50 protein-coding genes, 3 pseudogenes and 1 riboswitch (1 of these 54 running past the window's edge) are annotated in these 57395 nt (G+C 65.4%); of the genes and pseudogenes, 28 read left to right on the top strand and 25 right to left on the bottom strand.

What is annotated here, in order from left to right:
• From QBJ89_RS08925 to QBJ89_RS08915, 3 genes and pseudogenes are all read right to left on the bottom strand, one after another.
• Positions 1-1573, bottom strand: the 5' portion of a protein-coding gene (locus QBJ89_RS08925; RefSeq protein WP_277980310.1) for a pilus assembly protein TadG-related protein. 365 nt of this gene lie to the left of the window's left edge; 1573 of the gene's 1938 nt are visible here — the first part of the coding sequence; its start codon is at positions 1571-1573; its stop codon lies beyond the left edge, outside the window.
• A gap of 758 nt (positions 1574-2331) precedes the next feature.
• Positions 2332-2538 (bottom strand): annotated as a pseudogene (locus QBJ89_RS08920) (IS6 family transposase); the annotation flags it as partial.
• A 60-nt stretch (positions 2539-2598) separates the two neighbouring features.
• Positions 2599-3315: an IS6 family transposase gene (locus tag QBJ89_RS08915; protein ID WP_277980162.1), complete on the bottom strand. Its 717-nt coding sequence runs from the start codon at positions 3313-3315 to the stop codon at positions 2599-2601.
• A 392-nt stretch (positions 3316-3707) separates the two neighbouring features.
• On the opposite strand from QBJ89_RS08915, the gene QBJ89_RS08910 reads away from it, so the two are divergent.
• Positions 3708-4568 (top strand): DUF4394 domain-containing protein, encoded by an 861-nt coding sequence (locus QBJ89_RS08910; RefSeq protein WP_277980161.1) that lies wholly within the window; start codon positions 3708-3710, stop codon positions 4566-4568.
• Positions 4569-4885: 317 nt separating this feature from the next.
• Here QBJ89_RS08910 and QBJ89_RS08905 read toward each other — a convergent pair whose 3' ends face one another.
• Positions 4886-5698, bottom strand: a complete 813-nt coding sequence (locus tag QBJ89_RS08905; RefSeq protein ID WP_277980160.1) for an alpha/beta hydrolase — start codon at positions 5696-5698, stop codon at positions 4886-4888.
• A 459-nt stretch (positions 5699-6157) separates the two neighbouring features.
• The gene (locus QBJ89_RS08900) at positions 6158-6814 is read right to left on the bottom strand and encodes a UPF0149 family protein (protein ID WP_277980159.1); all 657 of its coding nucleotides are present in this window, start codon (positions 6812-6814) and stop codon (positions 6158-6160) included.
• On the opposite strand from QBJ89_RS08900, the gene QBJ89_RS08895 reads away from it, so the two are divergent.
• Positions 6799-7002 carry a hypothetical protein gene (locus QBJ89_RS08895; protein WP_277980312.1) on the top strand — a complete coding sequence of 68 codons (204 nt, stop codon included), beginning with the start codon at positions 6799-6801 and terminating at the stop codon, positions 7000-7002. The genes QBJ89_RS08900 and QBJ89_RS08895 overlap by 16 nt on opposite strands.
• 79 nt (positions 7003-7081) lie before the next feature.
• Here the strand turns inward: QBJ89_RS08895 and QBJ89_RS08890 are convergent, their stop codons facing one another.
• The 4 genes and pseudogenes from QBJ89_RS08890 to QBJ89_RS08875 form a co-directional block, all read right to left on the bottom strand.
• Complete coding sequence (locus tag QBJ89_RS08890; RefSeq protein ID WP_277980158.1) at positions 7082-7729, bottom strand: PEPxxWA-CTERM sorting domain-containing protein; 648 nt, start codon at positions 7727-7729, stop codon at positions 7082-7084.
• 359 nt (positions 7730-8088) lie between these two features.
• Positions 8089-8277 carry a hypothetical protein gene (locus tag QBJ89_RS08885; protein WP_277980157.1) on the bottom strand — a complete coding sequence of 63 codons (189 nt, stop codon included), beginning with the start codon at positions 8275-8277 and terminating at the stop codon, positions 8089-8091.
• 112 nt (positions 8278-8389) lie between these two features.
• Positions 8390-9082: pseudogene (locus QBJ89_RS08880) on the bottom strand (IS6 family transposase); the annotation flags it as partial.
• 388 nt (positions 9083-9470) lie between these two features.
• Positions 9471-11639: a TonB-dependent receptor gene (locus QBJ89_RS08875; protein WP_277980156.1), complete on the bottom strand. Its 2169-nt coding sequence runs from the start codon at positions 11637-11639 to the stop codon at positions 9471-9473.
• A 108-nt stretch (positions 11640-11747) separates the two neighbouring features.
• Positions 11748-11952, bottom strand: a riboswitch (cobalamin riboswitch).
• A gap of 154 nt (positions 11953-12106) precedes the next feature.
• Between QBJ89_RS08875 and QBJ89_RS08870 the strand changes: the two genes are divergently transcribed.
• The 6 genes from QBJ89_RS08870 to QBJ89_RS08845 are packed head-to-tail and all read left to right on the top strand — an operon-like array spanning position 12107 to position 18153.
• Positions 12107-14476, top strand: coding sequence for a TonB-dependent receptor (locus tag QBJ89_RS08870; protein ID WP_277980155.1), 2370 nt, complete (start codon positions 12107-12109; stop codon positions 14474-14476).
• 34 nt (positions 14477-14510) lie between these two features.
• A complete protein-coding gene (locus tag QBJ89_RS08865) occupies positions 14511-15194 on the top strand; it encodes a Fe2+-dependent dioxygenase (RefSeq protein WP_277980154.1) in 684 nt (227 codons plus the stop codon).
• Positions 15191-15826: a PepSY-associated TM helix domain-containing protein gene (locus QBJ89_RS08860; RefSeq protein ID WP_277980153.1), complete on the top strand. Its 636-nt coding sequence runs from the start codon at positions 15191-15193 to the stop codon at positions 15824-15826. The genes QBJ89_RS08865 and QBJ89_RS08860 overlap by 4 nt, the downstream gene beginning before the upstream one ends.
• Before the next feature lie 11 nt (positions 15827-15837).
• Positions 15838-16314: a DUF2271 domain-containing protein gene (locus tag QBJ89_RS08855; RefSeq protein WP_277980152.1), complete on the top strand. Its 477-nt coding sequence runs from the start codon at positions 15838-15840 to the stop codon at positions 16312-16314.
• 19 nt (positions 16315-16333) lie between these two features.
• Complete coding sequence (locus QBJ89_RS08850; RefSeq protein WP_277980151.1) at positions 16334-17179, top strand: DUF4198 domain-containing protein; 846 nt, start codon at positions 16334-16336, stop codon at positions 17177-17179.
• Entirely contained in the window at positions 17179-18153 is a 975-nt protein-coding gene (locus tag QBJ89_RS08845; RefSeq protein WP_277980150.1) for an FAD:protein FMN transferase, read from the top strand. The genes QBJ89_RS08850 and QBJ89_RS08845 overlap by 1 nt, the downstream gene beginning before the upstream one ends.
• Before the next feature lie 781 nt (positions 18154-18934).
• Here QBJ89_RS08845 and QBJ89_RS08835 read toward each other — a convergent pair.
• Complete coding sequence (locus QBJ89_RS08835) at positions 18935-20260, bottom strand: FAD-dependent monooxygenase (RefSeq protein ID WP_277980149.1); 1326 nt, start codon at positions 20258-20260, stop codon at positions 18935-18937.
• A 588-nt stretch (positions 20261-20848) separates the two neighbouring features.
• Between QBJ89_RS08835 and QBJ89_RS08830 the strand changes: the two genes are divergently transcribed.
• Positions 20849-23545 carry a TonB-dependent receptor plug domain-containing protein gene (locus QBJ89_RS08830; protein WP_431522523.1) on the top strand — a complete coding sequence of 899 codons (2697 nt, stop codon included), beginning with the start codon at positions 20849-20851 and terminating at the stop codon, positions 23543-23545.
• Positions 23546-23599: 54 nt separating this feature from the next.
• Positions 23600-24136 carry a GNAT family N-acetyltransferase gene (locus tag QBJ89_RS08825; RefSeq protein WP_277980147.1) on the top strand — a complete coding sequence of 179 codons (537 nt, stop codon included), beginning with the start codon at positions 23600-23602 and terminating at the stop codon, positions 24134-24136.
• A 551-nt stretch (positions 24137-24687) separates the two neighbouring features.
• Here the strand turns inward: QBJ89_RS08825 and QBJ89_RS08820 are convergent.
• Positions 24688-25104 (bottom strand): hypothetical protein, encoded by a 417-nt coding sequence (locus QBJ89_RS08820; protein ID WP_277980146.1) that lies wholly within the window; start codon positions 25102-25104, stop codon positions 24688-24690.
• Positions 25105-25432: 328 nt separating this feature from the next.
• On the opposite strand from QBJ89_RS08820, the gene QBJ89_RS08815 reads away from it, so the two are divergent.
• Entirely contained in the window at positions 25433-26176 is a 744-nt protein-coding gene (locus QBJ89_RS08815) for a FadR/GntR family transcriptional regulator (RefSeq protein ID WP_277980145.1), read from the top strand.
• Positions 26177-26427: 251 nt separating this feature from the next.
• Here the strand turns inward: QBJ89_RS08815 and QBJ89_RS08810 are convergent, their stop codons facing one another.
• On the bottom strand, positions 26428-28113 hold the full coding sequence (locus tag QBJ89_RS08810) for a DUF5597 domain-containing protein (RefSeq protein ID WP_277980144.1): 1686 nt from the start codon (positions 28111-28113) through the stop codon (positions 26428-26430).
• Between the two features lie 110 nt (positions 28114-28223).
• The gene (locus QBJ89_RS08805) at positions 28224-29513 is read right to left on the bottom strand and encodes a TonB-dependent receptor domain-containing protein (protein ID WP_347342826.1); all 1290 of its coding nucleotides are present in this window, start codon (positions 29511-29513) and stop codon (positions 28224-28226) included.
• A 2-nt stretch (positions 29514-29515) separates the two neighbouring features.
• On the opposite strand from QBJ89_RS08805, the pseudogene QBJ89_RS08800 reads away from it, so the two are divergent.
• Positions 29516-30052: pseudogene (locus tag QBJ89_RS08800) on the top strand (alpha-glucuronidase); the annotation flags it as partial.
• A 53-nt stretch (positions 30053-30105) separates the two neighbouring features.
• Here QBJ89_RS08800 and QBJ89_RS08795 read toward each other — a convergent pair.
• Entirely contained in the window at positions 30106-30309 is a 204-nt protein-coding gene (locus QBJ89_RS08795) for a hypothetical protein (RefSeq protein ID WP_277980143.1), read from the bottom strand.
• 47 nt (positions 30310-30356) lie between these two features.
• Here QBJ89_RS08795 and manD point away from each other — a divergent pair, with 47 nt between their 5' ends.
• Entirely contained in the window at positions 30357-31568 is a 1212-nt protein-coding gene (manD, locus tag QBJ89_RS08790; protein WP_277980142.1) for a D-mannonate dehydratase ManD, read from the top strand.
• 49 nt (positions 31569-31617) lie between these two features.
• The gene (locus tag QBJ89_RS08785; RefSeq protein WP_277980141.1) at positions 31618-32928 is read left to right on the top strand and encodes an MFS transporter; all 1311 of its coding nucleotides are present in this window, start codon (positions 31618-31620) and stop codon (positions 32926-32928) included.
• A 335-nt stretch (positions 32929-33263) separates the two neighbouring features.
• On the opposite strand, the gene QBJ89_RS08780 is transcribed toward QBJ89_RS08785, so the two are convergent.
• The 4 genes from QBJ89_RS08780 to QBJ89_RS08765 form a co-directional block, all read right to left on the bottom strand.
• Positions 33264-33587, bottom strand: coding sequence for a hypothetical protein (locus QBJ89_RS08780; protein WP_277980140.1), 324 nt, complete (start codon positions 33585-33587; stop codon positions 33264-33266).
• A gap of 67 nt (positions 33588-33654) precedes the next feature.
• The gene (locus tag QBJ89_RS08775; protein ID WP_277980139.1) at positions 33655-34371 is read right to left on the bottom strand and encodes an IS6 family transposase; all 717 of its coding nucleotides are present in this window, start codon (positions 34369-34371) and stop codon (positions 33655-33657) included.
• Between the two features lie 252 nt (positions 34372-34623).
• Positions 34624-35640, bottom strand: a complete 1017-nt coding sequence (locus QBJ89_RS08770; protein WP_277980138.1) for an amidohydrolase family protein — start codon at positions 35638-35640, stop codon at positions 34624-34626.
• Positions 35641-36108: 468 nt separating this feature from the next.
• Positions 36109-37236: an epoxide hydrolase family protein gene (locus QBJ89_RS08765; RefSeq protein ID WP_277980137.1), complete on the bottom strand. Its 1128-nt coding sequence runs from the start codon at positions 37234-37236 to the stop codon at positions 36109-36111.
• A gap of 205 nt (positions 37237-37441) precedes the next feature.
• Here QBJ89_RS08765 and QBJ89_RS08760 point away from each other — a divergent pair, with 205 nt between their 5' ends.
• Positions 37442-38359, top strand: coding sequence for a LysR family transcriptional regulator (locus QBJ89_RS08760; protein ID WP_277980136.1), 918 nt, complete (start codon positions 37442-37444; stop codon positions 38357-38359).
• Between the two features lie 56 nt (positions 38360-38415).
• On the opposite strand, the gene QBJ89_RS08755 is transcribed toward QBJ89_RS08760, so the two are convergent.
• From QBJ89_RS08755 to QBJ89_RS08740, 4 genes are all read right to left on the bottom strand, one after another.
• Positions 38416-39129 (bottom strand): SDR family oxidoreductase, encoded by a 714-nt coding sequence (locus QBJ89_RS08755; protein WP_277980135.1) that lies wholly within the window; start codon positions 39127-39129, stop codon positions 38416-38418.
• A 63-nt stretch (positions 39130-39192) separates the two neighbouring features.
• The gene (locus tag QBJ89_RS08750; protein ID WP_277980134.1) at positions 39193-39819 is read right to left on the bottom strand and encodes a DedA family protein; all 627 of its coding nucleotides are present in this window, start codon (positions 39817-39819) and stop codon (positions 39193-39195) included.
• Complete coding sequence (locus QBJ89_RS08745) at positions 39816-40094, bottom strand: hypothetical protein (protein ID WP_277980133.1); 279 nt, start codon at positions 40092-40094, stop codon at positions 39816-39818. The genes QBJ89_RS08750 and QBJ89_RS08745 overlap by 4 nt, the downstream gene beginning before the upstream one ends.
• Positions 40095-40202: 108 nt before the next feature.
• Entirely contained in the window at positions 40203-40994 is a 792-nt protein-coding gene (locus QBJ89_RS08740) for a MipA/OmpV family protein (protein ID WP_277980132.1), read from the bottom strand.
• Positions 40995-41276: 282 nt separating this feature from the next.
• Between QBJ89_RS08740 and QBJ89_RS08735 the strand changes: the two genes are divergently transcribed.
• The 8 genes from QBJ89_RS08735 (at position 41277) to QBJ89_RS08700 (ending at position 50093) form a co-directional block, all read left to right on the top strand.
• Complete coding sequence (locus QBJ89_RS08735; protein ID WP_277980308.1) at positions 41277-42284, top strand: AraC family transcriptional regulator; 1008 nt, start codon at positions 41277-41279, stop codon at positions 42282-42284.
• A 154-nt stretch (positions 42285-42438) separates the two neighbouring features.
• Positions 42439-43413 carry an SDR family oxidoreductase gene (locus QBJ89_RS08730; protein WP_277980131.1) on the top strand — a complete coding sequence of 325 codons (975 nt, stop codon included), beginning with the start codon at positions 42439-42441 and terminating at the stop codon, positions 43411-43413.
• Positions 43414-43484: 71 nt separating this feature from the next.
• Complete coding sequence (locus tag QBJ89_RS08725; protein ID WP_277980130.1) at positions 43485-44237, top strand: class I SAM-dependent methyltransferase; 753 nt, start codon at positions 43485-43487, stop codon at positions 44235-44237.
• A complete protein-coding gene (locus QBJ89_RS08720) occupies positions 44234-44542 on the top strand; it encodes a hypothetical protein (protein ID WP_277980129.1) in 309 nt (102 codons plus the stop codon). Before QBJ89_RS08725 ends, QBJ89_RS08720 begins: the two co-directional genes overlap by 4 nt.
• Before the next feature lie 128 nt (positions 44543-44670).
• Positions 44671-45141: a (2Fe-2S)-binding protein gene (locus QBJ89_RS08715; RefSeq protein WP_277980128.1), complete on the top strand. Its 471-nt coding sequence runs from the start codon at positions 44671-44673 to the stop codon at positions 45139-45141.
• A gap of 74 nt (positions 45142-45215) precedes the next feature.
• Positions 45216-45818 carry an Isoquinoline 1-oxidoreductase subunit gene (locus QBJ89_RS08710; protein ID WP_277980127.1) on the top strand — a complete coding sequence of 201 codons (603 nt, stop codon included), beginning with the start codon at positions 45216-45218 and terminating at the stop codon, positions 45816-45818.
• A 25-nt stretch (positions 45819-45843) separates the two neighbouring features.
• The gene (locus QBJ89_RS08705) at positions 45844-48054 is read left to right on the top strand and encodes a xanthine dehydrogenase family protein molybdopterin-binding subunit (protein WP_277980126.1); all 2211 of its coding nucleotides are present in this window, start codon (positions 45844-45846) and stop codon (positions 48052-48054) included.
• Positions 48051-50093: a peptidase M61 gene (locus QBJ89_RS08700; protein WP_277980125.1), complete on the top strand. Its 2043-nt coding sequence runs from the start codon at positions 48051-48053 to the stop codon at positions 50091-50093. The genes QBJ89_RS08705 and QBJ89_RS08700 overlap by 4 nt, the downstream gene beginning before the upstream one ends.
• Positions 50094-50397: 304 nt before the next feature.
• On the opposite strand, the gene QBJ89_RS08695 is transcribed toward QBJ89_RS08700, so the two are convergent.
• On the bottom strand, positions 50398-51300 hold the full coding sequence (locus QBJ89_RS08695) for an SDR family oxidoreductase (protein ID WP_277980124.1): 903 nt from the start codon (positions 51298-51300) through the stop codon (positions 50398-50400).
• Between the two features lie 96 nt (positions 51301-51396).
• Here QBJ89_RS08695 and QBJ89_RS08690 point away from each other — a divergent pair, with 96 nt between their 5' ends.
• On the top strand, positions 51397-52233 hold the full coding sequence (locus QBJ89_RS08690) for a helix-turn-helix transcriptional regulator (protein WP_277980123.1): 837 nt from the start codon (positions 51397-51399) through the stop codon (positions 52231-52233).
• An 838-nt stretch (positions 52234-53071) separates the two neighbouring features.
• Here QBJ89_RS08690 and QBJ89_RS08685 read toward each other — a convergent pair.
• Entirely contained in the window at positions 53072-53683 is a 612-nt protein-coding gene (locus QBJ89_RS08685) for an FMN-dependent NADH-azoreductase (RefSeq protein ID WP_277980122.1), read from the bottom strand.
• Between the two features lie 90 nt (positions 53684-53773).
• Between QBJ89_RS08685 and QBJ89_RS08680 the strand changes: the two genes are divergently transcribed.
• The 4 genes from QBJ89_RS08680 (at position 53774) to QBJ89_RS08665 (ending at position 56161) form a co-directional block, all read left to right on the top strand.
• Positions 53774-54151 (top strand): winged helix-turn-helix transcriptional regulator, encoded by a 378-nt coding sequence (locus tag QBJ89_RS08680; RefSeq protein WP_277980121.1) that lies wholly within the window; start codon positions 53774-53776, stop codon positions 54149-54151.
• A 52-nt stretch (positions 54152-54203) separates the two neighbouring features.
• A complete protein-coding gene (locus QBJ89_RS08675; protein WP_277980120.1) occupies positions 54204-54863 on the top strand; it encodes an NAD-dependent epimerase/dehydratase family protein in 660 nt (219 codons plus the stop codon).
• A 124-nt stretch (positions 54864-54987) separates the two neighbouring features.
• A complete protein-coding gene (locus QBJ89_RS08670; RefSeq protein ID WP_277980119.1) occupies positions 54988-55128 on the top strand; it encodes a hypothetical protein in 141 nt (46 codons plus the stop codon).
• 28 nt (positions 55129-55156) lie between these two features.
• The gene (locus QBJ89_RS08665; RefSeq protein WP_277980307.1) at positions 55157-56161 is read left to right on the top strand and encodes an aldo/keto reductase; all 1005 of its coding nucleotides are present in this window, start codon (positions 55157-55159) and stop codon (positions 56159-56161) included.
• Positions 56162-56477: 316 nt separating this feature from the next.
• Here QBJ89_RS08665 and QBJ89_RS08660 read toward each other — a convergent pair whose 3' ends face one another.
• Positions 56478-57182: a hypothetical protein gene (locus QBJ89_RS08660; protein WP_277980118.1), complete on the bottom strand. Its 705-nt coding sequence runs from the start codon at positions 57180-57182 to the stop codon at positions 56478-56480.
• Between the last annotated feature and the right edge of the window lie 213 nt (positions 57183-57395).

Here is a 57395-nt window from a genome sequence, read left to right as displayed (position 1 = left end):
GCGCCGACGTGTTCTCGCTGCTGAACAGCCCTTCCTTGGAGATCAGACGCAGACCCCAGAGAAAGCCGATGTCATGGTAGGTCTGCCCGCGCGTGACGAGTGCATCGAGGTAGGTCTTCACGGCCGCTGCCGTGAGGCCGGCCTCCTTGCTCTGAAGCTTGCGGGCGGCACTCGAGCACGCGGCTCGGTTGATGTAGGCGGAGCTGGAGAGCTGTGGATAGCCGCTTGTCGTGTTAACGGCCGCGGCGTTCCAGCCGGTTGGCACACTTGCGTTAAGATTCGAGACCTGCCTGGCGAACACGAGCCCCGGCAGGGCCGGCCGCCATTGCGTATCCGGGTTGCCAGGGGTCGGCACCGCGTCAACGTCCATGTCCCAGGCCGTGCCTGCCTCATTGGCGCGCAGCGTCTTGCGTTCCTCGATGCAGGCGCTCGACGCCGTCCACGAGACCTTCTGATCGCTTCCCGTTGTGTTCGAACCAGACGGCGCATTGACGTTGGCCATGGCAACGTTGGATGCGCCCGCCATGAGGCCGTTCGCAGCCGTGCCCTTGAAGGCGGCGACAGAGTAGCTGGTCGGACGATACCAGAAAAAATTCTTGGTCGAGTAGATCGGTTGACCCGCTTTCGGATTTGCGCTGATCGTGCGCGTCTGCTGCTGATTGGTGGTCGGATAGTTGTTTCTCGTGATGATGCACTGACCGCTGCTATCCGAACTAGCAGTATAGGTGTCACCACCAAATGTTCGATAGTAGACCTTGGTGCGCGGGACGGCAGTATCTGATGGACTCCATGCGTCTTCACGCGCACCCGTTGTCGTTGTTTTGTTAGCAGGGGCCACGCAATTTTCTGGGTCACCATAGCTCGTCGAGATTGTGGGTGAAGACGGCGACCAAGCGGAGTAGCTATCGCTTTCGGCTTTCTCTGTGCCGGTCTGCTCCTTTTCCTGACGATCGAATTGACGCGACTGGTAGGTCCAGCTGTCCACCATCCAATCGCGCTTCAACAGCATGCCGACGTTGACGGTGTTCGCATAAGGCACGAAGCCGTAGCGTACTTGCGTGCCCGCAATTTTCGCCTGCTCCAGCGTGTTGTAGAAGTTGAGGACCGCATTGCGCAGGCCGGTGATGCGGTTGGTGGAGTCACCCGGATTCGTTAAGGTCATTGAGCCGGTCGTATCGAGCACGAACATGACGTCGGTGTTTGGCAGCTGAAGCTGCGCGTCGCACTTGGCGGTCAGCGCGATCTGCCGGAAACCAAAGATCCGCATCAGCGACATCGGTACAGAGGTTGATGCCGTTCCATGTACCACGACGTTGGCGTCGACGGTTGGCGCCGGGAAAAGGGTGTTCTCCGAGCCATAGCGGCCTGGCGAGAAGTTCGCGTTGAAATAGGCGAGTGCGGTCGAGTAGGTCGTCGGCGTGACGTTTGTACCCTGCATAGACTTACGAAACGCTAGCACTCCCGCGTCGCAACCTTGCTGCATCCGCGTTTTGACTAGGTAGATTCGGCTGAGATCCAGAGCGCCGCCACCCATGCCCAGCAGCAGCATGATGCTGAGTGCCGACAGGATCATCACGTTGCCACGTTGGCTACGTGCCAGACGACGCGTCAGTCCGATCAAAACCCCTGGCATGTGTCCCTCGACCAAGCGCCAGGACTTTATCCTGGATTAGTCGCTCAGCTATCTGGGACCCTTTAAAAGAGTGTAACGGGAGCGAGCTCTTTTCGATGTCACAGGTTCAATCACGGTCGCGTTGACGGTTGGTCGCGTTGCCTAAACCTGGGCAGCTGCGCGGCATCGCGCGCTAATATTGGCGTGATTGGCAATTCTCAAAGCGGCTCGACCTAGCGAATTGACAAGCAACCATGAGAGCTTACATGCAAGCGGAAGTCATTGCTCATCTGAGTCAAGACCCAACCCTGGTCAATCCCGATTACCTTGCTATCTTTATAAAGCGGTCACTCGTTCATGTGGGAGATCCTTCAAGTCATGATGCTCGCGCGTCGCGCGATATCATTGTGATCAGGGACGTCCTGACAACGTGCAAGCGAGGGAAATAACCAACAAACATTCGCCTGCAACTTCGACTTTTTTAGGCTCGGCTCGCACCACCTCTGAGCATATCAATTAATGTAGTAAAAGCTGGCAATGCTTCTACGGCCGGATACAAATGGTCCGGCGGACGTGACTAAACGAACGTCGTACGGATCGACGGCCTGAACCGACCGCACCACCACAACGTCGGGCTCGCCAGATAGGGCGATTGGGTGCTGTCAGTCTAACGCGAACTCGTCTCCACACGATGCATCTCGGGCTTCGCGGGCGGCGGGTCAGCTGGCAAGCGCCTGCCACTCTGCCAGCGCCGCGGAGCGTCGTTGCTTGTAGGTCTGGCGATCGACGAGATGGCGTTCGTGGTTGAAGTGGTTGTGGACGTTGGCATGAACCGAGGCGAACTTCTGTAAGGTTCGCATCTGCCGGAACCTCAGCATCGCCCGTTCTCGTCGCCTGAATGGCAAGTGCGAGTTCTCGACGCGGTGCTGTCAGTCTTATGCGAACTCGTCTCCACACGATGCACCTCGCCCTCGGCTCGCGTCGGATCAGCTGACGAGCGCCTGCCACTCTGCCAGCGCCGCGGAGCGGCGCTGCTTGTAGGTCTGGCGGTCGACAAGGTGGCGTTCGTGGTTGAAGTGGTTGTGGACGTTGGCATGGACCGAGGCGAACTTCTGTAAGGTTCGCATCTGGCGGAACCGCAGCATCGCTCGTTCTCGTCGCCTGAACGGTAGATGCGAGTTCTCCACCCGGTTGTTAGCCAAGCGACCCACCTCCTGCTTCTCGCGGCTGCCAAGCTCGGTCAGTGCAGCGCCGTAGGAGCGCAAACCGTCGGTGGTGATCGCCTCGGGCGAGCCGTGGCGCTTGAGCGCCTTCTTCATGAAGGCGAGCGCCGCCTTCTTGTCGCGTGTCTTGGTGACGTAGCTCTCGAGCACCTCGCCCTCGTGATCCACCGCTCGCCACAGGTAGACCATCTCACCATTCAGCTTCACGTACATCTCGTCCAGGTGCCAGCGCCAATGACGGAAGCCGCGCATGCGGCTCACCCGCTGACGCCGCACCTCGCCCGCGAACAGCGGACCGAACCTGTTCCACCACAGCCTCACCGTCTCATGGCAGATGTCGATCCCGCGCTCGAACAGCAGGTCCTCCACGTTCCGCAGCGACAACGGAAAGCGCACGTACATCAGCACCACCAACCGGATCACCTCGGGCGACGAGTTGAAGTAGCGGAACGGCGAGGCGGGCTTGCGCGGGCGAGGCATGCCCCTCCCTACCCCGGCGAGCTCCGCAGGTGCATTAGCTTTGACGGTGCCGTCCAAACTGCCGGCTGGGGATCACGAGCGCATTTCGGCAGGAGATGGATGCACTCAGCTTATCGGAAGAGTCGCTGTCGGTGTCGGCAAGCACCTGGCTCAGGTGCGTCGGTGCAATGTACTTGGGCATGCCGACATAGCTCAAAGAGCAAGATACGAGGAAATGGGCAAATAGATGCCAGCCTCAAGCAGACATAAAATGTAATCCTGTTTAAGGACGCCTGTATCCGCCTTTCGGTTGACTCAGCATTAACCACACGTTGTCTGATCGCGAGTGAGGGCGTTCGATCGTTCAGCATGATCGCTGACTTTCCCCTCGAAACCGGAAGGGAGCCGCGAACATGAGAAATGTTTTGATACTTGCCTGCGCCACCGCGCTGGTACCTACGAGTGCGTCGGCAGCGACGATCTTCGGTGTAGACGAGACCAACCGCCTAGTGTCGTTCAGCAGCACAACCCCCGGGACGTTCGACACGTCCGTAAAGATCACCGGCACCAACAGCAGCATCGAGGCGCTCGATTTCCGCCCGCTCAACAACACGCTGTACGGTCTCGGCACCGATCGCGTTGTCTACACGATAAACACGTTGACCGGCGTAGCTACCGCGGCCAGCGCCGCGCTGGGAATCGAGGGCAGTGTCTTTGGCTTCGACTTCAACCCAACGATCGATCGCGTTCGCATCGTCAGCAACACCAACAACAACTACGTCTACAATCCCAATGACGGCTCGCTCACCGGCGCGCCGACGACCAGCCCGCTCGGCTATGCCGCAGGTGATCCGAATGCGGGGCGTGACCCTGGTGTGAGCGCGGCGGCCTACACGACGTCGAGCTTTGGCCAGCCCGCCGCATCGACCCAGCTGTACGTAATCGACACCGACCTCGACGTGCTTGCCAAGCAGAACAATAACGGCGGCGTGCTGACCACGGTCGGCGGTCTCGGCCGCGACCTTGGCTCGCGCACCAGCTTCGACATCGCGGGCAGCGAGGCGTTCGCGTACAACGGCCGCTCGCTCTACAGCATCAATCTCGAGAGCGGCGCGCTGTCGACGCTCGGCACCACGTCGCGCCAGCTGTTCGGCATCGCGGTCGCGCCCGTGCCGGAGCCCGCCACCTGGGCAATGATGATCCTGGGGTTCGGCGCGATCGGCTATACGATGCGGCGTCGGTCGACGGTTCGCTTCGCGCGCCAGATCGCGTGACCTTCGGCAGACGCGGGGCGGCGCATAGCTGCGCCGTGTCGCGCCAGGCGGGGCGTCCTGTCTGTCCGTCTTGTAGGTCCGCTCAGCTGTGGTCCTCCTGAGGTATACCTCAAGAGGACCACGGCTGAGCGGACCCAGAAGCGGTCATCCAGGCGCACCTAACACTCCCCCATTTTCGGACGCTTGTTAATCTAGCCACTCGAGCCTTTTGGGCGTTCCGCGCAGCTGTCCGCCTGGCCCGATGGCAGGGAAGCGGACCTTCCGCTTTGCGAGCACACTCGAAAGTTGTCCGTTGCAGCGAACCGGAATGGCGTCGCCTACCCCACTAGTAGCTTCGCCATCGCGGCGGGTTGCTCGACGTGAACGAAATGCCCGGCGTTCGGGACGGTATTGATCTTCCCGCCCGCCTTTTCGACGGCGACGAGTTCCGCGGGGCTGGTGACGTGGTCACCATCACCACGGATCAGGAGGATCGGTCCCTTCCACTGCCCTATGGAAGTCAGCATCGGGCGGCGTGTCGAGGGCTGTGACAGAAGCGACTTGCCGGCAACGGCACCCTGCTCCCACCGGGCCCCCGGAAGTCCAGCGCTCGCAGCAAGGCGTGAGAAGATGTCACGGTTGCGCGCCTCGCTGACGTAGAGGTCCTGGCGTCTCTCACCCAGCGCAGCGAGGACCTCGTCCATCTGGCTGATAAAAGCGTCGTCGAACGGAGTGGACGGGTCTGCAAGCCGCATCGCCTCCAACGCCCTCGCGGGTTCACGTCCATTTAAGAGCTGCGCTGCCGCCGCGCATAGCCACCGGAACGAACTGGACAGATCGATGCAAGGGCATTCCAGCACCAGCCGCTGGACGCGCTCCGGATGCGCCAGCGCATAGCGCAGCGCGACTAGCCCGCCAAAGCTGTGGCCCAGCACTCGCCACCGCGGCACTGCGAGCGCCTCTCGAACAGCCTCAAAGTCAGCGACGAGATCTTCGATCGTCACTTTTGTACCGGGAGGAAGCGCGTCGGAGCGGAGGACGCCGCGCTGATCCACGCTGATCAAGCGACACATGCCAGCCAACGCGGGTCCCATGTAGCGCTCGAACTCCAGCGCGCCGATACCCGGCCCACCATGAACGTAGAATAACACAGGGGCGCCGCTCGGCCCCGTGTCCGTGACCCAGAGGCGGGTGCCCCTAATAGCGAGCAGCCGCCCGGCAGGCGGTTGTGTCCGTGCGCTTGCTGGCAGCATGCTGACCAGCACCGCTGCCGCCACGCCGCGGACCACGTCGCGCCGCTTCAACTGACCTGTGCACTGCGATGGGCTCACATCTGATCCTAGCGTGAAGACCTCCCGACGCAAACGTTCGCTGCGGAACGGCTGATCGCTCAGCCCAAGCGGACGGACCCAATTGTGGTCACTCAGCCCCCCTGCCGGCCGCCCGACTTCGGACGCTTGTTCACCTCGGGGTTCGAGCCTTGCGGGCAGTTCCGCGCCGCTGTCCGAATGTGATGGTTGCGAGGGAAGCGGCGTGGCCGCCTTGCGCCAAGATGTAGGCGAAGCTGACCCGTCAGCGACGCGTGCACATCGCACGATCGCCGGCCACTCTCACGCGCAACAGCGCTTGTGTTTCTTGCCTGATCCACACGGGCACGGATCGTTCCGGCCGGTCTTGGCCGCCATCACCGTCGACGGCACAGCGTCGTCCGCTGCCATGGAACGATTGGACACAGCGTAAAGGCGGAGCACCGCGCCAGTGAGGTCACTTACGACATGGTCCTGGAGAGCGTTGACCTCCACGCTGTCGAGGTCGCTCTCGTTACGGGCGACCTTGATCAGCGTCTCCAGTTGCAACCATGGCCGCGACAAAGAGTCATCGTTCGCCAGCGCGCTCCACGCATTCGGACGCAATGCCACCGCTTCGGCAAAGCCACCAACCCAGTATTCCCAGAGCAGCTCGCGATCCCGCTCGTCGACGTCGAGGATCGGCTGGAATTTGCCACGGGCAAGGTCGCGGGCGATCTTCGACTGGCGCGCCAACACCGCCGAAGCGAACCACTGCACGTCGAGCGGATCCTCGAAGGGAGGCACGCCTTGGGTCTCCGGGCCCCAGATGACCTCCATCCACTCGTTTGCCGGCGTTGCTTGGGGGGCCACAAGCAGGCCGGTGAGGAAGCCGTCAAGTTCGGTGAGTAGCATCGGCTGCTCGACAGGAAGGTCCGCGAGCGCGCCGTCCAGCCGCCGAAATCGTGATGGAGGCCGCATCACAAGCTGATATGGCGCCGACGCATCGCGTCCTGCGTCATCTCACGCAACGGGCACGTTCCTTTGTCGGCAAAAATATCAGCGAGATCGAGCAGATCCTCGTCTCCGAGAGCCGCTATCGACGCCTCTATCGCAGCCACGCGACCCAACATGCGTTCGACCGCCGCCTCGCGGCGCTTGACCCGTAATCTGAGCATGTGCATCCGCTAGCAGGATCGATCGCGATGATAAGTCACCGCGCGATGTGGCTGGATCTGGTCTGGTCAGCTAGACGTAGTTCGCCCTCGCCTTGCTCGAACGGCCTCGGCGCATCAAGCCGCCTACCACAGCGAAGCCGCTGATCATCATCGCCCAAGAGGCGGGCTCTGGCACAGCTGACGTTGAAAGGACAACGTTATCGAGCGCGAACTCAGGAAAGTCTATCCCACCCGAAATGGTCAAGAAAGACAGATTCACGAGGTTGGCGAACGAGAACGTTGAGAAGCGTGCGGCCGAATTTGGGTCGACGAATATGGAGGTCTCGATGTTTCGACCAGCCTGCATCCCGGTCAAGGTCAAAGTAAGAGGACGGTCTAAGCGCAAAAAGGTTTGAGCTGCATCGATTGACGTCAACGAAAATAGGTCACCGCCCGCATGCGAGATGGAGACGCTTGTCTCATTCAGGCCGTAGTATGCTGTCGTGCCGTTTGACGCGCAGCCAGGACCGCACATGCCAAGGTTTTTGGCGGGATCATTGATAAGGTACATGCCAAAAATGCTTGTGGGCGCTAGGGTCACGCGAAACCCATTCTCGGTGAAGTCGTAGCTCTGATAGCCGAAATCGTCGATCTTCTGCGCCTCGAAATCGATTGTCGCCGCTTGTCCCGCGGTCGCCAAGAGCGCCACAGCACCGGCGATGAACAGTTTGGCGATCATCAGCCTTCTCCCTCGGAATGGTTGGGCACGACCCCAGGTGTCGGCGCTGATGCGCTGGCAGCAACGAGTGTCGTCGATAATACTGATGATGTCATCCCCTGTTTCAGCTAACGGCTGCCAAACCGGCGTTTACCGGACCGAGCCTTGTGGGTGAATGCGCCCCAAGCTGCTGCGGCGAGGGCCGACACGGTCACTAAGGACTTCCTGAAGGTCTACCAACTTCACCCGCTCATACAGACGGGCGCCCGAGCCCGTCAGACCTTTCGGAGAGCGGCTGGCTTGGCGTGGCCTGGTCCGGGAAATGGCGGACGTGCGGCTTTGCACCAGGTGATGGAAGCGAGGTTCCAGAATATGGACGATCAAGGATTGATGGTCTTCTGCAACCAGCCTTCTAGCAAAGCGAAATAGGCCGGCGCGTCCGGGGCCGCTTGCGCAGCGAACTGCGCATCGACTTGGCGGGCGGGCGGCACGCCCATCATCATCGCATGATCTGCTCCGTCGATCACGCGGACCGTGACCTGTCGCAACTCGACCGAGCGGGCGCGCATAGCTGCGAGTGACGCTGCCACCGGCACCCATGGATCGGCTTGGCCGAGGTGCTGTCAGTCTAATGCGAACTCGTCTTTACACGATGTATCTCGCCCCCGGGTTGGCGGCGGGTCAGCTGGCGAGCGCCTGCCACTCTGCCAGCGCCGCGGAGCGGCGCTGCTTGTAGGTCTGGCGATCGACGAGGTGGCGTTCGTGATTGAAGAGGTTGTGGACGTTGGCGTGGACCGAGGCGAACTTCTGTAAGGTTCGCATCTGCCGGAACCGCAGCATCGCCCGCTCTCGCCGCCTGAACGGCAGGTGCGAGTTCTCCACCCGGTTGTTGGCCCAGCGACCCACCTCCTGCTTCTCGCGGTTGCCGAGTTCGCTCAGCGCCGCACCGTAGGAGCGCAGACCATCAGTGGTGATCGCCTCGGGCGAGCCGTGGCGCTTGAGCGCCTTCTTCATGAAGGCAAGCGCCGCCTTCTTGTCGCGGGTTTTGGTGACGTAGCTCTCGAGGATCTCGCCCTCCTGATCCACCGCTCGCCACAGGTAGACCATCTCACCGTTCAGCCTCACGTACATCTCGTCCAGGTGCCAGCGCCAATGACGGAAGCCGCGCATGCGGCTTACCCGCCGGCGCCGCACCTCGCCCGCAAACAGCGGACCGAACCTGTTCCACCACAGCCTCACCGTCTCATGGCAGATGTCGATCCCGCGCTCGAACAGCAGGTCCTCCACGTTCCGCAGCGACAGCGGGAAACGCACGTACATCAGCACCACCAGCCGGATCACCTCAGGCGCCGAGTTGAAGTAGCGGAACGGGCTGGCTTGCGTGGGCGAGGCATGCGCCTCCCCTGCCCCGGCGAGCGCCGCAGGTGCATTAGCTTTGACAGGGCCATCCCGGCTGTTGTCTCTACTATCCCGCCCGCCGGGTCTCTCCGGCGTTGCGCGCGCTGATCGATGCGTTTCGCGCGTGACCCAATACTGGTCGTTCCAGTCAACCGGCCACCGTCTCGATTTCTGCCATCCGTCATCTCGACAGTCCGACGGGTCTGGCCTTTCCAGGACGCTGTCTGACCGACCAAGTGCGGAAGGAAAGCGGGGTTCCTGATTTTACCCCCCCTGTTCGCCATGCGCCTGCTACGCACCCAAACCAGCGATAAACCAGGTAGGTCAAGCGCTTGGCCGCCGGTGGCAGGATGAGCGCGCCATCTCACAGCCGCGCGCGCAGCGCGAGGTCGAGCGAGCGCGGTCGGCCGAGCAGCCACTGCGCCGCGCCGTAGGTCGAGGTCACGTAGCGAATGTCGAAGAGGTTGTAGACGCGCACGTCGGCCGCGAGCGCCGGCGTGATCGCGAACGAGAGGCTGCCGTCAGCGACGGTATAGGCCGGCACGCGCGCGCTGTTGGCCAAGTCGACGAAGCGCGCACCGACGTGGCGCAACCCCGCCTGCGCGCGCACGCCGCGGCGGCTCTCCCAGGTGAGCCAAAGGTTGCCGGCGCGCTCTGGCACGTTCGGCGGCGTGTTGCCGGAGAGATCCGCGTTGCCGCTGAGGAAGTTGTCGAACCGGGCGTCGAGCACCGTCCCGTTCGCCTCGACCGAGAAGCCGGCGGCGAGCGCGAGCGACAGCGCCGCCTCAATCCCCTTCGACGACTGCCGCCCGATCTGCTCGAGCGGGCCGTTGGTGACGCGCTGCGCGACCAGATCGTTCTTCACGATGCGATAGCCGGCGAGTGTCACATTTATGCGTCCGCCGAGGAGCGCTGCCTTGGCGCCTGCCTCGACCTGGTCGCCCTTGGCATTGGTGAAGGCGAACTGCGTCGCGCTGGTGGTGAAGGTGGTCAGCGTGCCGACCGGATCCACGCCGGTGGCATATTGGGCGTAAAGCGAGATGCTCGGCGCTGGCTGGTAGACGGCGCCGACGCGCCAGGTCGCGTCGCGGAACCTCTTCTCGCGCGCGCCGCCCGGGAAGGCGTTTGCCTCGCCCGTCGGAGCGCCGGCCGCGTCGTAGAGGATGTTGCGGCGGCGCACCGCATCCTCCTCGTAGCGGAAGCCGCCGAGCAGCGAGAGCTGTCGCGACAGTCGCAGCCGGTCCTCGCCGAAGATGCTCCACTGGGTCGTGGTAGTACGATAGCGCGGCAGCGTCGCCGCGCGGTCCTCCAGCGTGCCGGGGACGAAATTGAAGGGATCGACCGCATCCGCCTGATCCGCGACGGCGAAGTTGTTCGAGTAGCGCAGGCTCACGCGGTTGACCTCGGCGCCAAGCACCAGGTCGTTGGCCAAGCCGCCACCCAGCGGTGCGCTCAGCTTCACGCTGACCTGATCGCCGTACTGGGCGACGTCCTGGACGATGCCGAGATTGTCCGAGCGTTCGATCACGCCGTTCGGCCGACCGGTCGCCGGTGACCAGGCGTAGCTCTCGAGGTCATACCAGCTGCGCTTGCTGGCTAGCCGATAGGCGGCGTTGGTGAACGTCACCGCGTCGCTGACTTCCCATTCGGCGACGAGCGTCTGGCGATCGTCGCGGAAGCGGATGGCGGCGTCGGCGACATTGTAGTTGCGGCGCCGGTTGCGCGGGTCGAGCCGGCCATCGATCAGCGGCGTCCCCCAATAGCGAATCGGTGAGCCGTCGCCATAGTCGCCGCGCAGCGTGAGGGTTAGGCGCTCACTCGGCGCGAGGCGCAGCGCGCCCGACAGCGCCAGGCTGTGGTTCTCACCGCGATCAACCCAGCCCTCCGAGGTGCGGTAGCTCGCGTCTAGCCTGTAGCCCAGCATCTTCCCGAGCGGACCGCCCGCTCCCGCCGCGACATGCCATGTGTCCTGCGCGCCGTAGCTCAGCTCCGCGTCGTAGCGTGCAGTGTCGCTCGGCGTGCGCGAGACGACGTTGACCGCGCCGCCGAGCGCGCCCTGGCCGTAGAGCACCGAGGCCGGACCAGTCAGCACCTCGATCCGCTCGACGTTCCAGGGATCGGTCGGGAAGGTGATCGTGCCGGCGACCGGGAAGAGGCGGATGCCGTCGACCAGTTGCAGCACCGAGCCTTGGCCGACGAAGCCGCGCGCGGCGAGCGCGGTGTTGCCGTTCCCAGCATTGGCCGCGGCGGTGATGCCGGGCGCGCGCGACACTGCCTCGACGACCGTGATGTCGCCGCGCGCGCGGATCGCGTCGCCGTCGATGGTCGCCACGCTGGCGGGCAGCTCGAGTGGCGTAAGGCTGAGGCGGCTGCCGGTCGCACTCGGCCGGTCGAGCGCGCCGCCGCCGCGGCCGACGATCAGGATGTCGTCGCGCGGCGGTACCCGATCCTCGTCTTGCGCCAGCGCGGCGGAGGAGCAGGTGGCGAGCAGCAGCGCGGCGACGTGCGTCGCCGGGCGGTAGGTGTCGATCATCTTCATATACCCCGATGAAGGACGGGGTACGCGGACCAGACACCGGCGCGCGCGAACGGGGTGGCCCGGCCGCGGCATGCGAGCGGCCAGACCGGGCACCCCGCCGGTGGACGTTATGGCGTCGAGGCAGGTCTCCTGGCTCGCGGGTCGGTGCGGATGGTCTGGCCTTCCCGGCCGCGAAAGCGACCAGTGACACGGAGCGACCACCTGCTCGCCGCTTACAGTTGCGGGGGCAGCGCCGGCATCGCACCGGCTTCCCGTCTTAGCTCCGGCGCGGCGAGCCGACCGGAGAACCTTGACCGGCATCGCATCGGCGAGACGAAGCGGCGCGTCAAGCAGGACATAAAGAAAGCTTTATATCTTTCTACCTGCTCCCCACCAACCACACGGCAACACGCGAACGATTCGCATTAGCCTTGACTCTGCAATTCGGTCGCAATATCGCCATTCGCAACAGGGGGGCTACAATGTTGAAAAATGGACCGACCTTCCTGGCGCTCTCGTGCGTCGGGTTCATCGCCTCCGCGCCAGCCGCGGCGGATCCCGCCACGGGCGCACCGCTCACGGCGCAGGATCGCACCGACGGGCGCGACGACATCATCGTCAACGGAACCCCGGCCGAGCCAGCGAAGCTTGAGAGCCCGAAGGCCACCTCGGCGCTGATCGACCTGCCGCAGACGGTCACGGTCCTCAACGACCAGACGATCCGCAAGCAGAATCTCCAGACGCTCCGCGACGCGCTGCAGACGATCCCCGGCATCACCTTCGGGGCCGGCGAGGGTGGCGGCGGCTACGGCGACAACATCAACCTGCGCGGTTATTCCGCCACAAACGACATCACCGTCGACGGCGTGCGCGACAGCGGCCAGTACAGCCGCACCGACCCGTTCAACCTTCAGCAGATCGAGGTCTACAACGGCGCCAACAGCGTCTTCAACGGCTCGGGCTCGGTCGGCGGCACGATCAACCTGGTGTCGAAGGTGCCGACGCCGCGCGATCTCACCGTTGTGCAAGGCTCGATCGGCACCGACGATTACTATCGCGCCGCGATCGACGCCAACAAGCGCGTCGGCGACGACGTAGCGGTGCGGCTCAACGCCGCCTACCACCGCAACGACGTGCCCGGGCGCGACGTCGAGAAGTTCGAACGCTGGGGCGTAGCTCCAGCGGTCACGATCGGGATCGACGGGCTTACCAGCCTGACGCTCGCCTATGTCCACCAGGAGGACGACAACACGCCTTACTATGGCGTGCCCTTCTTCCGCACCGCTCTGTCGAACGGCCTGCTGCCGGGTGCGGATCGCTCGGCCTATTACGGCATCGTCAACCTCGACAAGCAGGACCAGGTGCTCGACCGCGCGACCGCCACCTTCCGCCACGCGGTCAGCGAGGCGGTGTCGGTGCGCAATCTAACGCGCTGGCAGCACGTCGTACAGAACGGCGTCACCAGCGCGCCGCAGGGCACCTTCTGCCTAACCGGGCTCGCGCTCCAGCCGACCGGCGCCGCCTGTCCCACCGGCCTCGCGCCCGGCGAGTGGCGGCCGTCGGGGCCGCGCGGGCTGGTCCGCGATCAGGAAGCGCAGCTACTCTACAACCAGACCGACCTGCGCGTCGCGACTGGCGCTAAGGGCGGCGTCCGCAACACGCTCAACCTCGGCCTCTCAGGCGCGATCGAGGATTACGCGATCACGACCGCCTCGCTGCTGCGCAACGCCGACGGGTCGGCGGTGACGCCGCTGCCGGTTCTGTCGATCGGCGACCCTGACACGACGTGGCGCGGGCCGCTCCACCGCACCGTCACCGCGCAGGCGCGCGGCGAGACGCGCAACCTCGCCGTCTACGCGTTCGACACGCTCGAACTCGGCCGCTTCGTCGAGCTGAACGGCGGCGTACGCTGGGAGTCGCAGCACGCCACCTTCCGCAATCTGCCGCTCGCGGTCGTGCCGCCGGGCGCGACGCAGGTGACCGAACTCGCCCAGCGGCCGCAGCAGAGTCGCGAGCGGCTCTTCTCCTACCGCGGCGGCGTGGTGCTGCACCCCGTGCGGCAGGTCAGCGTCTATGCCAGCTACGGCAATGCCAAGACGCCCTCCTCCACAACGGTCAGGCTCGGCTGCGGTGCGCCGGTGGTGCAGGTGATCGACGGTGCCGCCGTCACCTACGACCCCTGCCAAGTCGCGCCCGAGACCGCTCGCAACTACGAGGTCGGGGTCAAGGCGAGCGTCTTCGGGCGGCTCGAGCTCACCGCCGCGGTGTTCCGCAACGAACGCACCAATTATCGCGTCCCCTCGGTCGACCCCGCGCTGCCTTCGTCGACACAGGTGCTCGACGGTCGCAGCCGCGTCGACGGCGTCGCGCTCGGCGCCTCGGGCGCGATCACGCCGGCCTGGACGATCTTCGCCAACTACACCTATCTCGACGGCACGATCCGCCAGTCGGTGTCGGACCGCTGCCTCGCTGCGCCGAGCGTGGCATGCGGCAACTCGTCCGCGGTGCCAGACCCGCAGCGCGGCAGCCGGCTGACGCAGACACCCGAACACTCGGGCAGCCTGTTCACCACCTACCGCCTCCCGTTCGGGCTCGAGCTCGGCTACGGCCTGACCTACCAGGGCGGGTTCGCCATCGCCGCCGCGTCGCTCGCGGCGCCGGCGCAGCCGCTGGTGGACGATTATCTGATCCACCGCGCCTATCTCGCCTACACCTTCGCGGGCGGGCTGACCGCGCAGCTCAACGTCCAGAACGTCGGCAACGAGCGCTATTACACGGGCGTGCGCAACAACGGCTGGGCGGTGCCCGGCGACGCGCGCTCGGCGGTGCTCAGCCTCTTCTACAATTTCTGAGCGGCGCGGTGACGGACCCGGACGGAGCACGCGCATGCTGATCGCCATCCCCGACGTGCTCGACGCCGCCGCGCTCGCGCGGGTCCGCGCGATCATCGACGCCGGCGAGTGGGTCGACGGCAACGTCACCTCAGGGCCGCAGTCGGCGCTCGCCAAGCGCAACCGCCAGCTGCCCGAGGACTCGGCCGCCGCGCGCGAGGCTGGCGGGATGATCCTCGACGCGCTCGGGCGCACGCCGCTGTTCGTCGCGGCGGCGCTGCCGCTCAAGGTCTTCCCGCCGCTCTTTAGCCGCTATGCCGGCGGCGAGGACTTCGGCCTCCACGTCGACAATGCGATCCGGATGAAGCGCGGGACCGACTTCCGCCTCCGCTCGGACCTATCGGCGACGCTCTTCCTAGAGGATCCCGCTGCCTATGACGGCGGCGCGCTGGTGATCGAGGACCAGTTCGGGCCGCAGTCGGTCAAGCTGCCGGCGGGTCATCTCGTCCTCTACCCCGCCTCCAGCCTGCACCGCGTCACCCCGGTCACGCGCGGCGAGCGCGTGGCGAGCTTCTTCTGGCTCCAGTCGATGGTGCGCGACGACGGCGAGCGCCGGACGCTGTTCGAGCTCGATCGCGCGATCCAGGCGGTCGCGTCCGATCGCGGCCAGGGCGACGGCCCGGTGGTGCAGCTCACCGGCGTCTACCACAACCTGCTGCGCCGCTGGGCCGACGCGTGAGCGTCGCGGCACGCAGGCCGGCGGCGAGGCGCTGGCGCTCGTGGTGGCTCAAGCAGCTCCACACCTGGCACTGGGTCAGCGCGGCGGTGTCGCTGGTGGCGATGCTGCTGTTCGCGCTCACCGGGGTCACGCTCAACCACGCCGCCAGCATCTCTGCGACGCCGGTGGTCACCGAGCGCGCCGCGATCCTGCCCGCGGCACTGCGCCACCAGCTCGTCGGCGCGCACGCCAAGGACGCGCCGCTGCCGCTCGCGGTCGGCGAGGCGGTCGCGCGCGCGGTCGGCGTCGATCCGACCGCGCGCGCCGCCGAATGGTCCGATGGCGAGGTCTATGTCGCGCTGCCGCGCCCCGGCGGTGACGCGTGGGTCAGCGTCGACCGCGCGACTGGCGCGATCACCGCGGAGATCACCGACCGCGGCTGGATCTCCTACCTCAACGACCTGCACAAGGGGCGCAACGCCGGCGTCGCCTGGTTCTGGTTCATCGACCTGTTCGCTGCGGCCTGCGTGCTGTTCACGCTGACCGGGCTGCTGCTGCTTCACCTCCACGCACGCCATCGCCGCGCGACTTGGCCGCTGGTCGCGCTGGGCCTCGCCGCGCCGGCGCTGATCGCGCTTTTGCTGATCCACTGAGAGGACTTGCCATGCGCCCTTCCCTGCTCGTGCTCGCCGCCGGCACCATGGCGACCCCCGCCGCGGCGGGCACCGTCAGCGTCACCGTGCCGCGTCTCGCCGTCGCCGAATATCACCGCCCCTATGTCGCGGTGTGGCTCGAACCTGCGGGCGGCGGCGCGGCGCGGACGCTCGCGCTCTGGTATGACGTGAAGAAGAGCGGCGCCGAGCCCGGCACCAAGTGGCTTGCCGACCTGCGCGGATGGTGGCGCAAGGGCGGACGCAGCCTGCACCTCCCCGCGGACGGCATCAGCGGTGCGACGCGACCGCCCGGCGTCCACACCATAACGCTGCCCGCCGCCGTCCGCCCGGGCGCCTATGTCCTCCACGTGGAGGCGGCGCGCGAGACCGGCGGACGCGAGCTGGTCCAGGTGCCGCTCACGGTGCCAGGCGCCGCGCGCGCGAGCGGCAGCCATGAGCTCGGCGCTGTCACCGTCACCGCCCGCTGATCTTGCCGGAGGCCCTCTCATGATCGCACGTTCCCGCTTCCTCGTCGCCGCCGCGCTGCTGGCGCTGCCTGCCGCCGTGTCGGCGCATCGCATGTGGCTGCTGCCGTCGGGCACGATCTTCTCCGGCACCGACGGCTGGGTGACGGTCGACAGCGCAGTGTCGAACGACCTGTTCTACGCCGACCACCAGCCCGGCCGGCTCGAGACGGTGCGGGTCTGGCAGCCCGACGGCACGCCGGGGACGCTCCAGAACGGCGCCACCGGTCGCTATCGCTCAGTTTTCGACGTCCGCCTCGACAAGCCGGGCACCTGGAAGATCGGCAGCGCGATGTCGGGCGTCATGGGCAGCTTCAAGATCGGCGGCGTGGAGAAACGCGTCGGCGGCCGCGGCGGCCCGCCGGCGAGCGAGGGCGGGCCGCGCCAATCGCCGCTGACCGTCGCCGACATCCCCGCCGACGCCACCGACGTGCGCCTGACCGAGACGTTAGCGCGCAACGAGATCTTCGTCACCGCGGGCGAGCCGACCCGCACCGTGCTGCGGCCGAGCGGCAAGGGACTCGAGATCGACTATGTCACCCACCCCGACGAACTGGTCGCGGGCGAGACCACGCGCTTCCGCTTCCTGGTCGACGGCCAGCCCGCCGCCTCGCTCAAGGTGACGTTGGTGCCCGGCGGCAAGCGCTACCGCGACGCCGAGGGCGCGCGCGAGCTGACCACCGCGGCGGACGGCACGCTCGCGATCGACTGGCCGGGCGCGGGCATGTACTGGCTCAACGCGACGCTGACCGACGCGCGCGCGACCGCGCCGCGCGCGACGCAGCGGCGGATGAGCTACAGCACCACGCTCGAGGTCATGACACCCTGATGCTGGCGCCCCGGATCGCGCTGCCGCCAGCGATCGATCCGGCGGCGCTGGCGCCGCACGATCCCGCCGCGCGGGTTGAGCTGGTCGAGGGCGAGACGATGGGCACGACGTGGCGCGTGCGCTACGCCGGCCGGGTCTCGCCGGGGGCGGTCGCCGCCGCGATTACGGCGCGGCTCACCGCGCTGGTCGACCAGATGAGCCATTGGGAGCCCGGCTCCGCGCTGTCGCGCTTCAACGACGCGCCGGCCGGCAGCTGGCACGAGCTGCCGGCGGACCTCGCGCGCGTCGTCGACCTGGCGCTCGCGCTGGCGGCGCGTAGCGAGGGCGCTTTCGATCCCGCGATCGGCGTACTGGTCGACATCTGGGGCTTTGGACCACCAGGTGCGCGTGTTGCGCCAGCACCGTGGGAGATCGCGGAGGCGGTCGCACGAAGTGGGTGGCGCCGGCTGACGTGGGACGCGCCGCGGCGACGGCTGCGCCAGTCCGGGGGCGTTCGGCTCGACCTCTCGGGCATCGCCAAGGGTTATGCGGTCGACGCCGTCGCCGATCTGCTGGGCGAGTTGGGCGTGCGCCACTGCCTCGTGGAGATCGGCGGCGAGCTCGTCGGTCGCGGGTGGCGTCCCGACGGCGACCCCTGGTGGGTCGACGTCGAACCGCCCAGCGGAGCGGACGTGCCGCCGCTGCGCGTGGCCGCGCATCAGCTCGCAGTGGCCACTTCCGGGACGTACGTCCGCGGCGCGCACAATCTCGACCCGCGCACCGGCGCGCGGCCCGCGCACGTCGCCGTCTCTGCCAGCGTGATCGCGCCGAGCGCGGCGCTGGCCGACGCGCTCGCCACGATCGCGCTCGTTGCCCCACCCGCAGAGGTGATGGCGCTGGACTATCCTATTCGTTTGATCGTCAGGACCAACGACAGCTATCAGGAGCTGCTCTCGCGTCGACTCGCAGGGATGCTCACATCGGAGGATTGCTGACGATATCGTTGGAAGACGGCCCGTGTATCAGTTTTGCGAAGCCTTTGAGACCCAATACCGGTTACTCAGAGCGATCTGCCCGCCGTCCAAATTCAGCCATTCGCTCATAATTAGTAGGTCCTAACTCCCCGATAAGAACGAGTGATATTCCCGCTGCAGTCGTGAGTTCGCCGAAACTTGGCAGCACGCCTCCGAGCACCCTTCTCCTCACTGATGCGCTGCCGGAGAGCGCCACCACGCAGGTCGCCGCTCTTCAGCGCGCGCGAGAACCAATGAGGCCTTAAAACTGCGCGCGAACGCCCAAACTCACACGACTTCCGGACGCTTCGTAGGTGGTCGGAAATGAGTGATCCATCGTGTACCCGGTGGTCTTCGCGTCACCGACGTTGATGCCTTGCAATTCGACTTGGACGTTGGGCGTCAGCTGGTAGCTGGCCGCCACATCGAACTGACCGTACGCGTCGCGATAGACCGCATATATGTTGCGTTGGTGTTGTCAAAGCAACTGCACCCAGCGCGACATAGACGAGTTTCTATCCCGTTTGCTTACTTAAGGGCAGGCAAACGAAGGCAATCTCGAAACTCGCCCGAGAGAGCTCGCGGCACTGACAGCCTTAGGATAGTAGCTGAAGCGCCCCGCGGTGCACAAGCCTTCGCCCGCTCGCGGAGCCGGGGCGTTTGGTTTGACAGGGCCCTCCACGCGTGTCTAGCCGGCGCATCAGCGCGATCTCGCGCTGACAGAACAAGCAGTCGCCGTCGTGCCAAACCGTGACCCTGTTGATCACCCTGCAGCCCGACCGTCACGACGGCTGCGCGCGACAAGCAGGGTCGCGACGCTGAGCCCGGCGACGAGCCCGAGCAACGGCAATAGGCGGTTCGGCGGGAACTCGTCCGCGGCGGTCGTTAGCGCTTTGGACGCCGGAGGGTCGTAGCGTGACAGGTCAACGTCCTTCGAGCGGCCGCCGAACAGCTTGCTGGCGACGCCGCGCACTGCGGGGCGGCTCGCCAAGTTCAGAACGCCGTGGAGCAGCCGGATGCCGAGCTGGCTGTGCGGGTTGGCCAGTCGCGGCGCGATCTTGGGTACGCCCTGTGCATCCTCGACCATTGGCCGCATCGCCTGCTCATAGGCCGCCAGCGCCGCCAGCACCTCGGTCGAGCGGATCAGCTCTTGGGCCAGCACATAGGCGCCGGTGACCGCCAGGGTCGTGCCGTAGCCGGCGATCGGTGTCGCGCACCAAGCGGCGTCGCCGGTCAGTACGAGATACCCCTTCGACCAGCGCGGCATCCGCACCTGGCGCAGGACGTCGAAGTAAAAGTCGTTGGTCGTTTCCATGCCGGCCAGCACGCGCGCACTTTGCCACCCCGCATCGGCGAAGCGCTCGCGCAGCCCCGCCTTCTGGCGCTCGACATCCCAATCCTGCTCGCCCTTCGGGGGCTGCTGCACCGACAGCATCGCACGCGCGGTACCGTACCGATCGGGGCGGAGCGACACGCTGCGGCCGCCAGGTGCGTTGTACCAGCGCCACAGGCGGTCGTCGCCCGACTGTCGCGGGATGGTGAAGTAGGCGATCGTCAGGTCCATCCAGCGCGGCGCGTTCTCACCCGGGAAGACCAGCTCCCGCGTCTGCGACCCGACGCCCTCAGCGACGATGACCAAGTCGTATCGCTCGGTGATGCCGCCAGCGAACTTGACGGTCGCGCCGTCTTCGTCCTGCGCAACATCCGCGATGCTGTCGCCGAACCGGTACGTCGCATTGTCCTTCGCCGGCTCGTAGAGCAGGCGAGCCAGATCGCCTCGCAGGATCTCCATCTCAGCAGTGGGTCCGTCGGTGCCCGTGTCGGCGGTGAGGGACTGGGCGACAACCGCGCCGTCCTCCCGGACCCACGCCGTCCCCTTCTCGCCGGTGCCCTGCTCCAGCGCGGTCTGCTCCAGTCCCATTCGGCGAAGCACCTCGCGGCCGACTCCACGCACGTCGATGTTCTGGCCGCCATCGCGAAAGCCGGATGCTCGTTCGACCACGGTAACGTCAAAGCCAGCACGCCCAAGCCACCAAGCGACGGTGTTGCCGGCGACGCTGGCGCCGGTGATCAGGACACGACGGGACATCAATTTGCTACTCCTCGCTTACCCAACGAACGACGGCGGATAAATCGCCCTCAGAACCTACGTGGCTAACATGAGCGCAGGGCGAAGCCGGCGGCATCACAAGGACCCATAGTCGGACGTTCAGGGCCGTGTGGCGCCCTTCCAACTTCGGACGCTTGTTCATCTCACCGATCAACCCCCACGGCTTTCCGCACAACTGTCCAGCTAACTTGATAGGGCGCTAACGGACGGTAGTCAGGGTGCTGCTTGGCTATACCTCAAGAGGACCACGGCTGGGCCAACCCATAAGTAGTCGATCCGAAACATCTGAACGGCTTCCACGTTCGGCCATTCGTCCGTTCCAATGCTCGCAGAAGTCGTGCGACATATCTGCAACACAAATCAGCGTTGCGAGCAATCCTGGTAATTTATCGGTTGTCGAACGGCCGTCCCTACGCCCACTCTCTGTGCCAGCGGCACGCGTCAACGAGGCCGCAGACATCTGCAGGGCTGATCATCACGCGTTCTGGCGCGCCGGGCTGAAACCGGCGGCGAAGGGCGGGAACGTCGGGAAGGGAGCCTGAGAGCCACTCGTCACAGGGGCCTCAGATGATCAGACACATGACCTCGACCGTCGCACTCGCGTTCTCCCTCGTAGCAGCGCAAGCGGCGCAAGCGGCGCAAGGAGAAGGAATCACGACGAGCGAAGCGGTGCCGAGCGCACCGCAGGCGGACGTGCCGCAGGACACGTCAGCCTCAGCGGGCACGGCCGCGACCGTCCAGCCCGAGACCGACATCGTCGTGCTCGGCACCCGGCGCACCGACCGCACGCTGACCAACTCGCCCTCGCCGGTGGACGTGATCAGCGCCGCGGAACTGACGACCCAGCCGGCCACCAACATGGTGGACCAGCTCAAGAACATCGTGCCCTCCTTCTACGCGGGCCAGAACACGATCTCCGACGCCTCCACCTTCGTGCGCTCGCCGTCGCTGCGCGGCCTCGCCGGCGACCAGGTGCTCGTCATGCTGAACGGCAAGCGCTACAATCGCTCGGCGCTGGTGCAGGTCTACGGTGGCAGCGACACCGGCCTTGGTCGCGGCGCACAGGGGCCGGACATCTCCGCCATCCCCTCGCTCGCGATCGGCAGCCTGCAGGTGCTGCGCGAGGGGGCGACGGCGCAATATGGGTCGGATGCGATCGCCGGCGTGCTCAACTACGGCCTGCGCGAGAACCAGGGTCTCGAGCTCGTCGGTCGCGCCGGCCAATTCTACGCCGGCGACGGCGAGAGCTACCAGATCGCGGGCAACGCTGGCGTGAAGGGCGACTGGGGCTTCATCAACGTCACCGGCGAGTACACCGACGACGGCCAGACCAGCCGCGGCCGCACGCGGCCATCGGCAGCCAATTTCGCGCAGAACTTTCCCGATCTCGCCTCGCAGCTGCCGAACTACCCGCTGCCCGCGCAGATCTGGGGCAGCTCGCCGATCCACGGCTTCAAGGCGGTGTACAACTCGGCCATCAACGTGACCGAGACCAGCAAGCTCTACGTCTTCGCCAACTATGCCGAGAGCAAGGGCAACCAGAGCTTCAACTATCGCGCCTCGGTCTCGAGCACGGCCACCGACACCACCGGCGTCGTGCGCAACCAGGGGGCCAACGGCGCCTTCAACAACACCTTCTTCCTGACCCCCTGCCCGGCCAGCAGCGCCACCTGCCCCACCGGCGGCTTCGTGCGCGACGGCAACACCTTCCGCTTCGCCAACCTCTACCCGGCCGGCTTCACCCCGCGCTTTGTCGGCGAGACCCAGCAAGTCTACGGCGTGCTCGGCTACAAGGGCACCGCCGGCGCCTTCAGCTACGACGTGTCGGGCACGCTCGCGCGCAACAAGCTGTCGCTCTCGATGTACAGCTCGGCCAATTTCTCGTTCGGCCCCGACACGCAGACCAGCTTCGATTTCGGCGAGCTCATCCAGAAGGAGACCAACTTTAACGCCGACTTCACCTACGCGGCCGATCTCGGCCTGGCCGCGCCGCTGACGATCTCCGCGGGCGCCGAGTATCGCGAGGAGACCTACGCCCAGACCGCGGGCGACCTGCAATCCTATGCCGCGGGTCCTTACGCGGTCGCGCAGCAGCTCTACACCCAGACCGCGCCGGGCGTGTACAGCTTCTCGGGCACGACCGCGGCGCAGGGCGTCGGCGCCAGCGGCTATGCCGGGACCAGCCCCGAGACGGCGGGGCGCTTCAACCAGAAGGCGTATGGCGCCTATGTCGGCTTGGAGACCGACCTCACCGAAGCGCTGACGGTGGGCGCCGCGGGGCGCTACGAGCATTACAACACCTTCGGCGACGCCTGGGTCGGCAAGGTCAACGCGCTCTACAAGTTCGCCGAGGCCTTCAAGATCCGCGGCAGCGTCGGCACCGGCTTCCACGCTCCCTCCCCGGGCCAGTCGAACGTCTCGATCGTGACGACCTCGTTCAACAACGGCGTCGCGTTCCAGAGCGGCACCTATCCGACCAACACCGCGGTGGCGCAATATTACGGCGCCACGCCGCTCACGCCGGAGAAGTCGACCAACTACGGGCTCGGCTTCATCCTGGAGCCGGTCAGCGGCATGACGATCACCGTCGACGGCTATCAGATCAACCTGCGCAACCGCATCGGGCTGACCTCGCCCTTCATCGTCTCGGCGGCGGACCTGGCGGCGCAGCCCGCGCTGCTGCCGGTCGGCGTCGATGGCCAGGTGCAGTATTTCACCAACGGCTTCCGCACGCGGACGCGCGGCATCGACGTGGTGGGCACCTGGCGAACGCAGCTCAGCGAGGCGCTGCTCAACTTCTCGATCGCGTACAATTACAACGAGACCAAGGTGACCGACTATGACGAGCGGGTGGTGAGCACCGCACAGCTGATCGACGCGGAGAATCTCGCGCCCAAGCACCGGGTGGTTTTTAACGGCAACTGGTCGCTGGGCAACCTCAGCTTCAACGTGCGCGAGAACTATTACAGCTCCTTCACCAGCGCGCAGGACTATGGGCAGACCGACGGCGTCGCCAACCAGGTGTTCGGGGGCAAGTTCACCACCGACCTCGAGCTGAGCTACACCTTCGCCGAGCACGTGACGCTTTCGGTGGGTGCGCAGAACTTCACCGACGAGCACCCCGACCGGCTCGCCCCGACCTCGACGGTGCAGATCTACCCGCTCACCGGCGGGACCTCGGATGGGCAGGTGTACCCGCGCAACGGCGGGCCGTTCGGCTTCAACGGCGGCTTCTACTACACCCGCCTGCGGGTGAAATACTGACGGCACGTGGCGGGGCGGCTTGCCCGCCCCGCCCCAACCGGCGAGGATTGCTCGATGGATCTCACCCACCGCGCCGCCACGCTCGACGACCTCGACGAGATCCGTGTCGTCGTGCGTCGCGCGATCGAGCAGCTGCAGGCAGACTTCCTCACGCCCGAACAGGTAGCGGCCAGCCACCAAGTGATGGGCGTCGACACGCAGTTGCTACGTGACGGTACCTACATCCTTCTCCTCGCCGGCGACCGAATCGCCGGCTGCGGCGGGTGGAGCTATCGCCGGACGCTGTTCGGGGGAGATGCCAGCGTGATCACGCGCGAGCCGGAGACGCTGGATCCATCGATCGATGCGGCGCGTATCCGCGCGATGTACACCGACCCCGCTTTTACGCGCCGCGGCATCGGCAGACGCGTGCTCCAGCTGTGCGAGCGGGCAGCCTGGGACGGTGGGTTCCGGCGAGCGGAGATGATGGCCACGATGGCGGGCGAGCCGCTGTACCGCTCGTGCGGCTATGTCCGGCTGGAGGAGCCGATCGCGGCGGAGGCTGGGGACGCCGCGGTTCCGCTCGTAAGGATGGGAAAGTTACTGACATGATGACTTAGCTATCGGATCAGCCCGGACATCCGGCACTAGGCGCCGCTAAAACCAGCTGCCCGGAATCAAAGAGCACAAGTGAGAGGACCCAAATCCGACGTTTAACCCGCCAGCCTGACCGACCCTAGTCGGACGTTCAGGGCCAGTTTGCCGCTTCTCGAAAGCGGACGTTGGTTCAGGTCGGAATCACACCTGCTAACGGGCGCAATGGTGCTGTCAAAGCAACTGCACATCTCCGAATGAAGGTGAGCTTCTACCCCGTTTGGCTGATCCTCAGCAGGCGAACGGCAGCCCGTCTCGGGAAATACCAAGGAAGCTCGCGACACTGACAGCGGGGCCACTATAGCTTAGTTCCTCGACAACGCCAGCCAAACTCGGCTCTGGGCGCGCCGGTACATTGGTTTGACAGGACCGCAGCGCCTTAAACGCCTCGTCCAGGCGAGCGGCGTCGCGCGCGTCGGGCTGCGAGGGCGCCGGGTAACGAGCCGGTGCGAACATGATGAGCAAGGGTACACGCCCTTTTGCGCTGGCCGGCAGGACGAGCGTGGCTCTTAAATCGACCGCGATCTGCGGCGCCGCTCGGTTGTCGAGGTGGCCGACCAGCTGTTGCGCGAGCGCTGGCCGGCCTCCGATGAACTCACGATCGGTGCTGTGACCTCACGCTCGAACAGTTCAACGAGCTCAGGGCGGCGCTCCCGCTTCCACATGGCCGCGCTGGTCACCGGGCGCCCATCCGCCATCGTCATGAGATCGGGCCAGACCGGATAAGGATTCGCCTTCGCAGGATCGTAGTTGGCCGCGTTCGGCGCGTCCGGATCGCCGCTGAGGCCCGGTCGCAATTGCACGATGCCCAGTTGTCGCATCATGTCCTGATGGTCCTGCTCGGCCGTCGTGGGTGCGTCACCGGCCGCCGAGAGGAACAAAGCCGCCAGCAGCAGCCCGCCCGATCGCCAACTACCTAGCGGCATCCGCTACTCTCCTAGGGCGCTCGTTCTCACCGACCGGAAAGGTACCGCCCGCTTGTAGCACTGCAAGTCCGGCTGGCGTTCTGCAGATGCTCGCCGTTCGGACGCGTTCCCACCCACCGCGCAAGCGACTCTGACGTGGCAAACGGGAGCAAAGCGGCATCCCTGCAACTCAAAGCGGCTTCGAGATTGTCGGACGACGTGGTAAGGCCGGCAAACGGCGGATGATAGCGCGCGCGAGACCGACATCCGGAGCACGCCGCGCCGTAGCGAAAGGGACAAAGAGACGTTGACAGCGGAAGGATCGAGGGTTGTTCCCGAGCGACTGTACATGCAAGTCGCACGTCGTCTGCAGCAGTCGATCCGCTTGGGTCACTACCCGGTGAATAGTCGTCTGCCCTCTGAGCGCGAGCTCGCGGATCTCCTCGGCGTGAGCCGACCGACGGTTCGTGAGGCAATCATCGTTCTCGAGTTGCGCGGCGTGGTTGAGATGCGTCACAGCACAGGCGTCTACGTCATCGCAACGGAGCCCGAGACGACGACACCAGACCTGACGGACAATGTCGGCCCCTTCGAGGTAACAGAGGCACGACGCCTATTCGAAGGTGAGACTGCGGCCTTGGCCGCCGGCACGATTAACGAGGCCGAGCTGACCGAGCTGGAAGGCCTCTTGTCGCAGATGGCCGACAATGGATTAGATTCGACGATCCGCGAGCGGGCAGATCGCGATTTTCACCTGACCTTAGCTCGATCGACGCACAACGAGGCCATCGTCAGTGTCGTACAATCGCTTTGGGACAAGAGGTACAGCTCGCCGTTGTGCGTCTATCTTTTCTCGCTCGCGAGGCAGATCGGGATCCAGCCACCAGTGGAAGACCATCGGCGGATCCTCGCCGCGCTACGGGCTCACAATTCGGATGGGGCTCGTGAGGCGATGCAGGCTCACCTGACACGCGTCACGGAGAGTCTCTACCGCGCGACGGAGCACGATGCCCGCGAGCGCGCGAGACTGAAGATGGATGAACGTCGGCACGTTTTCGCGCGTCGCGCCGGCGTGGCCGAGCCGGCAGAATGACCATGCCGGCATCGGAAGGAATCCGTCGCGGAGCCCTCGCACTTTCAGCAGACGAGGGACCCGCCCGCAGCGAGCGGATCAGGGGAGCGCACATGGTTGGCTGCGCCCGATCATTGACGATCGATGCGGAAGGCTCTCACGATCAAGCCCTTGCATCGTAGCTACAACAAACGCGCGCGCGACGGCTTCAAGACCTTGCCGCACGTAGGCCGGCCACTCGCCGTCCACATCGATGCAGGGTGGCGGCCGCCTCAGCGATAGCGGTAGAGCCGAAGACGATAAACCTTCCTGTCGCCAGCATCCTTTGAAAACAATCGGAGAGACTGCCCCTGGCCCGTCTCGTCGCCATTCAGCCGTCGACCGCTGACGGACTGACCGTCCCGGAAAGTCTGCTCGTCGATGCTGTCGACGCCGACGATCGGAAAGCCGGGGCGATCCGTGGTGAAACTTAGCTGCGCATCGCCGCTGCCCACGACCAGGAACTCGTCAGGGGCGGTCTGCAGGAACATCGCTGCCACCCGACTGGTCTGATCGACGTCGCCCTTCGCCCCGCCGGCACGGGTCATGTTGACGATGTAGTCGCCGACGCGGCCGCGTCCGGCGCGCTGCGCTCCGCCTTCCATCAGCACGGTCGTGAGCCCACCTTCCACCTGCTTCTGCAGGATCATGGGCGCGAGAGGAGCAAGCTGGCCGTAAAGCGCTGTCATCGCCGGGTCGCCCTCGCCCGCCGCACTGAGCCCGATACTCGCGTCTCCCTGCAACACGACGCCCTCCCCATCGATCCCGAATGGCGAGAAGCCGACGGCGCCCAACGTACCGAAGCTATAGAGCGCGTTCGCCGCCCCGACCGGACCGCCGCGAGCTTCCGGCACGAACAGGGGGTTATCGGGTCGCGTGTATTGCGACGCCCAGCTGGCGTAATCCTCGAAGTAGATGTCAGGTGCCAGGAAGTCGAGCGATGGCGCGCCCGCCTTATAGACATCAATGGCAAAGGGCAGCGGACCGCCAGAATTGTACTGGCCTGGCTCGTAATTGGGCCGGATCAGTGCCGCGTTGGTGAACATGGGAAGCTGGTACTGCGCCTTCCCCGCCGAAGCGACGCCTTCAATGAAGGTCGCGTAAGCCCATGACATGAACAGCGAGTCGGTCATCGACTGATCGCCGAAAACCTCGCGCCACGTTCCCGCAGTGCGGGCTCCAGCAGTCTCCCAGGCGGTGCGCAACGTCGGGTGCAACGTGGACCGGTTCGCCGCGAGGTAGCGCAGGAGCGGCTCGGGCACGGGTGCGGCCAGCGCGGCATCGGCGGCCGCCGAATGGTCGCGCGACTCCGGAATAACGCCGACCTCATTCTCGACCTGGACCATCAGAACGGTGTGCTGCGCCCCGTCGACGGCACGAAGGTGCCGCATCAGTTCGCCGAACGCGCGCGCATCCGCGCCCTTCGTGGTCGTCGAGAACGGCGACAGCCGCTCGGTTCCACGTCCATCGCTGGTCTGTGCGCGCGCGAACCGTGTTTGATCGCGCTTCACCCATGCAGGCACATAGCTCGAATATGTATTCTTCCACGCACCAAACCAGAGGAGAACCAGCCGAAGGTTCTGCGCGCGCGCGCCTTTTAGCAAGCCGTCGACGTTGCTGAAGTCAAAGCGGCCCTCCTGCGGCTCGATCGTCTCCCACGCCACGGGTGCGAGCACCGTGTTGAGGTTCATCGCTTTCAGCCTGGGCCAGATCGGCGCCATGTAGGCGAGGTCGCTACTGCTCGAATTGTGGAGTTCGCCGCCCAGCACGAGGAACGGTTTGCCGCCGACGATCAGCTGCGTTGCCTTGCCGCGCCGCTCGAGGTGCGGTGCGCCCGCGGACTGCGCCTCGGCCACCGTGCCTACGAGCAAGGCGATGCCAGTCAGGATTATTCGGGTGACGGAGAACAGGCTGAACATCGCAGCTCCTCAAGCGGACCTCGCAAATCAACAAAGGGACCGGCCCCTTGTGGGAGGCCGGCCTAGCAACGGCACATCTCGGAGAAGGAGTCGAGACCCGCCGGAACCGCTTAGAAGCTGGCGCGCAGGCCAAAAAGGACCTGCCGCCCGGGATAGTAGACGTTGTACGTGGCATTGTCGTAGCCGAAGGTCGTGCGGATCGGCGCGTTGGTGAGATTGAGCATGTCGAGCGTGAGCCGCACTGCCTTGTTCATGAAGGGCAGCTGGTAGCCGGCTGACAGGTCGAGCTGGCCGCGCGCATCCGCCAGAAGACCCAGCGGGAGGTTGTTCTGCGGCGCGTTGGCCGCGATTACCCCGCCCTGCCAGACGTAGTTGAGGCTCAGCGACAGGCCATAGTTCTCGTAATAGCCCTGGAGATTGTACTGCCAGCGCGGGACGCCAGCGGCGACGAGCCCGCTGTCGGACTTCTGCGTGATGTGCGTGCCGTTCGCCTGGAAGCCAAGCCCCTTGAAAACGAAGTCGAGCGGCTGGTTCCACGTCCCCTCGATCCCCTTGATCACGAGGTTGTTGAGATTGACCGGCAGGTTGACCGTGATCGGCACCGCTGACACGGCGACGCCCGAGGCGGCGGCACGGTCGAGCAGCGCCTGGCGCTGCGTCGCCTGTAGTGCGTCAACAGGGATGTTGAGCTCGGAGAAGGGCGTCGCCTGCTGGATGGTGGCGGTGAAGCCGTTGATGCTCTTGCGGAAAAGCGCCACGCCGATGTAGCCCGCACCGCCCGTGTAGAACTCGCCTCCGACGTCGATGTTGTCGGACGTGTATGGCTGTAGCGCAGGGTTCCCTGCCGTGGCGATCTGCGCGCTCGGGTCGGAGAAGGTGACGCCGGGCAGGATCGAGCCCGCGTCAGGCCGCGTCAGCGACTTGGACACGGCGAAGCGCAGCTTCACATTGTCCAGCACGTCGTAGCTGAGGTTCGCCGATGGCAACACCTCCTCGTAGTTCGAGTCGGCAACAATATCGACTATGGCGGTGCCGATCTGGCTGGGGCCGACGACGTGCTGCTTGGTGTAGGTGTAGCGGAAGCCCGCGTTGGCGCGCAGCTCGCGGCCGAACAGCTCGGACGTACCGTTGATCTCGGCGTAGCCACCGTAGACCTTCTCGTCGATGTCCCCGGTCGACCCGCCCGTCACCGCACCGCGGGTCTCCGGTGCATTGTCGCGGAACTGCGCGTAGTTCGTCACCTCCTTCAAGCGATCGAGGTCGGGCACGATGAAGCTCGTAACGCCGAAGGTGCCGCGCGACAGGTGGCCGAAGTTCGTCGCCGAGGTGCGCATCAGATATTGCGGGATCGCACTCGTGGGCACGCTGCCGGTGTTGCCGGTGCACGGACTGCCGCACACCGACCGGCCACCATTACGGCCCCGGCCCCTGGGTCAGCGATCTGAAGCGCCCCGAGTGGAACCCGGTCTATTACCATCGCGCCGACAAACAGGGGATCGGCTTCGACCGCACGCGCTCGGGCAGCGACGCGGTGGCGCAATATGCCCCCGAGGTCGCGAAGCGGCTCGCTGACCCTGCCACGACGCCAGAGCGCGAGCTGCTATGGTTCCATCACGTTTCGTGGGACCGGCGCATGGCCTCGGGCAGGACGCTGTGGGAAGAGCTGGTCGCGCACTACGACCGCGGCGTCGCCACCGTCGGCACGATGCGGGTCACCTGGCAGCGGCTGCGCCCGCTGGTGGACGCCGAGCGCTGGGGCAAGACCGCGACCTATCTCGCCATGCAGGAGCGCGAGGCGCGCTGGTGGCGTGACGCGAGCCTGGCCTATTGGATGTCGGTCAACGGCCGCGCGCTGCCCGCCGGCACCGCGCCGCCCGAGCACGACCTTGCCTGGTACAAGGCGCAGCGATTCCCCTACGCGCCGGGCCACCCGGAATGACGTCGATGAGGAGACGGAGGATTGACCTCGGTCGTCACCTGTACGGCCGCACCTCAAACGACGAGTACGTCATAGCGTGCGTAGATGCGGCGAAAAAGCTTGCAGCAAAAGTAGGCAGTCGTGCTCATGCACCAGCCGCGGCAGCGATGCTCACAAGCCGCAGCATCGCCGCAGACCGCCGCTGCGCAACTGAATTTTAAAAACAGTACCGGCAAATTGCGCTTCTCTTGAGGATCCACAACCAACAGCTCAGCCATAGAGAGACGTACTGTGGACTTTGCAACGCCGATGTTATAGGATTACTATGCCCGTTATCACGGACGCACGCGTCATCATCACCTCGCCGGGGCGCAACTTCGTCACCCTCAAGCTCCTCTGCGACGACGGCACCATGGGCGTCGGCGATGCCACGCTTAACGGTCGCGAATTGGCGGTGGCGAGCTACCTCGCCGACCATGTCGTCCCCTGCCTGATCGGTCGCGACGCGCACCGGATCGAGGACATCTGGCAGTATCTCTACAAGGGCGCCTATTGGCGTCGCGGGCCGGTGACGATGAGCGCGATCGCCGCGGTCGACGTCGCGCTGTGGGACATCAAGGGCAAGCTCGCCGGCCTACCGCTGTACCAGCTGCTCGGCGGCGCCAGCCGCGAGGCGTGCCTGGTCTATTGCCACGCCAACGGCACGACGATCGAGGACACGGTCGCGACAGCGCTGGCGTACCGTGACGAGGGCTATCGCGCGATCCGGCTGCAGTGCGGCGTTCCCGGCCTCGCCTCGACCTACGGCGTCGCCAAGCCCGGCCAGCGCTACGAGCCCGCCGACGCCGCGCTGCCGAGCGAGGCGGTCTGGTCGACGGAGAAGTATCTCCGCGTCGTGCCCGAGCTGTTCGCCGCCGCACGTCAAGCGTTGGGGCCCGACATCCACCTGCTCCACGACGTCCACCACCGGCTCACCCCGATCGAGGCGGCAAGGCTCGGGCGCGACCTTGAGCCCTATCGCCCTTTCTGGATCGAGGACCCGACCCCCGCCGAGCAGCAGGAAGGCTTCCGCCTGATCCGGCAGCACACCACCACGCCGATCGCCGTGGGTGAGGTGTTCAACTCGATCTGGGACTGCAAGACGCTGATCGAGCAGCAGCTGATCGACTATGTGCGGGCCACGATCGTCCACGCCGGCGGCATCACGCACCTGCGCCGCATCGCCGCGCTGGCCGACCTCTACCAGGTGCGCACCGGCTGCCACGGCGCGACCGACCTGTCGCCGGTGACGATGGCGGCGGCGCTCCATTTCGGCCTCTCGGTGCCGAACTTCGGCGTGCAGGAGCATATGCCGCACACCCTCGAGACCGACGCGGTCTTCCCGCACGCCTATCGCTTCGAGGACGGTCGCATGCACCCGGGCGACGCGCCGGGGCTGGGGGTCGACATCGACGAGGAACTGGCGGCCGGCTACGATTATAAGCGCGCCTATCTGCCGGTGAACCGGCTCGAGGACGGCACTTTGTGGAGCTGGTGACGGGCGCGGGACACAAGCGCCGACGCCCCGACGAGAGGATCGGCCTGAGATGAGCGACTTCACTGAGGCCGCCCGGGAGGCGCCCGAGACGGTGGCACAGGCCGTGCCACGCCCGCGCGGGCGCGTGCGCTGGCTGATCTGCGCGCTGCTGTTCGCCGCGGTGGTGCTGTCGTACATCGATCGGCTGGTGCTCGGCGTGCTCAAGCCGCAGCTGACCGCGCTCTACGGCTGGACCAACACCGACTACGGTGATGTCACGGGCTATTTCCAGGTCTTCTACGGCATCGGCTTCCTGCTGTTCGGCTGGCTGATCGACCGGCTCGGCCCCAAGCTGGGCTATCTGCTCGCGATGGGCAGCTGGACCATCGGCCATCTCGCGCAGACGCTCGTCACCTCCACCACCGGCTTCGTGGTCGCGCGCATCCCGCTCGCCTTCGGCGAGGCCGGGACGTACCCCTCGGCGCTCGCGGCGGCGTCGCAGTGGTTCCCCAAGAAGGAGCGCGCGCTCGCGATCGGGATCTTCAACGCCGGAGCGAACGTGGGCGCCATCGTCACGCCGCTCCTGGTCGGCTTCCTGGTCGCCGGGCTGGCGCTCGACTGGCGCTGGGCGTTCCTCGTCACCGGCCTGTTCAATCTCGTCTGGCTGTTCGCCTGGTGGCGCTTCTATCATCGACCGAGCGAGCACCCGCGGCTCTCCGCCGAGGAGCGCACCTGGATCGAGGCCGAGCCCGCGGTGGATAGCGGGCGGGCCGGCTTCCTCACCGTCCTGCGCCGCCGCGAGGCCTGGGCCTATATGGCGGGGCGGTTCCTGATCGATCCCGTCTGGTGGACCTTCCTGTTCTGGCTGCCCGACTTCTTCAACAAGCAATATGGCTACGATCTGAAAAGCTTCGGCCCGCCGCTGGTGGTGATCTACATTCTCGCCGATTTTGGAGCCATCGCAGGTGGCTGGTATTCGTCGCACCTGCTCCGCCGCGGAGTGGAGACCGGGCGCGCGCGCAAACGCGCGATGTTCGCCTCCGCGCTGTTCGCGCTGCCGGTGATGTTCGCCGCGGACGCGACCAGCATCTGGTGGGTGGTGCTCGCGATCGGGCTGGAATGCGCGGCGCACCAGGGGTTCTCTACCAATCTGTTCGCGCTGCCCGGCGACCTGTTCCCGCGCTACGCCCAAGGCACGCTGATCGGGCTCGGCGGTTTCGCCGGCGCGGTCGGCGGCTTCATCGCGTCCAAGTCGCTCGGCGTGCTGCTCGACACGGTGGGCAGCTACGGACCGTTCTTCGTCGCATGCGGGGTGGCGTATCTGGTGGCGCTGCTTGTCTTCCACTTGCTTAATCCGGGCTATTGCGAAGTGAAGCCATGAGCGCACGTTGACACCATCTACCTGACCGAATCCTCCCTGCTGATCCGGGTACCTGCAAGATCGCAAGGCCTCTGTACGAGCACTTGCGCGATCTGCTCACCCGGGCATCCTCCGAGCATGACGCGCTGGGCAGCATGGGCGAATGGCTCCTGTACCAGCTCGTGGCGAGAGACCCAGAACCGGTCGTCCAGACGCCCCTCCCCGCTACCCAACTCCCGCCGCTCGTTCATCTCGCCGCTCGAGCCTTCCGGGCGCTCCACGTAGCCCCCCGACTGGCCTGATTGGCAGGGAAGCGGAAGGGTCGCTTTCGGGAGTGGGGAGGCGGATAGAGCCGATCAGCGGCGGAAGAGCTGGATGGTATCCTGCTCGATACCTGCGGCATCGCATTGATAAAGATCAACCACGTCTGGCCCATTGAAAACCTTCTTGAAGGTTCCCGTCGCGATGGCGAAGCGGTGGTTAAGTTCCTTTCGCCTCCGAAGCAGGTTGTCGCCGCCTGACAACGTAATCACCTGTGGCCCAACCCCACCTTTCCCCTGCGCGGCCTTTAGAGAGTCGTATAAACAGCGTGAGTTGGTCCCGATATCGACCACCCCGCCGATCGTCACCCTTTTGCCATCGAGCTCGTCAGCGTGCGCGAGTGCGTAGGAGGGCGTCATGTGGTGCTGTCAGTCTAATGCGAACTCGTCTCTACACGATGTAGCTCGCCCCCGGATTGATGTCGGATCAGCTGACGAGCGCCTGCCACTCTGCGAGCGCCGCGGAGCGCCGCTGCTTGTAGGTCTGCCGGTCGACGAGGTGGCGTTCGTGGTTGAAGTGGTTGTGGACGTTGGCGTGCACCGAGGCGAACTTCTGTAAGGTTCGCATCTGCCGGAACCGCAGCATCGCTCGTTCTCGTCGCCTGAACGGCAGGTGCGAGTTCTCCACGCAGTTGTTGGCCCAGCGACCCACCTCCTGCTTCTCGCGGCTGCCGAGCTCGCCCAGAGCAGCACCGTAGGAGCGCAGACCATCGGTGGTGATTGCCTCAGGCGAGCCGTGGCGCTTGAGCGCCTTCTTCATGAAGGCGAGCGCCGCCTTCTTGTCGCGAGTCTTGGTGACGTAGCTCTCGAGGATCTCACCCTCGTGGTCCACCGCCCGCCACAGGTAAACCATGTCGCCGTTCAGCTTCACGTACATCTCGTCGAGGTGCCAACGCCAATGACGAAAGCCGCGCATGCGGCTCACCCGCTGACGCCGCACCTCGCCCGCGAACAGCGGACCGAACCTGTTCCACCACAGCCTCACCGTCTCGTGGCAGATGTCGATGCCGCGCTCGAACAGCAGGTCCTCTACGTTCCGCAGCGACAAGGGGAACCGCACGTACATCAGCACCACCAGCCGGATCACCTCAGGCGATGAGTTAAAATAGCGGAACGGGCTGGCGGGCTTGTTCGGACGGAGCATGCCCTCCCCTACCCCGGCGAGCACCGCAGGTGCATTAGGTTTGACAGAGCCCGCGCCGCCAATCCCATGATGATTAGGGCCTCAACCCAGCGCTGCGTACGCAGAACATCCAGTTGAGTATCGCGCACCTGCCGCTCGTCCCTGACGACACCGGCTATGACCCGATAGATTGGCACCATCCCGATAGCCGGATGGCACGCTCAATCCGCTCATTTGCCGCTTCTCGAAAGCGGACGTTGGTTCAGGTCGGAATCACGCCTGCTGAGGGGCGCAATCGCTCCGGCTGCCCGCGTCTCCGCTCAGCCTCTCCCAGTTGCCGTGTGCCAGCCCGTTGCGTGTAGCGCCGTCGAGATCGATGCTCTCGATAAAACGGCGAGGCTCGCCTCCAGGCCGATACTGGTAGGGGAAGTCGGTCGAGAACAGCAGGCGCTCGGGTCCCACGATCTCCAAGCAGCGGCGGAGGTAGCCTTCGCTCCACATGCCGCTGCCCGTAACGTAGAGGTTGCGGCGCGCGCATTCGGCGAGCGACCGGTCGAGATCAAGCGCGCGGTCCAGCACGGCGCCGGTCCGCTCGATATAGAACAGCGCCACCTCGCCCCAGTGGCCCAGGATGATCTGGAGATTCGGCAGTTCGTCGAACACGCCCGCCGCGACCAGCCGCACCCACTCCAAACCAGCCTCGTAGTGCCAGCCGAGACCGAAGGCGGATAGCGCCAGATCCGCCCGCTCACCGATGCCAGAGTAGCTCGCCTCGCGCACGGCGGGGGCGGGCGTTTGCGGATGGATGAACAATGGCACGCCGAGCGCTGCCGCCTTGGCGAGCATCGGGCGAAGCGCCGCGTGGTCGAGGTGGCGGCCGCGCGTGCGGCCACACAGCAGCGCGCCCTTTAGTCCGAGCTCCCTGACGGCCCGTTCCAGCTCGCGCGGGGCCGCGTCGGGATCCGACGTCGGGAGTGCGGCGAGGCCCTGGAAGCGATCAGGTCGGCGCGCGCAAGCGTCGGCGATCAGGTCGTTGGTCCGCCAAGCCAGTTCCACCGCTGGTCCAGGCTCAAGGTTGTGCAGCCCCGGCGTGGTGAGCGAGAGCACCTGTACGTCGACGCCCTGCTCGTCCATCAACGCTAGCCGCCCCTCGCCTAGGTCAGCAAGGCGCTCACCCGTTTCCCCCATGTCCGCGATAGCGGAAACTGGATCGTGCGGCGGCGGCGCATCGGCCCAAGCATCGCGGACGTCGACTGGCAAGATATGCTCTTCGATGGCGATAAGGCGCATGCTTCGACTCCAAGCTGGAAAGAGAAAACCGGCTGATGCGGTCGCGGGTCCATCGCGCTGATCGCCACGGAGACCCAATAGCGGTCATCCAGGACCAGCCGCCGGCAGTCCAACTCCGGACATCCGTTCATCTCGGCGTTTAAGGCTCTTGGTCTCTCGAAAGCTATCCGGCTGGCCTGACAGGCAGGCGAGCGAACGATCGATTTAGCGAGACATCGACGCCTCTGCTGACGTTTTGGACGCATCGAAGCTGCGACGAAATCCGTAGCCGAACCTTAGCGCGCGACAGATTTTCGCCGGCCCTACAATCGCCCGCGCGAGCAGCCCTCCCGCCTTCAGCGCGTCCTTGCATCCGAGCGATAGCGCTTTCGCGCCGTGAGCGCTCGCGGCAATTAGGTCGGCAAACGCCTTCACCTTCGCGCCCCTCAGCAGTCCTGACCGCCTCATGATAGAGCGGCGGCTGCGGCGTTACCGAACGTTCTCCACGAAGGCACGAAGATCGGCCAGCAGCAGATCGGGCTGTTCGAGCGCCGCGAAATGGCCGCCACGTTCCATTTGCGTCCAGGACTCGATCCTGTAGCTGCGTTCGGCGAGCGAGCGCGGCGGGATCGGGAAGACAGGATCGGGGAACACCGCGAACCCTGTGGGAACGGTCACGCGCGAGCCGGCCGGGAAGACGTGAGAGCCTTCGAGGACCCGCCCACGATACAGCCACGTCGACGTGACGAACGATCGTGGCGCCACGTAGAGCATGATGTTGGTGAGGAGTAGATCCTCGTCGAAGGCAGCCCATAGGTCGGGACGGCCGGCGCCGTCGCGGGGAACGTCCGCCCAGACGCCGAACTTCTCGAGGATCCAGGCGGCGACACCGACCGGGCTGTCCGACATGGCGATGCCGAGCGTCTGCGGGCGGGTGCTTTGCTCGAGGAAGTAGCCGCGCTCCTCCTCGGCCAGCGTGTTGACGCGCTCCGCCCAGGCCTTCTCTTCGGCGGTCTCGGGATCAACGCCGTCCGTCTGCGCCGTCATCATGTTGATGTGGAGCGCGGCGACGCGATCGGGATAGTCGTGAGCCAGCCAAGCGCCGATCGCGCTGCCCCAGTCGCCGCCCTGGACGAGATAGCGCCGACCTGGGAAGAGCTCGCGCATCAGTCCATCCATCAGCGCGGCCGTGCGCCGGGGCCCGATCGGCGCGTCTGAACGGCCCGAGAAAGCGCAGCCGGGCAGCGATGGAACGACGACGTCGTGCCCATCTCCCGTCAGCGGATCGATTAGCGCCTCGAACTCGAGAAAAGACCCGGGCCAGCCATGAAGGAGCAGGATCGGCGGCCGCGAGCCGTCTCCGCTCTGCTTGACGAAGTGGAGCGTTTGCCCATTGATGTCAGCGAGGTGATGCTGCCGTCTGTTGAGCTTCTCTTCCTGGGAACGCCAGTCGAAGGTCTTCAGCCAATAGTCCACGAGGCGCCGAAGGTCGCCGAGACCGACGCCCGACCTCCACCCGCCGGCGTCGGGGAAATCCTGCCACTCGAAGTCCTCGACCTGCTGCCGGATTCGGCTCAGGCGGTCATCTGAGATGGCGATCTTGAAGGGACGGATCATAATGTGCCTCTTCCTTTAAAGTTTCTTTGTCGCTGAGCTTTCCGGACGTAGGCGCATACCCTGCTTGGCGACGGGCCTCCGGGCGGCGTTCCTTCGTCGGCCGGCCGGTCCGCACTGCCTCGCTTGACTCGCCAGAAACGTAAGTGTCGAGAATGGTCGAGACTATCGCCGCAATCGTGCATGGTCCGGTAAGCATGGCTGGACAATGAAGCTCGATCTCAACGCCCTCACGACCCTCGCGGCAGTCGCTCGCGCCCGCAGCTTCAGCGGCGCGGCGGATCAGCTGGGCGTCACGCGGTCGGCGGTCAGCCAAGCCGTCCGCAAGGTGGAAGACGCGCTGGGCGTGGCGGTGCTGCGTCGGACCACGCGCAGTGTCGCGCTCACGGAAGCAGGCGAAGCGCTGCTGGATCGCGTCGCGCCGGCGCTCGCCGAGATCGACGCGGCCGCTGCGGCCGCGGCCGCCCATGAAGGCAAGCCTGCCGGCCTGCTGCGCCTGGCGGTGTCTTCCATCGCGGAGACCTTCCTGTCGGGAGACCTGCTGGCGTCCTTTCGAGCCGCCCACCCGCAGGTACGTCTCGATATCCTCGTGACCGATTCCAGGTTCGATATTGTGGCGGGCGGGTTCGATGCCGGCGTGCGGCTCGGCGAGGTAATCGAGCGCGACATGATCGCGGTGCCGGTAAGCGAGGAGCAGCGCCAGATCGTCGTCGCCTCCCCGGCCTATCTGACAGCGGCCGGAACGCCGCTTCATCCGCGCGAGCTGACACGACACCGCTGCATCGGCTGGCGTTCGTCCGACGGGACGGCACCCTATCGCTGGGAGTTCAGCGAGGACGGACGCGAGTTCGCGGTCGAGGTCGAGCCCGAGGTGACGACCAACGACATGCCACTGATGGTGAAGATGGCGCTCGCCGGCAGCGGCCTGACCATCGGCATGTCCGAGACATTCACGCCGTGGCTGCACAGCGGGAAGCTGAGAGAGGTGCTCGGCTCGTTCTGTCCGCCACTTCCCGGCTTCTTCCTGTTCTATCCCAGTCGCCGCCACATGCCGCTCAAACTCCGCGCGCTGGTGGATCATGTGGCCGACTGGCGGATCGTGCGGAACGGATCGATACGATTTTGAGCTAAGACGGTTTGCCACAGACGCATGAGAAGCACCGACAAGCTCACCAGAGACGATCAAGCCTGAGCCGTCGGCCTGACGACCAGCTCCCCGATATTGACCTCAAGCGGCTGTTCGATCGCGTATGCGATCGCGGCGGCGATCGCTTCGGGAGACATGGCAAACTCGCCTGCTGCGGTGATCTGCTGGCGAAGACGATCGTCACGGATATGCTCGGCGAAGTTCGTCGCGGTGTATCCGGGGAGCAGTGTCGTGACCCGTAGCTCTCCGGCAGCCTCCTGACGAAGCCCCTCGCAGATCGCCACGACAGCAGCCTTGGTGCCGGCATAGACCGCCATGTTGGGCACGATCTTCCTCGCTGCGGTGGAAGCGACGGCGATGAAGTGACCGGCCTTCTGCCGGCGGAAGACCGGCAGGGTAGCAGCGATAGCCCAGAGCACCCCTTTGATGTTGACGTCGACCATCATGTTCCAGTCGTCGACGCTCAGCGCATCCATCGGGCCGATCGGCATCGACCCGGCTTTCGCAACGAAAACGTCGAGGCGGCCGAAGGTGTCGATAGCATGGGCAACCAGATCCTGATTGTCCGAGAGACTAACGACATCGGTCCTCAGGCAGGTGGCAGCCCCGCCAGCTGCGCGTATCTCCTCCACGATGGTACCAAGCTTGCCGTCGTTTCGAGCGCCGAGAACAACCTTGGCGCCTCTCGCGGCAAGGTAGCGCGCCGCCGCCTCGCCCATGCCGCTGCTGGCGCCGGTAATCACGATCACGGCATCTTCTATCATCGCTCGAAGCTCCGGTAGGCAGGTCTGAGATAACTGGTGAAAGCACAATCATCGGTGACGCGCGACCAATCGCAACACGTTGAACGAGCGTGCTGCCAGCGGCCGCGACAACAGCACCGCTCCGAGGAGGAACCCGGAACCGAGCGTCACCACCGTCGTGTTGGAGGACCCTGTCACGCGAACCATCACGAAGCCTAGCGATATGAAGGCCATGTTCCAAACGGCGAGACCCGCAAGGACCGAGATGGCGAGCTTGCGGCGATCATGGATCATCGTGCCCGCGATCATGGGCGCGAGGAGCCGCGCACCCGGGATGAGCTGGGCGGTGAAAGGAAGCGAGGTGCTGCTGCGACGAATCTTCCTGAGGTACCGCCCCGCCGGATCGCGCCGATGAAGGACGCGCTGGATGCGACCAGTCCCACCGTCACGAGCGGCGACGCTCACGCCAAGGCTGTAGGTCGCGAACGCCCCGGCACTGCCGCCGACGACCGAGGCGAGCATGGCCGTCGGCAGGCACCACAAGCCATTCGCCGCGGCAACGCCGATCGCGGCGAAGATCCCTTGGGACGGCAGGAGCGGAATCAGCCGCTCCAATAGCGTCACCAAGAATATGCCAGCCAATCCGAGTGGCGCGATGATCAACAGGGCCTCGCCCAGCGGGTCGCCGCCCATCATGACGCAGCGCGCACTGACAGGGTGGGAAACATCGAGACGAGATCGTTCCGGCTCCAGCCTGCCCTGGCGGCATCCATGATGAGATCGGCGCGGACGGTGTCGGCTCCCCTGGACAACGCTGCGCTGATCGCCCGGATGACCTCGAGCCGCGGATCGGCGAGCGGCCCATGCCGCCTCCTGCCGAAGAGCAAGGCGAGCAGGAGAGAGCGCTGCCCGGCGCGCAGAACGACGGCAGGTTCACCCGGCATCCGGCCGATCGCGATGGCGGCTGCCACCAGCGATCTCAGGTGGTAGCACGCTCCCGCGGCGAAGGCGAGCTTCGAACGCTCGACCGGTAGAGCGAGCGGTGCAGGGACGACGGGTGGTCGGCGCATGATCTCACCTCAGAAGCGATAGGAGAGCGTGACCCCACCGAGCGGTTGCCACCGGCTGCCCTGATCGGTGACCGGGCTGTCAGAGACGTCGCCGATGAGGTAGGTGGCACCAGCCCGCGCGATCAGGCCGAGATGGCGATCGAAATAATGGCCGGCGCTGAGACCTGCCCCCACGTCGCGCATGCCCGCGCCCGGCCGGTAGGGCGTGAGGCCGCTTCTGACCGCGTCGGCCGCCGAGATGCCGAAATAGGTGCGCGAGTAATCCGCGTTCGCCCAGGTCGTCTGGACATCCACGGTGACGAAGGTGTCCGGCTTGCGGACGGCAGCGTAGCTGGCGCTGGCGGTCGCGAGCAGCCCGTTATGGGTCCGCGAGACGTCGTGCACGGCGGTCAGATCGAGCCGGAGCGATCCCTGGCCAAGCTGATCGCCGTCGAAGCGATAGCCGATGAAGGCGCCCGCCTCGATCGCGGTGTCGATCTCGGGAAGAAGGCCGACCGCGCCGTCGGCGTCGCTCCGATCAAGTCGTGCGCCGATCACAGGCCCAATCGCGAGCCGCGGATCAGAGGCCAGGTCCGCTCTGCCGCGCAGGCCGCGGAACTCGAAACTGATTCCCTGCCAGCGGACGTCGGCGAGCACGAAGGGGATCAGCCGCACGTCGCTGGCGCCGTCATATTCCGGTGCGACGCCTGCGCCGAGAGCAACCTGGCCATGAGGTGCATCGCTGGGCGGCGCTCCCTGTGCGACGACGATCGACGGCAGGCATGTCATGCTAATGCCGACGAACGGAAGAATGAAGCGCATCGGATGGTCCTTTGTTTGGTTTCGTGACGCGCACCGGAGATGCGCGCCAGGTAACCCAGCCAAATGGTCACGATGGAAAGTGCTGCAGGATGAGTATACAGCAGTCATGGCTCCCATCACAAAATGGCATGCGCCGCTTACCTTGAGGCGCGGGAATTCCTCTTGGCGATTATGGCCGGAGGTTGGGCGCGGTCTCTTGACCGCCTGTGTTTATCTGCCATAACTAAGCCACCTGATCTTGATCTGACACCATCAAGCTACAGGAGCAGTTCCGTGAACCGAATGCCCGATACCGCGAAAATCTTGCCTTTTCCTGCAGACGAGCGCAGCCACGCGGTAATGAACGCCGCCCCGCCAGGACCGCACAGCAGCGGAGAGGGGCGCACGCCGCCGGCGCTTCTCGATGCTGCGCAGGAGTTCCTCAAGTCGAGGGGCGGGGGCGAGGGGCACTTCCAGACGCCGATGAACGGCGTGCACGTCATGCGCGCCTTTCAAGAGATCCCGCCGATGCGCAGGATTTACCGGCCGTCGCTCTGCGTCGTGCTGAAGGGGGCCAAGCAGATCCTGTTCGGCGAAACGACGTTGATCTACAAAGAAATGGAATGTCTCGTCGTCAGTGTCGAGCTGCCAGCGAGCGGTCGCATGATCGGCGCAAGTTGCGAGACACCCTATCTGGGATTGAGCATCGACTTCGACGTGGCGATGCTTAAGGAGGTCATGCAGCAGCTGGCGAACCCGCCGCGCCCCGCTCCCGCGTCAGGCCCCTGTGTGTTCGTCGGTCAGGTCGACGTCCCGCTGACCGAGTGCGTCCTGCGCCTCATCAGGATGGCGATGACGCCGGATGCTGCCCACATTCTCTATCCATCGGTGATGCGGGAGATCTGCTACTGGCTGCTGACCGGACCTTACGGCGCCGAGATCGCCAAGCTGACCCTGCCGGATTCGCATACCGATCGCGTCGCCAACGCCATCTACTACCTCCGCGACCATTTCGCCCAGACGCTGCGCGTGGAGCAGCTGGCGGAGGTCGCCCGCATGAGCCTGTCATCGTTCCACCAGCATTTCCGGACGATGACATCGATGACGCCGGTGCAATATCAGAAGCAGCTGCGGCTCATAGAAGCGCGTCGGTTGATGGTCTCGGAGGCTGCCAATGTGTCCGAGGCTGCCTATCAGGTCGGCTATGAAAGCGCGTCCCAATTCAGCCGCGAGTATTCCCGCCACTTCGGTGTCGCGCCCAAGCAGGATGTGATGAACTACAAGGCATTGGTCGCCTACGGGGCGAGGTAAGCCGCAGCGGTCCTGTCGGGCGCATACCGATCCTGCACGCGGAAGCGCCCGCAGGATCGGGCAAGTCTTATGGGGCATCCGGCATGGAGGAGGATCGGGATCAGCGTAACTTGTGGAGCAGGCGCCGACACCGGCTTCGTGAAAGGCAAGTTCCATGACCCGCTGGACAGTTTCCGACATCCCGTCGCAGAACGGTCGCTCCGCCGTCGTCACCGGCACCGGCGGCCTCGGCTTCGAGGATGCGCTTGCGCTGGCGCGTGCCGGCTGCGAGGTCATTCTGGCCGGCCGCGATCCCTCCAGGGGGGCGGCCGCAGTGGACCGCATCCGGCGCGACATCACCGGTGCGAAGATCTGGTTCGAGCCGCTCGACCTCGCCGAGCTCGCGTCGATCGCCGCCTTCGCTGATCGCCTGGGCAAACAGCGACAGAGCCTGGACATCCTGATCAACAACGCGGGCATTATGGTCCCGCCACAGCGACGGACCACGGCGGACGGCGTCGAGCTGCAGTTCGGTACCAATTATCTAGGCCATTTCGCCCTGACGGCGCATCTGCTGCCGCTGCTGCGGGCCGGCGTACAATCTCGCGTCATTTCCTTGTCGAGCGTTGCGGCCGCGGCTGGCGCGATCAACTTCGACGATCTCAACGCGGCGACGCGCTACAAGCCGATGCCGGTCTACAGTCAGTCGAAGCTCGCCTGCCTCATCTTCGCCTTCGAGTTGCAGCGGCGCAGCGACGCGGGCGCGTGGGGGATCACCAGCATCGCCTCGCACCCGGGGATCTCGCGGACCGATCTGCTGCACAACGGTCCGGGGCGCTGGAGTTCGCACGGCATGGCTCGCTCCTTCCTGCCGTTCCTCTTCCAGCCAGTGGCGCAAGGCGCCTTGCCGACGCTGTACGCCGCGACCTCGCCCGACGCTGTGGCTGGCGGCTATTATGGACCTGATGGTCTGGGTGAATTGCGGGGCTTCCCGACCGCGGCCAAGGTGCCGCCGCAGGCTCTGGACGAAGGCGTCGCAGCTCGGCTGTGGGAGATGTCCGAAGTCATGGCGGGCGTGCGCTTTCCTTCGACCTCGCTCGATCCGAGCCATTCCCTCTTCCAACTAGTCTCTCCGACAGCGGCCGCCTGACCGCGCCCGCCGGCGAAGACGCGCGGCCACTCGCGCGGCGCATCGACCTCCCCTGTTTGTGGAACTCAATCATGAACCGAGCCCGGCGTTCGGTACTGTCGGCCCTGAGCCGGATATGTCCTGCCGGAACACACTCACGCCTGGAACTGCTGGCAACCGCAGGAACTGGCCGTGCCCGCGCGGATCGCCGCGCCGGCATGTCTTTCCGCCCGGCAGGCTCAGCATCCGGCGACGAACCGGCGTCCGGCTTCTGGTCCGATGCGGCGCGGTTCTTGGTGGAGTGGTCGCGCCACCCCTATGACATTGCCGCCATCGCCCCGTCGGGACGAGTGCTGGCTTCGTTGATCACCTGCGAGATCGATGGCGCCTCGGGGCCGGTGCTCGAGCTCGGCCCGGGCACCGGCGCCTTCACCCGGGCTCTCACCCGCAGGGGCGTAGCCAAGCGTGATCTGACGCTGGTCGAACGGAGCCCAACTTTCGCCAGGCTGCTGAAGGACCGTTTCCCAGCGTCGACGGTCCTCAACATCGATGCCGCTGACCTTCATCTGGGCAGGCGAGCGGCTGCGCAGCCGTTCGGTGCCGTGGTGTGCGGGCTCGGACTTCGCAACATGACGTCGCGCGAGGTCGAGGGCATTGTTCGGGCCAGCTTCACCGCCCTGCGACCGGCGGGCTCCTTCTACCTGATCACCTACGGCAGCCGCTGCTCGGTGCCGGATGACGTTCTGGACCGGCTCGGCCTGATCGCCGAGAAAGTGGGTTCGACGCTGCGCAACCTTCCGCCTGCGTCGGTCTACCGCCTGCAACGGGTCGGGATGACAGGATGAGCGACCAACCGGTCTGCGGCGCGTTCGGTGATAGCACGGCGCCGGAGGTCATAATGCGGTGCGTCGGCCATCTGATCGTCGTCGGCGCTCTGCCGTTCAGGCTCGGTCAGACCGGAGCGCCATGGTGGTGTCTGCCGATCTTCGCTGTCGTCGCGGGTGTGACGATGACAGTGGCTGAGGACCTCCGCTTCGCCCGGGCGATCTTCCTGCGTCGGGACGTGCGTGGCTACGCGCAGGTGAGGTTCGCGTTCATCGCCCTCTTGAGTATGGCGCCCTACGCTGCCGGAACGAGCTTCGTGGCGTGATCATCGGCTACGGGCTGCACCCGTCCCGGGCCACAGGATCGGGCAAGTTTTCCGTGGGATCGGGTGTTCGCTGCGCGTGGTGCCCGGCCTAGCATCGCGCCATGATCAACATCGTGACGGGCTAGGTCATGGCGTACTCCCTTTCGGTCAACGGCGCGACGCATCAGGTCGACGAAGACGGCCAGACCCCCTTGCTGTGGGTGCTTCGCGATACGCTGAAGCTCACCGGTACGAAATATGGCTGCGGCGTCGCGCAATGCGGCGCGTGCACCGTGCATGTCGATGGCCAGCCGGTCCGCTCCTGCTCGTTTCCGCTCGAGGCAGCGTCGGCATCGCCCATTGTCACCATCGAAGGCTGCAAGGGCGCCGAAGTCGAGGCGATCCAGAACGCCTGGGTGGCGCGGGACGTGCCGCAGTGCGGCTTCTGCCAATCGGGGCAGATCATGAGCGCGGTGGCGCTTCTACGCGCCATTCCCGCACCAAGTGACGCCGACATCGACGTGGCGATGAGCGGCAACATCTGCCGCTGCGCAACCTACAACCGGATCCGCGCCGGCATCCACGACGCCGCGGGACAGCTGAGGCATCGCCAATCATGAGATGGCGACGTGCTAGCGGTGAGCGCCGACGTTTCGGATGTCTCTCGATCCTGGCGTCGCTCGTCGCGCTCCTCGTGCTCGGCGTCGCCATCGCCTTCCGCCCGCATGCGCTGCCGTCATCGCAGCCGCTGGTCGCTGCGCCGGCACGATCGACCGGTTCGGCTCTGCGGCCGGTGTCGACGTTCGCGTCGATCGCGGACCCGAGCATGCGATCGCTCGCGCTGTTCGAGGAGGCGGGACGCGTGATCGAGCACCCGCGCTGCATGAACTGTCATCCGCGAGGCGATCGACCGACCCAGACGGCGGCGATGCGGCCCCATATGCCGTGGATCACGCGAGGACCGGACGATGCCGGTGCACCGACGATGCGGTGCGCGACCTGCCACCGCGCCATCAACTTCGAGGCCTCTGGCGTTCCCGGCAACCCGAAGTGGAAGCTCGCGCCGATCGAAATGGCCTGGCAGGGCAAGACGTTGGGGGAGATCTGCCGACAGCTCCTCGACCCGGCCCGATCGCACCTGAACCGGGCCGAACTCCTCCACCATATGGCCGAGGACGAGCTGGTTGGCTGGGCCTGGCACCCCGGCGGCAATCGGGAGCCCGCTCCCGGCTCTCAGGCAGCGTTCGGCGCCCTCATCACGGCATGGTTGGAAACGGGGGCTGCATGCCCGGTCTGACGCCTTGCCGAGCAGGAGATTGCTCGTGATCGACGCCCCGGCATCCGGACGCCGCTTTCAGATGACCCGCCGCAAGATGATCCTGAGCGGTACGCTGGCCGGTGGGGCGCTCGTCGTCGGCTACACGGCCACCCACCCGATGCAGGCCGCAGGCGCGATCCTGTCGGGCGGTGGACCCGTGCCCGAGGAGAGCGCCTTCGGATCCTTTATCCGGATCAGTCCGGATGGCTGGGTGACGATCGTCAACAAACAGCAGGAACTTGGCCAGGGCATCCATGCCGGCATGGCCGCAATGATCGCGGAGGAACTGGATGCCGACTGGGACCGGGTTCGGGTCGTCAGCGCCCGCGCCAACTTCCGCGCTTACGGTCCGCAGATCACGGCAGGCTCGCGATCAGTTGCGACGAACTGGGATTCGATGCGCAACGCCGGCGCCGCGGCGCGTGCCATGTTTGTCGCGGCAGCGGCGATGCGCTGGAGCGTGCCCCGGCGACTGATCGACGTGCGCGACGGAGTCGTCTCTCACGGCGCATCGGGACGCTCGGCGACCTTTCCGGAGCTTCTCGCGGACGCCGCGCGCCAAACCGCGCCGCAACGCCCGACGCTCAAGGAGGTCAAGGATTACCGGCTGATCGGCACGGACCGCGTGCGGCGCAAGGACAGCCTGCCGAAAAGCACCGGCGCGCAGGTCTACACGCAGGACGTCCATCTGCCCGACATGCTCGTCGCGATGGTCGCCCACAGCCCGCGCTTCGGTGGCCGTCTCGCGCGATACGATGCAACCGCGGCACGCAAGGTGAAGGGCGTCGCCGACGTCTTCGCGATCGAGACGGGTGTCGCCGTGGTGGCGACAAACACCTTTGCCGCGCGTCAGGGGCGGGATGCGCTCACCCTCGAGTGGGATGACAGCGAGGCGGAGAAGCGCTCCACCGCCGACCTCGTCCGCTACTTCCACGACATCGCCGCAGGTCGCACCGACGTCGATCCAGCCGACTTCCACAGCAAGGGAGACGATCCGAAGGAAGTATTTTCCGCACAGGCGATCGAGTTCAGCTTCGACTTTCCCTATCTTGCGCACGCACCGATGGAGAGTCTCGACTGCGTCGCTCAGGTCGATGGTTGGGACGTGAAGATCATCTCCGGCTCCCATCTCGCGACCGTCGACCAGGTGCAAGCCGCACGCGTCGCGCTTACCATCCCTGGTCGCGTCGACATCGACGTGGTACCCGCCGGCGGTTCCTTCGGCCGGCGCGGGATCATGGGCGCCGACTATCTCGTCGAGTGCGTGCGGATCGCGAAGCGGATGCCGCGGCGGCCGATCAAGCTGATCTGGACCCGCGAGGACGAGCTATCGTCCGGCTTCTTCCGGCCGATGAGCCACCACCGTGTGCTGGTCGACGTCGGAGAGGACGGCTTCCCGGCACGCTGGCGACACCGCACCGTCTCGCAACCCCTGCTGCCGCTCGGACCCAATGCCCTGGCGGTCGAAGGCGTCGCGCAATCGCCGTATCTCGCCGCTGCCAAGGTCATCGACGGGAAGGTCTACTCTCCTACCTTCCCGGTACCGGTCGCCTTCTGGCGTTCTGTCGGCCACTCGCACAACGCCATGGTGATGGAGCATATCGTCGACCAGCTCGCGCGTCGGCTCGATCGGGATCCGGCAGATTATCGCCGGGCCCTCTATCGCCGCGCGCACGCCAAGCGACATCTCGCCGTGCTCGATGCGCTCTGCAGCAGAGGAGGCTGGGGCGCGGCGATCGAGTCCGGCTGGGCTCGCGGCCTGGCCATCCACGAGTGTTTCGGTACCGTGGTCGGCCAGCTCGCGGAGGTTCGCGTCGATGTGGGCAGACCGGTGGTCCGGCGGGTTGTCGCGGTCGTCGACTGCGGGATCGCGATCTCGCCAGACCAGATTGTGGCGCAGATGGAAGGTGGTATCGGCTTCGGGCTTTCCGCCGCTCTTTACGGCGCCATGACGCTGAAGAACGGGATCGTGCAGGAGACCAACTTCGACAGCTATCCCGTCATTCGCATGAATGAGATGCCCATGGTCGAGACGTACATCCTTCCATCGACCAATCGGCCGACCGGCATGGGGGAGCCCGGCGTGCCGCCGATCGCTCCAGCCGTCGCCAACGCGATCTTCGCGCTCACTGGCGGGCCAACCACAAGCCTCCCGATCCTGCGAGACGGAGCGGCAGCGAGCGCCGGTTTCTCCTTCCCGCGAGCCTCGGCGTGACGTTCTTGCGGGTAGGTTCGAGCGCCAGCGCCTCTCGACATGGCGGCTTCGTTCGTAACATGCGGATGAATGCCCAACCGCCTGCCGAGCACCGGAGCCTCCGCGTGACGAGGCAGATGCATCAGCGCCGGAGCGGATTGACCGCCATGAGCTCAGCGCGCCTCATCTGCTTGGCGTTGTTCTGGTCACCGGCTGCGGCCGAAGTTTTGGAAGGACCGACTCAACGCCTGCCGGCTGCTGGCGTACCGAGCCCCGTCGATCACACCTTCGCGGGCACGATCGCGCTCTCGGTCGATGCCACCGACGTCGCGCACAAGCTCTACACGGTGGAGGTCGTCATTCCGGTCCAAGCGGCGGGCGCGATGACGCTGCTTTACCCGCGCTGGGAAGCCGCCAGCCATGGCCCCAGTCTCAGCGTTGCGAAGCTGACGGGCCTGACCGTCTTTGCCGGAAAGCGCCGGCTGGCGTGGCGCCGGGATCCGGTCGATCCGCACGCCTTCCACCTTGACGTGCCGTCCGCCACGGCGAGCGTGACCGCGCGCTATCAGATCGTCGCCGCGCCGGGCGATCTCACACGCGACCTGATCGTCCTGCCGTGGCAGCAGCTCATCCTCTACCCCGCCGGTTGGTACGCACGGAACATCGCCGTAGCCGCGACGGTAACGCTGCCTGACGATCTGACGAACCTCGCGCCCTCGACCCTCGCACGCGGCGCCGATGGGCGCCTCGTCCTGTCTGTGCGATCGCTGGAGACGCTGCTCGACTCGCCCGTCTACGCCGCGCGGTCAGCGTCACGCGTGTCGCTCGCGACGGGAGACGTGCCAGTGACGCTCACCGCACTCGTCGCTGGCGCCTCGCTGCCGCTCGTCCCACCTGAGCGGACCGCCGCGCTCCGGCGCATGGTCTCGCAGACCCGGCGGGTCTTCGGCGCCGCGCCATTCGCCCGGTACGATTTCATTGCCCGTCTAGGCGATGACCTTTCCACCGGGGGCACAGAGCATCGCACCGCGAGCGAGATCACGCTACCCGCAGGCTATTTTAACGACTGGTCGCACCAGCTGCTCGATCGCGACATCTTCCCGCACGAGTTCGTGCACGCTTGGAACGGCCTGTATCGTACGCCGGCCGATCTGTGGGCGCCGACGCCTAACGTCCCGCAGTCCGGCAGCCTGCTCTGGGTATATGAGGGACAGACCGAGTTCTGGGGACGCGTGCTCGCCGCGCGTGCTGGCCTGCGGACCACGCAGGAGACGTTGGACAGGCTGGCGCTCGATGCGGCGGAGGTATCAAACCGGCCTGGACGTGCTTGGCGGCCTCTCGCCGACGACGTCACCTATCCCACCTTCATGCTCCGCCAGCCCGTGCCCTGGCGCGACTGGCAGCGTCGGCGAGACTATTATGACGAGGGAGTCCTGCTGTGGCTCGCGGTCGAGGCGCGGTTACGCGAGCGTAGCGGCAGCCGCCGCGGGCTCGACGATTTCGCTAGCGCCTTCTTCGCGGGAGCGACGCCAGGTGCGCCGACGCGGACCTACACGTTTGAAGCACTGTGTGCCGCGTTGGAGGCGGTCGTCCCGGCCGGATGGGCCGGCTTCCTGACCAAGTGGCTCGAGGCGCACGACGAGCTCGATACCTCGGTCGGCCTCAAGGCTCTAGGCTGGGACCTCGTCTACGCCGACGTACCAACTGAGACGTTTCGCCAGCATGAGACGGAGCTGGGCGGAGTGGATCTCAGCTATTCGCTCGGAATGATGGTGACGGCGGAGGGGCATGTCGGCGCGGTGTCGTGGCAGGGACCGGCCTTTACCGCCGGGCTTGCTCCGCAAGCCAAGATTGTGGCCGTCGGGGCTGAGCCGTTCACGGCCGAGCGCCTCCTGGACGCGGTGCGGATGTCGGATACTCTGCCGATCACGCTCACGGCCGAGCAAGATCGCCGCCGCGCCGAGTATCACCTGCGCTACCAGGGACCCCTGCGTTATCCGCGATTGAAACCAGCGACGGACCATCCCGATCGTCTCACCCAATTGCTAGCTCCACGGTGACCAGCGAAGGCTGGCTTCGCCTAGATGATCTGAATGGCAGTCACCTGCGAGCTTTGGGCAGCTCTGCAAGCCAAAGGCTCAGACGTTGTAAAGCGGAGCACCAAGAAGCATCTGTCATTGGGCGCTGGCCGTCCCCCCCCTCGTGCCAAATGACCCAGTAAGCGACAATCACGGCCTCCTAGCGGCTTCCCGAATCCAGCCGCTCGTTCATCTGTGAAGGAAGCTAGGAACGCGGCTTATCACGCGTAAAGCGCCGTTGCTTGCCGACCCACGATCCGATCAACCAGCGAACAACGGCGATCGATCAGCCGGTGGTGAGCGCCGCATGATCCATTCCGGCGAGGTCCGTCAGGAGATCGGGATTGCTCGGCGCCCACCCAAGCCGCGCGCAGGTCCACGCGTTCGATGCGGTCATGTCGAGGCCTGCAAAGGTCGTCATCCAGCCGAAATAGTGTTCCGCTTCGTCTGCCGCGACCGAGCGGACCGGCAGTCCGGTGCCCTTGCCAATCGCCTCGGCAATGGCGCGGGCGGTGACGCCCTCCTCGGCCGACGCGTGGTAACGCGCGCCCGGCTGGCCCTTCTCCAGTGCCAGGACGTAGAGCTTCGCCACATCGCTGACGTGCGCCGCCGACCAGCGCGACTGCCCTTCTCCGAGGTACGCCACCGCTCCGGCGCGGCGCGCCTCGGCAATCAACGGCGTGATCAGCCCGGCCTTGGTGGTGTCGTGCACCTGCGGCAAGCGGATGGTGCGTACGTCGATGCGCTGCGCGGTCAACGCCGCGCCAGCGAGCTCGGTTGCGATACGCGGATTGGCGTGACGAGGGTTGAGCACGTCTTCGGTCGCCGGCCCTCCATCGAGCGGAGTGCCGATACCGACGCCCGAGGTGATCAGGATGGGCTTCTGCGTGCCGGCCAACGCCCCACCCATGGCGGCGATGTTGCGCGCATCCTTCCTGGTGTTCTCGAAAAACCGCTCGAAGTTGTGGTCAAACGCGCAGTGAATCACAGCATCGCTCGCCTGCACGCCACTTACGAGCGTCGCAGGCGCGTCGAGGTCGCCGCGGTGAACGTCAACACCGGCCGCTTCAAGTTGACTGGCGCCCGCGTCGGAACGCGTCAGGCCGAGCACCCGATGGCCGCGGCCGAGCAGTTCGGGAATGATGTGCGAGCCGATGAACCCGGTCGCACCGGTCAGGAACACACGCACATTGGGTCTCCTTCTTGTCAGAGCGGCATATCGCGGACAGCCGAAACCTGTTAAAGCAGTGATCTTATCGGGGTATAAGCTCCAACAGGATCGACCATGGCTAGTGAGGCGCCCAACCAGCTCGGTACGTATCTGCGCGATCGTCGCACCCGGCTCGATCCGGCGGCTCTCGGGTTTAGCGGCGGTCGGCGGCGTACGCCTGGACTTCGACGTGAGGAGGTGGCGAGCCGAGCCAATATCAGCCCGACTTGGTACACGTGGCTGGAGCAGGGCCGCGGCGGCGCGCCGTCAGCGGACGTGCTCGACCGCATCGCCAAGGGGCTGATGCTGACCGAACCGGAACGCGAGCACCTGTACATGCTGGGACTCGGGCGTCTGCCCGAGGCGCGCTATCAGGCGGTTGACGGCATCACTCCCCGGCTGCAGCGCGTGCTGGACGGAATGGTGTTGAGCCCGGCCATCATCAAAACGGCGATGTGGGATGTGGTAGGCTGGAACCGCGCGGCGGCGGTGCTGCTCACCGACTATGCAAAGCTGCCGCGTGACGGACGCAACATTCTCCGCCTGATGTTCGGCAGCGACCATGTTCGCAGGCGAAATGAAGACTGGGGAAGCATCGCTCGCTTCGTCGTCGGCGCCTTTCGCGCCGACGTGGCTCGGGCGGGCGCGATTGCCAGCCCGGAGGTCACGAAGCTGGTGGGTGAGCTATGCGGGATCAGCCCCGAGTTTGCAGCCCTGTGGCAAGACAACGACGTGGTCGCTCACGGAGAGGGCATTAAGCGGATTCACCATCCCGATGCGGGGCTGCTCGCGATGGAGTTCTCCTCCTTCGCTGTCGAAGGCAGGCCGGAGCTGGGGATGATCATCTATAATCCCGCGTCACCCGCAGATGCCGAAAGGCTGCGCGTGCTCCTGGACGCGCACGAGGGTTGATCTAACTGGAACGCGCGAGGTGCCTCTCCGCCCCATGTGTGGACATACGAGAGGCCTTAGCTGCCGCCCATAAGCAGTCATTCGTTCATTTGCTTCGTCGGTGGAGCCACCTCTAACCAGAGGCCGCCGGTCAAAAGACACCCTTCCGCGTCAGTCCAGGTACTGGCCCGTTCCAGCGCCATTGCGATGCCAGCGTCGCGCGGACTTTAGCACGTCAGCGGGCAACAAGTTGGCGTTGATCCCCCGATCGCTGCGCTTTGCATCTTTCGGCGTCCAATGCGTCACGCAACCGCATACGCTGCAGCGGTGAAAATCGACGTGCCTGCCGTTCCAAGCGTATGTGTCAGTCCGAAGATCGGCGGGTACGCTGATCTCGTCCGATTCGACGTACGTCCAAACCACACCGTAACTTCGGCATAGCGAGCAGTTGCACTGCGTTATTTCTGCGGGTGCTTCGGCCAGTCTGATGGTGATCGCACCGCAGTGACAGGTTGCCTGTACAGGCTGGGTTCTGCGGGACTCCGGCATGTCACAATCTTATGGCAGCCCCTCTCGCCGTCAACCTCGGAAAAGGCGTCTCTGCTATTTGGGCTAGGGTGAAATCAGCCGCTGTATGAGAACGACCCACAAGACGACATTCAGCCGCCGTTTCGCGTCCCCCGACTTCAGACATCCATTCATGTTCGCTCGATGTCCCGACGAGCGAACGCGGCTTCGTTCCCGGCAAGCTGAAGACCCGGCTGCGGTCACTCAGGAGCCTCGTTGTAGCTTGGGATGCAACGTATCGACTGCGCGCGGCATCACCGGGCCAGGTTGGTACTGGCCCGGCTCGCCTCCTTCACGCGGCCATCGATATGGAGCTGATCTGCTCGGATGCACTCCGCATCGCGGCTTGGTCCTGCTCAGGGCCGTACGCGATCCCTTCGGCTCGAATGGTCTCAATATCGCTGATGCCCAAGAAGCGGAGGATAGCGTCGAGATAGGTCGCTAGATGGTCGTTGCCGGCGAATAATCCCTGCGAGTAGATCCCGCCCGACGAGAGCACGAGATAGGCTTTCCCGGCCAGCAGGCCACGCGGGCCCTCGGCGGTGTAGCTGAAAGTCTGCCCCGCGATCGCGACATGGTCGATCCATGCCTTGAGCGTCGAGGGGACTGTAAAGTTGTACATTGGCGAGCCGATCACCAGCACATCGGCGGCCTTGAGCTCCTCGACCAGCGTCCTCGAACGGCCTCGCGTCTCCGTCAACGTGGGGTCGTCGGCGTTCTCTGGCAGCCAGGCACGTCGGATGGTCATGTCGACGTGTGGAAGCTGATCAGCGACTAGGTCGCGGTACGCCACCGTTGCATCAGCGTGGTCGGCCTTGAGCCGCTCGACCAGTTCGCTCGAAAGGCGCCGAGTGTGCGAGGTCTCCGCGTTGCTCGCGCTGGCGTCGATGTGCAGGATTCTCATACGGTCTGCTCCGGTCTGGAAATGTGACCTGCACCAGCTATGTGACCTGACGCGCCGCGCCCAGAAGGCACATAGCTAGGACCTGGTCACATGGAACTGACTACCCCCGAACCGCTGCACATCGAGTGCGGTCGTTTTAGCAGCGTTCTAAGCTCGATCGGCGACAAGTGGACGGTGATGATCGTGCTCACGCTTACGGAGCGGCCGCGGCGTTTTAACGAGATGAAGCGGGCCATCGGCGGCATCAGCCAGCAGATGCTTGCGCGCACCCTGCGCGCTCTGGAGCGTGACGGCATGCTGACGCGCACGGTGCGCGCGACTGTCCCGCCGCAGGTGGAGTACGCTCTTACTGACCTTGGCCTGTCACTGGCGGATCCAATCCGGCAGCTCGGAACGTGGGCCGGAGCGCATATCGAGCAGATCGAGGACAATCGCTCCGCCTTCGACGCCGCTAGAGCGGCAGCGTGATGTTACGCGAAGCCTATAGCCCTACAGGTTTCGGACCAACCGCTCCTGAGGCATGACGGTGACGATCATACTCTTGGCGGGCGCGACCGGCATGATCGGGGCAGAGGCACTCGCGCTGCTGCTCGCGGACGAGCGTGTGCGGCAGGTGGTGGCACCGACACGCCGCGCGCTCCCGCCGCACTCAAAGCTGCATAACCCGATTGTGACCAGCCACGACCTTCAGCAGGGTGCCAAATGGTGGGCAGCCGATGGAGCCATCTCCGCACTTGGCACGACGCGGGCAAACGCAGGGTCCGCTGCCGCCTATCGCGCCATCGACTTCGACTACTCACTCGAGGTCGCCACCCAAGTTCGGGAGGCTGGTGCAACTCGCTTCGCGCTCGTCTCGTCGATGGGTGCCAATCCGCGGTTCCGCTTCACCTATCCAAAAACAAAGGGCGAGCTTGAGGGCGCCGTCGGCTTGCTCGGCTTCGAATCGCTGACCCTGGTACGCCCCGGTGTCCTGAGCGGTCATCGTCGAGAGCATCGACCAGCCGAAGCTTTCCTGGGCTCACTGCTGCAAGCGATAGAGCCCATCCTCCCTGCCGCGGCCCGCGTCAGTCCTGCGGCAACTGTAGCGAGGTTGCTGGTCGAAGCGGCCCTCAACGGCACAGCGGGTCGCCATATCGTCACCTCGCAAACAATCGCACTCGCGGCTACGGGCGAGAAATGAGGAGCGGAGTATTGAGGTTTAGCGGCTTCCTGAGCCACGTACTGGCCCCAGTGTCGGTCATTCGCCCCACCTTCGTCGCTTCCCGATCTTCGACGTTCATTCATGTTCGAAGCGGGAGTGTGCAGTGAGCATCAACGCGCGCCGTACGGTCGTCAACGCGCTCGCTGCGCATCGTGCGAGCGCGCATTTCCCGAGCCATCTCGCGTCGGTCAACAACCTTGCGGAGCGCAGCGCGTTCACGCTCGATCCGCTGGCAATCGGCTGACTTGCATTCAGGCCCAAGGACCCCTGTCATGGCACTCAAGGATATCCTCCCCTCGAAACTCGGCTTCGGCGCCGCACCGCTCGGCAACATGTTCCGCGCCATCCCCGAGGACGAGGCGCTCGCGACCGTGGCGGCGGCCTGGGACGACGGCATCCGCTACTTCGACAATGCCCCCTTCTACGGCGCGGGCCTTGCCGAGATCCGCATGGGCGAGGCGCTGAGAGACAAGCCGCGCGACCAGTACGTCATCAGCACCAAGGTCGGCCGCATCGTACTGGACGAGGTCGAAGGGACGCCGCGCGACAATGGCGAGAAGGGTAATGTGTTCGCCAACGGCCGGCCGAACAAAGTCATGAACGACTATTCGCACGACGCGACGCTGCGCTCGATCGAGGACAGCCTGAAGCGCCTGCAGACTGACCGTATCGACATCATCTGGGTCCACGACCTGGCGCAGGATTTCTACGGCGACGCCTGGATCGGGAAATTTGAGGAGGCGCGCACTGGTGCTTTCAAGGCGCTCGACCGGCTGCGCGACGACGGCACGATCAAGGCCTGGGGGCTCGGCGTGAACCGCGTCGAGGCGGTGGAATTGCTGCTCGACCTCGATGGCCCACGACCCGACGGCTCACTGCTCGCAGGTCGCTACACCTTGCTCGACCATGACCGCGCGCTCGAGCGGCTGATGCCGAAGGTCGCCGACCGTGGCCTGGGCATCGTCGTCGGCGGCCCGTACAGCTCAGGTGCGCTCGTCGGCGGCCCGAACTTCGAATATGCCCCCGCCTCCCCCGAGATCCTCGCCAAAGTCACCGCCATTAAGGCAATCGCCGATCACCACGGCGTCAGCATGAAGGCCGCGGGGTTGCAATTCTCGCTTGCCAATCCCGCAGTCGCAGCGGTGATCCCCGGCGCCAGCCGGCCGCAACGCATTGCGGAGGACACGGCGGCCCTGAAGGAGCCAATTCCCGTCGATTTCTGGCGTGCGCTGCGCGACGCAGGTCTGATTGATAGGGCGGCACCATTGCCACGCTGACCCAGAAGCGGTCGTTCCCGGTGCCTTGCCCGGCTCCCAACTTCGCACGCCCATTTATCTCCGCGGCCGACACGCGTGACGCGCCGCAAAGCCTTTGGTCGACGTGATGGCGTTCACTATCGCGCTTTCGCTAGACCTCGTCGGTGTGGTCATACTTCCCAACCCTAAGTTTTTTCGGGCGCTGGCCACCCTGGCATACCTTAGCTTCGGAGGATGACTGTTGGTGTTGTGGAGCATCGTCTGACGAGAGGGTTTGTAAGATCTTCAACGCTGCGCCTCCTCATGTTCAAGGAGGTCTTTACGCTTACCTTTGGCATCACCTGGCTCGATCGCCCGCCGGTAAACTGCTTCTCTCATCAAGGACGTAGCTGACAAGGCTACTGAACTTCAGGTTACCCGCTATGTCACCGCGGCCTGCGTACAGCCCTCGAAGGTAGCCACGGTCGTTCGCTGTCAATGTTTTCGGCGCGCCTACATCATCGCTGCTTGTGAATGCACTGAGGATTGATTCGCCGGCTGCTGCGCCACCTCCTTGCGCACCGGTCAGCGCGCGCATTGCCGCATATTGCGCCGCTTGCGTCAGCGGCCTTCCCTGCATCGCGTCACGATCGATCAGCACGGTGGCGCTGACGATCTCCATCCGCACCGGGGATGACAGCCTTGATAAGGATCGCCCTCTTATCATCGTCGGCTGATCCGGAGAGTAAATCGGCCGCTCTCCGTCCCTCCCACGTGGCTCCACCTCGATCCACGCTCGCGCTTGTCCCGCCTCACCGATAATGCGCTTTACGGCAGCCAACGACTGGCTCCTCATGGCACCTGCCCCGGCACGCGCGAGCCTGAGCGCGGTGGATTGGCCGTCTGCGACAAAGGCGACCAGCAGGTTTGGAGAGCAACCAGTTTGTCCCGTCCTCAAGCCGGCCATTCTCGCGACGGCACTCACTTCGTCGACGATCATCTGTCCGGACGCCGCGTCGAGCCCCAGGCTCGTGACGCAAACCTCCTCCGAGAAGCGCGCCATTGGTAGATCGCCAGATTGTCGAGTTGACAGCCGCGTGACGAACGCCCGCGCTCTCTCCGCCTTATTGCGGGCCTGCCCACGGATCAGGAAATCAACCGCGCTGGACGCAGTTCCAGATTGTAGCAGAGCAAGTGCGAGACTCACCGACATGCGATTTCCAATCGAAGCCCTCGCCGCTTATTCTTGAATAAGGCCTCGGCGCGCAAGCGAGTC

It is taken from the genome of Sphingomonas phyllosphaerae, from assembly GCF_029623345.1.
Taxonomy (GTDB): Bacteria; Pseudomonadota; Alphaproteobacteria; order Sphingomonadales; family Sphingomonadaceae; genus Sphingomonas; species Sphingomonas phyllosphaerae_C.
The sequence above is the reverse complement of the archived record's forward strand: the minus strand, read 5'-3'. Positions and strand labels throughout refer to the sequence as shown.

Excerpts from the sequence above, each read along its gene's own strand:
- QBJ89_RS08875 (WP_277980156.1), bottom strand. The coding sequence starts at position 11,639 with ATGATCGACACCTACCGCCCGGCGACGCACGTCGCCGCGCTGCTGCTC.
- QBJ89_RS08770 (WP_277980138.1), bottom strand. The coding sequence starts at position 35,640 with ATGCGCCTTATCGCCATCGAAGAGCATATCTTGCCAGTCGACGTCCGC.
- QBJ89_RS08735 (WP_277980308.1), top strand. The coding sequence starts at position 41,277 with ATGCCCGATACCGCGAAAATCTTGCCTTTTCCTGCAGACGAGCGCAGC.
- QBJ89_RS08760 (WP_277980136.1), top strand. The coding sequence starts at position 37,442 with ATGAAGCTCGATCTCAACGCCCTCACGACCCTCGCGGCAGTCGCTCGC.
- QBJ89_RS08685 (WP_277980122.1), bottom strand. The coding sequence starts at position 53,683 with ATGAGAATCCTGCACATCGACGCCAGCGCGAGCAACGCGGAGACCTCG.
- QBJ89_RS08845 (WP_277980150.1), top strand. The coding sequence starts at position 17,179 with ATGCTGGCGCCCCGGATCGCGCTGCCGCCAGCGATCGATCCGGCGGCG.
- QBJ89_RS08675 (WP_277980120.1), top strand. The coding sequence starts at position 54,204 with ATGACGGTGACGATCATACTCTTGGCGGGCGCGACCGGCATGATCGGG.
- QBJ89_RS08660 (WP_277980118.1), bottom strand. The coding sequence starts at position 57,182 with ATGGCGCGCTTCTCGGAGGAGGTTTGCGTCACGAGCCTGGGGCTCGAC.
- QBJ89_RS08750 (WP_277980134.1), bottom strand. The coding sequence starts at position 39,819 with ATGATGGGCGGCGACCCGCTGGGCGAGGCCCTGTTGATCATCGCGCCA.
- QBJ89_RS08885 (WP_277980157.1), bottom strand. The coding sequence starts at position 8,277 with ATGCGCGCCCGCTCGGTCGAGTTGCGACAGGTCACGGTCCGCGTGATC.
- QBJ89_RS08900 (WP_277980159.1), bottom strand. The coding sequence starts at position 6,814 with ATGCGGCCTCCATCACGATTTCGGCGGCTGGACGGCGCGCTCGCGGAC.
- QBJ89_RS08725 (WP_277980130.1), top strand. The coding sequence starts at position 43,485 with ATGAACCGAGCCCGGCGTTCGGTACTGTCGGCCCTGAGCCGGATATGT.
- QBJ89_RS08865 (WP_277980154.1), top strand. The coding sequence starts at position 14,511 with ATGCTGATCGCCATCCCCGACGTGCTCGACGCCGCCGCGCTCGCGCGG.
- QBJ89_RS08830 (WP_431522523.1), top strand. The coding sequence starts at position 20,849 with ATGATCAGACACATGACCTCGACCGTCGCACTCGCGTTCTCCCTCGTA.
- QBJ89_RS08775 (WP_277980139.1), bottom strand. The coding sequence starts at position 34,371 with ATGCTCCGTCCGAACAAGCCCGCCAGCCCGTTCCGCTATTTTAACTCA.
- QBJ89_RS08835 (WP_277980149.1), bottom strand. The coding sequence starts at position 20,260 with ATGTCCCGTCGTGTCCTGATCACCGGCGCCAGCGTCGCCGGCAACACC.
- QBJ89_RS08720 (WP_277980129.1), top strand. The coding sequence starts at position 44,234 with ATGAGCGACCAACCGGTCTGCGGCGCGTTCGGTGATAGCACGGCGCCG.
- QBJ89_RS08780 (WP_277980140.1), bottom strand. The coding sequence starts at position 33,587 with ATGACGCCCTCCTACGCACTCGCGCACGCTGACGAGCTCGATGGCAAA.
- QBJ89_RS08765 (WP_277980137.1), bottom strand. The coding sequence starts at position 37,236 with ATGATCCGTCCCTTCAAGATCGCCATCTCAGATGACCGCCTGAGCCGA.
- QBJ89_RS08690 (WP_277980123.1), top strand. The coding sequence starts at position 51,397 with ATGGCTAGTGAGGCGCCCAACCAGCTCGGTACGTATCTGCGCGATCGT.
- QBJ89_RS08855 (WP_277980152.1), top strand. The coding sequence starts at position 15,838 with ATGCGCCCTTCCCTGCTCGTGCTCGCCGCCGGCACCATGGCGACCCCC.
- QBJ89_RS08740 (WP_277980132.1), bottom strand. The coding sequence starts at position 40,994 with ATGCGCTTCATTCTTCCGTTCGTCGGCATTAGCATGACATGCCTGCCG.
- manD (WP_277980142.1), top strand. The coding sequence starts at position 30,357 with ATGCCCGTTATCACGGACGCACGCGTCATCATCACCTCGCCGGGGCGC.
- QBJ89_RS08715 (WP_277980128.1), top strand. The coding sequence starts at position 44,671 with ATGGCGTACTCCCTTTCGGTCAACGGCGCGACGCATCAGGTCGACGAA.
- QBJ89_RS08825 (WP_277980147.1), top strand. The coding sequence starts at position 23,600 with ATGGATCTCACCCACCGCGCCGCCACGCTCGACGACCTCGACGAGATC.
- QBJ89_RS08730 (WP_277980131.1), top strand. The coding sequence starts at position 42,439 with ATGACCCGCTGGACAGTTTCCGACATCCCGTCGCAGAACGGTCGCTCC.
- QBJ89_RS08680 (WP_277980121.1), top strand. The coding sequence starts at position 53,774 with ATGGAACTGACTACCCCCGAACCGCTGCACATCGAGTGCGGTCGTTTT.
- QBJ89_RS08820 (WP_277980146.1), bottom strand. The coding sequence starts at position 25,104 with ATGCCGCTAGGTAGTTGGCGATCGGGCGGGCTGCTGCTGGCGGCTTTG.
- QBJ89_RS08870 (WP_277980155.1), top strand. The coding sequence starts at position 12,107 with ATGTTGAAAAATGGACCGACCTTCCTGGCGCTCTCGTGCGTCGGGTTC.
- QBJ89_RS08785 (WP_277980141.1), top strand. The coding sequence starts at position 31,618 with ATGAGCGACTTCACTGAGGCCGCCCGGGAGGCGCCCGAGACGGTGGCA.
- QBJ89_RS08795 (WP_277980143.1), bottom strand. The coding sequence starts at position 30,309 with ATGGCTGAGCTGTTGGTTGTGGATCCTCAAGAGAAGCGCAATTTGCCG.
- QBJ89_RS08665 (WP_277980307.1), top strand. The coding sequence starts at position 55,157 with ATGGCACTCAAGGATATCCTCCCCTCGAAACTCGGCTTCGGCGCCGCA.
- QBJ89_RS08815 (WP_277980145.1), top strand. The coding sequence starts at position 25,433 with ATGCAAGTCGCACGTCGTCTGCAGCAGTCGATCCGCTTGGGTCACTAC.
- QBJ89_RS08915 (WP_277980162.1), bottom strand. The coding sequence starts at position 3,315 with ATGCCTCGCCCGCGCAAGCCCGCCTCGCCGTTCCGCTACTTCAACTCG.
- QBJ89_RS08910 (WP_277980161.1), top strand. The coding sequence starts at position 3,708 with ATGAGAAATGTTTTGATACTTGCCTGCGCCACCGCGCTGGTACCTACG.
- QBJ89_RS08850 (WP_277980151.1), top strand. The coding sequence starts at position 16,334 with ATGATCGCACGTTCCCGCTTCCTCGTCGCCGCCGCGCTGCTGGCGCTG.
- QBJ89_RS08890 (WP_277980158.1), bottom strand. The coding sequence starts at position 7,729 with ATGATCGCCAAACTGTTCATCGCCGGTGCTGTGGCGCTCTTGGCGACC.
- QBJ89_RS08810 (WP_277980144.1), bottom strand. The coding sequence starts at position 28,113 with ATGTTCAGCCTGTTCTCCGTCACCCGAATAATCCTGACTGGCATCGCC.